This window comes from Ancylobacter polymorphus (assembly GCF_030813495.1).
Classification (GTDB): domain Bacteria; phylum Pseudomonadota; class Alphaproteobacteria; order Rhizobiales; family Xanthobacteraceae; genus Ancylobacter; species Ancylobacter polymorphus.
Map to the genome: position 1 here is coordinate 1 of NZ_JAUSUI010000001.1, position 53,134 is coordinate 53,134.

Sequence of the window (53,134 nt, forward strand, 5' to 3'; positions counted from 1 at the left end):
CGTTCCGATCGCGATGGAAGAGAAGCTGCGCTTCGCTATCCGCGAAGGCGGCCGCACCGTCGGCGCCGGCGTCGTCGCTTCCATCATCGAGTGACATCGACAATCCCGAGGGGCGCGGGAACGCCTGCGCCCCTTTTTCGTGGAGCTCGTTACTGAGCCCGACTGACGAGCCCTCTGGGAGCCTGAAGTCAATGAACGGCCAAAATATTCGGATCCGCCTCAAGGCGTTCGATCACCGCATCCTGGATGCCTCGACGCGCGAAATCGTTTCGACGGCCAAGCGCACGGGCGCCCAGGTTCGCGGGCCTATTCCGCTTCCGACGCGGATCGAGAAGTTCACGGTCAATCGTTCTCCCCACGTGGACAAGAAGTCCCGTGAGCAGTTCGAGATGCGGACGCACAAGCGTCTGCTGGACATAGTCGACCCGACCCCCCAGACGGTGGACGCGCTGATGAAGCTCGACCTCGCCGCGGGTGTCGACGTCGAGATCAAGCTCTGAGAGAAGGCGAAGGGACACGGCCATGCGGTCAGGCGTCATCGCCCAGAAGGTCGGCATGACCCGCATCTTTAACGATGCAGGTGAACATGTTCCGGTCACTGTGCTGAAAGTCGATAATTGCCAGGTGGTTGCCCACCGTACGCTCGAGAAGAACGGCTATACGGCCGTTCAGCTCGGCGTCGGCCAGGCGAAGCCGCAGAACACCACCCGCGCTCTGCGCGGCCACTTCGCCGTGGCGAAGGTTGAGCCGAAGCGCAAGATGGCGGAATTCCGCGTCGAGGAAACCGACCTCATTCCGGTCGGCGCCGAACTGACGGTTGATCACTTTGTGGTCGGCCAGTTCGTCGACGTGACGGGCACCTCCATCGGCAAGGGCTTTGCCGGTGGTATGAAGCGCCACAATTTCGGTGGCCTTCGCGCCACCCACGGCGTGTCGGTTTCGCATCGTTCGATCGGTTCGACCGGTGGTCGCCAGGACCCCGGCAAGACCTTCAAGAACAAGAAGATGCCGGGCCACATGGGCCATGAGACGGTGACGACTCAGAACCTCAAGGTGGTGCTCACCGATGTCGAGCGCGGCCTGATCGCGGTCGAGGGTGCGGTTCCCGGCAACAAGGGTGGCTGGATCATCGTCGCTGACGCGGTGAAGAAGAAGCTGCCCGACGCCGCGCCGAAGCCGGGCAAGTTCCGTCTCCCGGGCGCGGAAGCGTCGAGCGAGCCGGCGGCTGACGTTGCGCCCGCGACCGAGGCTGCGGCCGAGGAGAACGTGTGATGGAACTCGCCGTCAAGACTCTCGAAGGGGCCGAGGCCGGCTCCGTCACCCTGTCGGACGAGATCTTCGGTCTCGAGCCGCGCCAGGACATTCTGCACCGCTGCGTGGTGTGGCAGCTGTCGCGCCGCCAGGCCGGCACGCACCAGACGCTGTCGCGTGCCGACGTCAACCGCACCAAGCGGAAGATGTACAAGCAGAAGGGCACCGGCGGCGCTCGCCACGGTGCGGCTTCCGCGCCGCAGTTCCGTGGCGGCGCCAAGGCGTTCGGTCCGGTCTCCCGCAGCCATGCGAGCGACCTGCCGAAGAAGGTGCGTGCGCTCGCTCTGCGGCATGCGCTGTCGTCGAAGGCCAAGGATCAGCAGATCGTCGTCCTCGATGACGCCGTGTTGTCCGAGCCCAAGACTAAGCTGCTCAAGGAGCGGCTGGCGGGTCTCGGCCTGTCGAGCGCCCTGGTCGTGTCCGGCGCCGAGGTTGATGCCAATTTTGGCCTCGCCTCGCGCAATGTCACCCATCTCGACGTGCTGCCCGTCCAGGGCATCAACGTCTACGACATCCTGCGCCGTCAGACCCTGGTGCTGACGAAGGCGGCTGTCGACGCTCTGGAGGCGCGCTTCAAATGAGTCTCGATCCGCGCCACTACGACGTGATCGTGTCCCCGGTGATCACCGAGAAGGCCACGATGGCGTCCGAGCACAACAAGGTCGTCTTCAAGGTTGCTCTGACGGCTACCAAGCCGCAGATCAAGGAAGCGGTCGAGAAGCTCTTCGACGTGAAGGTCGAGAGCGTCAACACGCTGGTCCGCAAGGGGAAGACGAAGTTCTTCAAGGGCCGCAAGGGCGTGCAGAGCGACGTGAAGAAGGCGGTCGTGACCCTCGCCGAGGGGCACTCCATCGACATCACGACGGGTCTGTGAGCCGGAATTAAGGGACCAGAGACATGGCGCTCAAAACCTTCAAGCCGGTAACGCCGAGCCTCCGCCAGCTGGTCATCGTCGACCGCTCCGCCCTGTACAAGGGCAAGCCGGTCAAGACGCTGACCGAGGGCAAGTCGGAGGCGGGCGGCCGCAACAACACCGGCCGGGTGACCGTGCGCTTCCGTGGCGGCGGGCACAAGCAGGCCTATCGCCTCGTCGACTTCAAGCGCACCAAGCGCGATGTGGCGGCGACGGTGGAGCGGATCGAGTACGATCCCAACCGCACGGCCTTCATCGCCCTCATCAAGTATGAGGACGGTGAGCTCAACTACATCCTGGCGCCGCAGCGCCTCGCGGTCGGCGATCAGGTGATTGCCTCCAAGAGCGTCGACGTGAAGCCGGGCAACGCGGCCCCTCTCGGCAACCTGCCGGTGGGCACGATCGTGCACAATATCGAGCTGAAGATCGGCAAGGGCGGCCAGATCGCCCGTTCCGCCGGCTCTTATGCGCAGATCGTCGGTCGCGATCAGGGCTACGTCATCGTTCGCCTCAATTCGGGCGAGCAGCGTCTGGTCCATGGCGAGTGCATGGGTACGGTCGGCGCCGTGTCGAACCCGGACCACATGAACACCAATCTCGGCAAGGCCGGCCGCAAGCGCTGGCTGGGCCGTCGTCCGCACAACCGTGGTGTCACCATGAACCCGGTCGATCACCCGCATGGCGGCGGCGAAGGCCGCACCTCGGGTGGACGTCATCCGGTCACGCCCTGGGGTTTCCCCACCAAGGGCAAGAAGACCCGGAAGAACAAGTCGACCACCAAGTTCATCGTGTCCAGCCGGCACGCCCGCAAGAAGTGAGCGAGGGAAACTGAACTATGTCTCGATCGGTCTGGAAAGGTCCGTTCGTCGACGGCTACCTCCTCAAGAAGGCGGATGCCGCGCGCACGTCGGGTCGTCACGACGTCATCAAGATTTGGAGCCGCCGTTCCACCATCCTCCCGCAGTTCGTGGGGATCACGTTCGGCGTCTATAACGGCAACAAGCACGTCCCGGTTTCGGTTTCCGAGGACATGGTGGGCCACAAGTTCGGCGAGTTCGCCCCGACCCGTACCTATTACGGGCATGCGGCGGACAAGAAAGCCAAGCGGAAGTAGAGGCAGGGTCATGGGAAAGGCAGCTCGTCCGCGCACGCTCGCGGATACGGAAGCCAAGGCGGTTGCGCGTAACCTTCGCGTCAGCCCCCAGAAGCTCAACCTCGTCGCCGGTCTCATCCGGGGCAAGAAGGTCGCGACCGCTCTGGCCGACCTTCAGTTCTCGCGCAAGCGGATTGCCGGCGACGTGAAGAAGTGCCTGGAGTCGGCCATTGCCAATGCCGAGAACAATCATGAGCTCGATGTCGACGATCTGATCGTCGCCGAGGCCCATGTCGGCAAGGGCCTGGTCATGAAGCGCTTCGCGGCCCGCGCCCGTGGCCGTGCGAGCCGGATCGAGAAGCCGTTCTCGCATATCACCATCGTGGTGCGTGAAGTCGAGGAGAAGGCCTGATGGGTCAGAAGGTCAACCCGGTCGGGCTCCGGCTCGGCATCAACCGCACCTGGGACTCGCGCTGGTTCGCGGGCAAGGGCGAGTACGGCCAGCTGCTTCACGAGGACATCAAGATCCGTGAAGCGCTGCAGAAGCTTCTGAAGCAGGCCGCGGTCTCCAAGATCGTTATCGAACGCCCGCACAAGAAGTGCCGCGTCACCATCCACTCGGCTCGTCCGGGCGTCGTGATCGGCAAGAAGGGCGCGGACATCGACAAGCTGCGCAAGAAGGTCGCCGAGATGACGAACTCGGAGGTCTTCATCAACATCGTCGAGATTCGGAAGCCGGAAATCGACGCGCGCCTCGTCGCCGAGTCGATTGCCCAGCAGCTTGAGCGCCGTGTGGCATTCCGCCGCGCCATGAAGCGCGCGGTCCAGTCGGCGATGCGTCTGGGCGCGGAAGGCATTCGTATCAACTGCTCCGGCCGCCTCGGCGGCGCGGAAATCGCGCGCCTCGAATGGTATCGTGAAGGGCGTGTGCCGCTTCACACCTTGCGCGCGGACGTGGATTACGGTACGGCCACCGCCTTCACGACCTACGGCACTTGCGGTGTCAAGGTCTGGATCTTCAAGGGCGAGATCCTGGAGCACGATCCGATGGCGCAGGACAAGCGCCAGGCGGAAGGTGATTCCTCGGGTGGTCGCCCGTCGCGTCGCGACGCGGCGTGAGCAGATTGATAAAGGAATAAGAGGCGCGACATGCTGCAACCAAAGCGCACGAAGTTCCGCAAGCAGTTCAAAGGCCGTATTCACGGCGTTGCGAAGGGCGGGACTGACCTCAATTTCGGCCAGTTCGGGCTGAAGGCCATGGAGCCGGAACGCGTTACCGCGCGTCAGATCGAAGCCGCGCGTCGCGCGCTCACCCGTCACATGAAGCGTGCGGGCCGGGTGTGGATTCGCGTTTTCCCTGACGTGCCGGTGTCTTCGAAGCCGACCGAAGTCCGCATGGGGAAGGGTAAGGGCGCGCCCGACTATTGGGCCGCCAAGATCAAGCCCGGCCGCATCATGTTCGAGATCGATGGCGTGAGCCAGGATATCGCTCGTGAGGCGCTTCGGCTGGCCGCTGCGAAGCTGCCGATCAAGACGCGTTTCGTCGAGCGCATCGCTGAGTGACGGAGGAACAGATGACGAAGGCTTCCGACATTCGGACGAAGACCGCCGACGAGCTGCAGGACCAGCTGCTGGGCCTCAAGAAGGAGCAGTTCAACCTGCGCTTCCAGAAGGCGACCGGCCAGCTCGAAAACACGGCGCGGGTGCGTCAGATCCGTCGCGACATTGCGCGGGTCAAGACGATCCAGGCGCAGAAGGCCGCGTCCGCGGCCAAGGCTAAGTGAGGAGAGGGCGATGCCGAAGCGTTTGCTGCAGGGCGTCGTGGTGAGCGACAAGCAGGACAAGACCGTCGTGGTCCGGGTCGAGCGCCGTTTCACCCATCCGCTGCTGAAGAAGACCGTCCGCCGTTCCAAGAAGTACCACGCCCATGATGAGGCGAACGCTTGGAAGGAAGGCGACACCGTCTGGATCGAGGAGCACCGCCCCTTGTCCAAGCTCAAGAACTGGATCGTGGTCCAGGGCGAGAAGCGGGCTGAAGTCTGAGCGCCCGGAAACGGGATTGAGGGGCGCGCGCCGGTGACGGCTGCGCGCGGTTTTTGCGAGAAATAGGTGCGTCATGATCCAGATGCAGACCAATCTCGACGTGGCGGACAATTCCGGTGCGCGTCGCGTCATGTGCATCAAGGTGCTTGGCGGTTCGAAGCGCAAGTATGCCCATGTCGGTGACATCATCGTGGTGTCGGTGAAGGAAGCTATCCCGCGCGGCCGCGTGAAGAAGGGCGACGTGATGAAGGCGGTTGTGGTTCGCACCGCCAAGGACATCCGTCGCGTGGACGGTTCGGTGATCCGCTTCGACCGCAATGCGGCCGTGCTGATCAACAACAACAAGGAGCCGGTCGGCACCCGCATCTTCGGGCCGGTTCCGCGCGAGCTTCGCGCCAAGAACCACATGAAGATCATCTCGCTGGCGCCGGAGGTGCTTTGATGGCCGCTAAGATCAAGAAGGGCGACAAGGTCGTCGTTCTCACCGGCCGCGACAAGGGTCGCACGGGCGAGGTTTTCGAGGTGCTGCCGAAGGAAGGCACTGCGCGCGTGCGCGGCGTCAACCTCGTGAAGCGGCACCAGCGGCAGAGCGCGAACCAGGAAGGCGGGATCATCTCCAAGGAGGCCCCGCTCAACCTGTCGAACATCGCGCTCGCCGATCCGAAGGATGGCAAGCCGACTCGCGTCGGTTTCCTTGTGCAGGCGGACGGCACCAAGGTGCGCGTCGCCAAGCGCTCGGGGGAGAAGATCGATGGCTGAGACCAGCTACAGCCCGCGGATGAAGGCCTTCTATGAGGCCGTCGTCCGCCAGAAGATGATCGAGCAGTTCGGCTACAAGAACCCCATGGAAGTGCCGACGATCGAGAAGATCGTCATCAACATGGGCGTCGGTGAAGCCACTGCCGACACCAAGAAGGTGCAGACCGCCGCCGCGGATCTCGCGCTGATCGCCGGCCAGAAGCCGGTCGTCACCCGCGCCCGCAAGGCGATCTCGAACTTCAAGCTGCGCGAGAACCAGCCGGTCGGCGCGAAGGTCACCCTTCGCAAGACCCGCATGTTCGAGTTCGTCGATCGCCTGGTGAATATCGCCCTGCCGCGCGTCCGCGACTTCCGTGGCCTGAACCCGAAGAGCTTCGACGGTCGTGGCAACTATGCCATGGGCATCAAGGAGCATATCGTGTTCCCCGAGATCAACTACGACAAGGTTGATCAGATGTGGGGCATGGACATCATCGTCTGCACGACGGCGAAGACGGACGAAGAGGCGCGCGCGCTTCTGAAGGCCTTCAACTTCCCGTTCCGTCAGTAAGCATCCCCTTCCGGCTGTGGGGCGGAGCCCCAAACGCGGAGACTAGGAGCAAGATCATATGGCCAAGAAGAGCTCGGTCGAAAAGAACGAACACCGCCGCAAGCTCGTGAAGAGCTATGCCGGCCGGCGTTCGCGTCTGAAGGCCCTGGTGAGCAACAAGGAACTGCCGATCGAGGAGCGCTTCGCGGCGGTTCTCAAGCTGGCGGAACTGCCGCGCAATTCGGCGAAGGTGCGCATTCGCAATCGTTGCGAAGTCACCGGCCGCCCGCGCGCCTATTATCGCAAGCTGAAGATGAGCCGTATCGCTCTGCGCGAGCTCGGTTCTCAGGGCCAGATTCCTGGCCTCGTCAAGTCGAGCTGGTGAGGAGGGTCGATCCATGTCCACGACTGATCCGATCGGCGATCTGATTACCCGCATCCGCAACGCGCAGATGCGCCGCAAGGAGAAGATCTCCACGCCGGGTTCGCGTCTGCGCGCCAGCGTGCTTGAGGTTCTTGCGGCCGAGGGCTACATCCGCGGCTATTCGGCTTCCGAGCCGGTGAATGGCCGTACCGAGTTCGAGATCGAACTCAAGTACTTCGATGGCGAACCGGTGATCCGCGAGATTTCGCGTGTCTCCAAGCCGGGTCGGCGGGTTTATTCCTCCGTCAAGACCCTTCCCCGCGTCGCCAACGGCCTTGGCGTCGCTGTCGTCTCCACGCCGCAGGGCGTGATGGCGGACCACGAAGCCCGCGAGAAGAACGTGGGCGGCGAGGTCCTCTTCACGGTCTTCTGATCGGGGAGGAGAGAGAGCACATGTCCAAGATCGGTAAAGCCCCCATCACCATTCCGGCCGGCGTCACGGCGTCGATCGATGGCCAGACGGTGAAGGTCAAGGGTCCCAAGGGGACGCTGGAGACCACCGTCGTCGACGAGATCTCGGTCAAGATGGAGGACGGGGCCATCCTGTTCGCCCTCAACGGCGAGACCAACCGCCATAAGGCGATGTGGGGTCTGTCCCGCACGCTGGTGGCCAATCTGGTCGAAGGCGTGACCAAGGGCTTCGAGAAGAAGCTCGAGATCAGCGGCGTCGGTTATCGTGCGGCCGTCCAGGGCAAGAGCCTGAGCCTGGCGCTCGGCTTCAGCCATGACGTCAACTATCCGATCCCGGAAGGGATCCAGATCGTGACGCCGAAGCCGACCGAGATCGTCATCAGCGGCATCGACCGTCAGCAGGTCGGTCAGGTCGCTGCCGAGATTCGCGACTATCGCGGTCCCGAGCCCTATAAGGGCAAGGGCGTGAAGTACGCGGGTGAGTTCATCTTCCGCAAGGAAGGCAAGAAGAAGTAACGGACCCGAACCATGGCACAGTACAAGGACGCTACCGAGCGCCGCAAGGCGCGTGTCCGTCGTGCTCTCCGCACGACGGCGAACGGGCGGCCGCGCCTCTCGGTGCATCGCTCGTCGAAGCACATCTATGCGCAGATCATTGACGATGCGCGTGGCGTGACGCTTGCGTCCGCCTCCACGCTCGAGAAGACCCTGCGGGAAAGCCTCAAGACCGGCGCGGATATCGCGGCGGCCCAGGCGATCGGCAAGCTCGTGGCGGAACGCGCCGTCGCAGCCGGTGTGAAGGACGTGGTCTTCGACCGCGGCGCCTTCATCTATCACGGCCGCGTCAAGGCGCTCGCCGAGTCCGCCCGCGAGGGCGGTCTCAACTTCTGAGATCACGAGCGGGATCCCCCGCAGAACGAAGGATATGATCATGGCTCGTGAACGTGAGCGTGAACGCGAGGATCGCGACAACACGTTCGTGGACAAGCTGGTCCACATCAACCGTGTCGCGAAGGTTGTGAAGGGTGGCCGTCGTTTCGGCTTTGCCGCTCTTGTGGTCGTCGGCGACCAGAAGGGTCGCGTCGGTTTCGGTCACGGCAAGGCCCGTGAAGTGCCGGAAGCGATCCGCAAGGCGACGGAAGCTGCCAAGCGCGCGCTGATCCGCGTGCCGCTGCGCGAAGGCCGCACGCTTCATCATGACGTGCATGGCCATCACGGCGCCGGCAAGGTGATCCTGCGTGCGGCTCCGGCCGGTACCGGTATCATCGCCGGCGGCCCGATGCGCGCGGTGTTCGAGACGCTTGGCATGCAGGACGTGGTGGCGAAGTCGTTCGGCTCGTCCAACCCGTACAACATGGTCCGTGCGACCTTCGAGGCCCTGAAGAATCAGGACAGCCCGCGTCTCGTTGCGGCGCGTCGCAGCCTCAAGGTTTCGCAGCTTCAGTCGCGCCGTCGTGTTGACGACGCCGAAGCGACCGACTGACGCCTGAGAGGTAGGGAAGCTAATCATGGCGAACAGCACCAATACGGTCACGGTCGAACAGACCGGCAGCCCGATCCGCCGCCCCGAGGCTCAGCGCGCGACGCTGATCGGTCTCGGCCTCAACAAGCTCGGGCGTCGCTCGACGCTTGAAGACACCCCGGCCGTGCGTGGCATGATCTACAAGGTCCGCCACCTCGTCCGCGTCGTCGAAGCGTGACGGCGCTGTAGGAGACTGGCGATGAGCAGCCTTAACGAGATCAAGGACAATTCCGGCGCGCGCAAGAAGCGCATGCGCGTCGGCCGCGGCATCGGTTCGGGCAAGGGCAAGACCGCGGGTCGCGGCGTGAAGGGTCAGACCTCGCGCACCGGCGTCGCGATCAAGGGCTTCGAGGGCGGCCAGATGCCGATCCATCGTCGTCTGCCCAAGCGCGGCTTCACGAACATCTTCGCGCTGGACTGGAACGAGGTCTCTCTCGGCCGCATCCAGACCGCGATCGACGCCGGCAAGCTCGACGGCACGGCGACCATCACTCAGGCGTCGCTGGTCGAGGCCGGCGTTCTGCGCCGCGCCAAGGACGGCGTGCGCGTGCTGGGTTCCGGCGAACTGACCGCTAAGGTCACGCTGGAAGTTGCCCACGCCACCAAGTCTGCGGTTGAAGCGATCGAGAAGGCCGGCGGCCAGGTGACGCTGCTCGCGTCCAAGGCCGAGGCTGGCGAGACGGCGGCCTGACGCTTAAGTCAGGCCGTACTAAACTTACAGGGCACAGACGAGGAGCGGAGCCACCATGGCCTCGGCAGCAGAACAGCTCGCGGCAAACCTCAACTTCGGTGCTCTGGCAAAAGCCGACGAACTGAAGAAGCGCATCTGGTTCACTCTGGGTGCGCTTCTCGTTTATCGGCTGGGCACCTACATTCCGATGCCGGGGATCAATCCCGACGCGCTCGCCGACGTGTTCCGTACGGCGCAGCAGGGCATCATCGGCCTCTTCAACATGTTCTCGGGCGGCGCGGTCTCGCGCATGGCGATTTTCGCCCTGAACATCATGCCGTACATCTCCGCCTCCATCATCATTCAGCTCCTGACCACCGTCTCGCCGACGCTGGAAGCGCTGAAGAAGGAGGGCGAGTCCGGCCGCAAGCAGATCAACCAGTACACCCGCTACCTCACGGTCGTGCTGGCCGTGTTCCAGTCCTACGGCATCGCTGTGGGTTTGGAAGGTTCCGGCGCCGTGGTTTCGGATCCTGGCTGGTTCTTCCGCATCTCGACGGTGATCACGCTCACCGGCGGCACCATGTTCCTGATGTGGCTCGGCGAGCAGATCACCTCGCGCGGCATTGGCAACGGCATATCGCTGATCATCTTCGCCGGTATCGTGGCGGAGTTGCCCTCCGCGATCGCCAACACGCTCGAACTGGGTCGCCAGGGCGCGCTGTCCACCGGCATCATCCTCGCGGTGATCCTGATGGCCGTCGGCATCATCATGTTCATCGTGTTCATGGAGCGGGCGCAGCGCCGGCTGCTGATCCAGTATCCCAAGCGGCAGGTCGGCAATAAGGTGTATGAGGGCCAGTCCTCGCACCTGCCGCTGAAGCTGAACACCTCGGGCGTGATTCCGCCGATTTTCGCCTCGTCGCTGCTGCTGATTCCGACCACTGTCGCGAGCTTCATGCAGAACTCGGGACCGGCGTGGTTGACGACGGTGACGACGCTGATCGGACACGGGCAGCCGCTGTTCATGCTGCTCTATGTGCTGCTGATCGTGTTCTTCTGCTTCTTCTACACCGCCATCGTGTTCAACCCGACCGAGACCGCGGACAATCTGAAGAAGCATGGCGGCTTCATTCCGGGCATCCGCCCGGGCGAGCGGACTGCCGAGTATATCGACTATGTGCTGACTCGCATCACGGTCATCGGTGCGGCTTACCTTGCGATTGTGTGCCTCTTCCCGGAGATTCTCATCTCCTATGCCGCGGTCCCGTTCTACTTCGGCGGAACCTCGCTGCTGATCGTGGTCAGCGTGACCATGGATACGGTGGCGCAGGTTCAGGGTCATTTGCTGGCGCATCAATATGAGGGGCTGGTCAAGAAGGCCAAGCTCAGGGGGAAGCGCCGATGAGGCTTATACTGCTCGGACCTCCGGGCGCGGGGAAGGGCACGCAAGCGCAGCGGCTGGTGGCGCGGCACGGGATCGTGCAGCTTTCGACCGGCGACATGCTGCGCGAGGCGGTCCGTAACGAGACGCCGATTGGCCTCAAGGCCAAGGCCGTGATGGATGCCGGCAACCTGGTCTCGGACGAGATCGTCATCGGCATCATCTCTGATCGAATCGATCAGGCGGATTGCGCCAAGGGATTCATCCTCGACGGCTTTCCGCGCACTGTCGCACAGGCGGAGGCTCTCGACCGCATTCTGGCGGAGAAGGGCTTGAAGCTCGACGCGGTGATTGAGCTGAAGGTCGACCAGAGCAAGCTTGTCGACCGGATCGTCCAGCGCGCCAAGGAAACGGCAGCGCGCGGTGAGCCGGTTCGTAAGGACGACGATCCGGAGGTCTTCAAGACCCGGCTTGAGGCCTTCAACCGCGATACCGCGGTCGTCGCTCCCTACTATGCGGAGCGCGGCATGCTGGCGACCATCGACGGGATGAAGCCGATTGATGAGGTCACCAAGGCGATTGCCGACGTCCTCGAACTGGCGTGAGGTCTCTGGCGTGGCTTGACACTAGGGCAGAATCGCTCTATGTGCCGCGCTTCACTCAAGCGGGTGCCGCCGATCGACATCACGTCGCGGATGTCGGGCGGCCTCGCGCGTATCTCCGCAAGGGCCGGCCTCCACCGGTGCGGAGCATTCTCATCACCGGTTCGCCGGTCCACATGGAGAGAGCGACGTGGCTCGTATTGCAGGCGTTAACATCCCGACCAACAAGCGCGTCATCATTGCGCTTCAGTACATTCACGGCATCGGTGCCAAGAATGCTGCCGATATCGTCGAGAAGGTCGGTATTCCCCTTGAGCGTCGCGTGAATCAGCTCACCGACCAGGAAGTGCTGCAGATCCGCGAGACGATCGATCGCGATTATCTCGTCGAGGGCGATCTGCGCCGCGAAGTGTCGATGAACATCAAGCGTCTGATGGACCTTGGCTGCTATCGCGGCCTGCGTCATCGGCGTGGTCTGCCGGTGCGTGGTCAGCGGACCCACACCAATGCCCGCACCCGCAAGGGTCCGGCCAAGGCGATCGCCGGCAAGAAGAAGTGAGGGGAGCGGGCGCGAGCCCGCTGTTCCGCGCCGGCGCCGCGTGCGGCCGGCGCATTTCGTTCTTACTAATGTCCCGAGCGCCTGGAATGACGGGCGCGCCCGAAGGATCCAAGGTCTATGGCTAAAGAAGCTGCCCGCATTAAGCGCCGTGAGCGCAAGAACATTGCCTCCGGCGTTGCGCATGTGAATGCGTCGTTCAACAACACCATGATCACCATCACCGACGCGCAGGGCAACACCATTGCCTGGTCCTCGGCGGGCGCCATGGGCTTCAAGGGGTCGCGTAAGTCCACGCCGTATGCGGCGCAGGTTGCGGCCGAGGATTGCGCCCGCAAGGCGGCCGATCACGGCATGCGCACCATCGAGGTCGAAGTTTCCGGTCCCGGTTCGGGGCGTGAGTCGGCGCTGCGGGCTTTCCAGGCGGCGGGTTTCACCGTGACGTCGATCCGCGACGTGACGCCGATCCCGCACAATGGCTGCCGTCCGCGCAAGCGTCGGCGCGTCTGACGCCTAATCATCCAGCGGCGCCTCGGGCGCCGCAGGGGCCGCTGCTTCGGGCCTTCCCTTCGCCGCCGAGGGGACGTTGCCGGGCAGGGAGTCCGGGGCACCGTCGAAACCAAGGGTGACGTCGTGATTCAAAAGAACTGGCAAGAGCTGATCAAGCCCGAGAAGCTTGAAGTCTCGCTCGGCAGCGACCCGAAGCGCCTGGCGACCGTTGTCGCCGAGCCGCTTGAGCGCGGCTTCGGGCAGACGCTCGGCAATGCGCTGCGCCGCATCCTGCTGTCGTCGCTCCAGGGCGCTGCGGTGACGTCCGTGCATATTGATGGGGTGCTGCACGAGTTCTCGTCGATCCCGGGCGTGCGCGAGGATGTGACGGACATTGTCCTGAACATCAAGGACATCGCCATCAAGATGGCGGGCGATGGCCCCAAGCGCATGGTCGTGAAGAAGCAGGGTCCGGGCGTCGTTACCGCTGGCGACATCCAGACCGTTGGTGACGTGCAGGTGCTGAATCCCGAGCTCGTGCTGTGCACGCTCGACGACGGTGCCGAAATCCGCATGGAATTCACCGTCGACACCGGCAAGGGTTATGTGGCGGCTGACCGTAACCGTCCCGAAGACGCGCCGATCGGGCTCATCCCCGTCGATAGCCTCTATTCGCCGGTCAAGAAGGTCTCCTACAAGGTAGAGAACACCCGCGAGGGCCAGATTCTCGACTATGACAAGCTGACCCTCACCATCGAGACCAACGGTTCGGTCGGTCCGGAGGACGCGCTCGCCTATGCCGCGCGCATCCTGCAGGACCAGCTGGAAATCTTCGTCAACTTCGAAGAGCCCAAGCGCGAGACGGAAAGCCCTGTCATGCAGGAGCTTCCCTTCAACCCGGCGCTGCTCAAGAAGGTGGACGAGCTGGAGCTCTCGGTGCGTTCGGCGAACTGCCTGAAGAACGACAACATCGTCTATATCGGCGACCTGATCCAGAAGACCGAGGCGGAGATGCTCCGTACCCCGAACTTCGGCCGCAAGTCGCTGAACGAGATCAAGGAAGTGCTCGCCAGCATGGGCCTGCATCTCGGCATGGAAGTGCCGGGCTGGCCGCCGGAGAACATCGAGGATCTCGCCAAGCGGTTCGAAGATCATTATTGAGCATTGAGCGCGGCGTTCGAGCCGTCATCCGTATCTCCCGGCTCGAAAGCCGCCGCATGTAGGAATTTTGCCATGAACCACGGCAAGACGTATCGCAAGTTCAACCGCACCGCCGAGCACCGCAAGGCGATGTTTGCCAATATGGCGCAGGCGCTCATCACCCATGAGCAGATCGTCACCACTCTGCCGAAGGCCAAGGATCTTCGCCCGGTGGTGGAGAAGCTGATCACCCTCGGTAAGCGGGGCGGCCTGCACGCCCGTCGCCAGGCGATCGCCGAAGTGCGCGATGTCGCCGTCGTGCGCAAGCTGTTCGACGTGATCGGCCCGCGCTACAAGGAGCGCAATGGTGGCTACACCCGCATCATCAAGGCGGGCTTCCGTCATGGTGATTCGGCGGCCATCGCTGTGATCGAGCTGGTCGATCGCGACGAGTCGGCCAAGGGTGCCGCCGACCTGGCCCGCCACGAGGCGGCCAAGGCTGCGGAAGCCGCTGCTGCGTGAGCGTGAAGCGTCGACATTGAATGCGGAAAGGGGCGGCTTGACCGCCCCTTTTCTTTTTGGTGGCGCGCGTCGTCAGCGGAGGGGCCGCTGCCCTTTCTCCGCCGCAGGGCGAGGGTTATATCTGGCGCCATGAAACGGATCGCTCTCCTCGTCGCTTCCACTCTCCTCGTCACCCCCGTCTTGGCGCAGGCGCCAGCCGGCGGCGGTCCGCGCGTGCCGGCGTCCCGCGCGGAGATTGGCCTGAGCTTTGCGCCCGTGGTGGCGCGCACCGCGCCTGCTATCGTCAATGTCTATGCGCAGAAGACCGCGCCGCGGAACAACCCGCTGCTCGACGACCCCTTCTTCCGCCGATTCTTCGGCGATCGGGGTTCGCCGGACGTGCCGGGCTTCGACCGGCGCCGCGAGCGTGTTGAGCAGTCGCTCGGCTCCGGCGTCCTCGTGGATCGGTCGGGAATTGTCGTCACCAACAACCATGTCATCGACGGCGCCGACGAAATCCGTATCGCGCTTTCGGACAAGCGCGAGTTCGACGCCGAAGTCGTGCTGCGCGATGCGCGCACCGATATCGCCATTCTGCGGATCAAGGGTGGCAAGGGCGACTTTCCGTCGGCGACGCTAGGCTCCTCGGACGATCTTCAGGTGGGCGACATCGTGCTCGCGATCGGCAATCCGTTCGGGGTGGGGCAGACGGTGACGCAGGGCATCGTCTCCGCGCTCGCCCGCACGCAGCGCGGTATCACCGATTACGGCTTCTTCATTCAAACCGATGCGGCGATCAATCCGGGCAACTCCGGCGGCGCGCTTGTTGACGGCGCAGGCCGTGTGGTCGGCATTAATACGGCGATCTTCTCGCGTTCGGGCGGGTCGCAGGGCATCGGTTTCGCCATTCCCGCCGACATGGTGCGGGTCGTGCTGCAATCGGCGCTTTCGGGTAGCAAGGTGGTGCGCCGGCCGTGGCTGGGAGCGGATCTGCAGCAGGTCACGCCCGACATCGCCGAAGGGCTCGACGTGTCACGGCCCACGGGCGCGCTGGTGCAGAGCATTTTTCCCGGCAGTCCGGCGGAGAAGGCGGGTCTGCGGGCGGGCGATCTTATCGTTGCCGTTGCAGGTCAGGAGGTCGACGATCCCGACGCCTTCGGCTTCCGGTTCGCCACCCGCCCGCTTGGCGGATCGGTTGATCTTGGCATTGTTCGCCAAGGTAAGCCGGCGACGCTGAAAGTGGCGCTGGAAACCGCACCGGAGACGGTGCCGCGCGACGAGATCACGCTCACAGGCCGCTCGCCGCTCGCAGGAGCGACGGTCGTCAATGTCTCGCCGGCGGTGATCGAGGAAATGCGGACGTTGGACGCCACCAGGGGCGTCGTCATCGTGGGGGTCGAAGAGGGATCGCCGGCCGAGCGAACCAGTTTCCGCGTCGGCGATGTCATCATGGACATCAACGGTACTGCCATCACGACGACGGCCGATTTGCAGCGCGTCACCCGCACGCCGGTTCGCGCGTGGCGCGTGACCCTCCAGCGCGGCGGGCGGGTCATTTCCGCCCTGCTGCCGGGTTGAGGCGATCTTGGTCGATCTTTTCGCTTCCGCCGGACTCGAAAGCGCCGCTCCGCGGCCGCTGGCGGATCGATTGCGGCCGCAGAAACTCGGCGAAGTCGTCGGGCAGGAGCATCTGACCGGGGAGGGCGGAGCGCTCACCCGGATGATCGCCAACCACTCGCTCGGCTCGCTCATCTTCTGGGGCCCGCCGGGCACCGGCAAGACGACGGTGGCGCGGCTGCTGGCGCGGGAAACCGACCTGCATTTCGAGCAGGTGTCCGCCATCTTCACCGGCGTCGCCGAGCTCAAGAAGGTGTTCGAGGCGGCGCGGGGACGGCGGGCGATCGGGCAGGGCACATTGCTCTTCGTCGACGAAATCCACCGCTTCAACCGCGCCCAGCAGGACGGCTTCCTGCCCGTGATGGAAGACGGCACGATCACGCTGATCGGCGCCACGACGGAGAACCCGTCCTTCGAGCTGAACGCGGCGCTCCTCTCTCGGGCGCGGGTCTTGGTGTTCAAGGCGCTCGATGCTGCGGCGATCGAACGTCTGTTGCAGCGGGCGGAGAGTCTGGAGGGTCGCCGTCTGCCGTTGGATGCGGAGGCTCGCGCGGCGCTGGCCGGCATGGCCGATGGTGATGGGCGCTATCTTCTCGGCCTCGCCGAGGAACTGCTCTCCCTGCCGGAGGGGCCGGACCTCAACGTGAAAGCGCTCGCCGCGACGATGCAGAAGCGGGCACCGATATATGACAAGGGGCAGGACGAGCATTACAACCTGCTCAGCTGCTTTCATAAGAGCCTGCGCGGTTCAGATGTGAACGGTGCCATGTACTGGGCCGCGCGGATGCTGACAGGCGGCGAGGACCCCGGCACCGTGTTCCGTCGGCTGTGCTGCGCGGCATCGGAGGATGTGGGCATGGCCGACCCGCAGGCCATGCCGCAGGTGGTGGCGGCCTGGACGGCCTTCGAGCGTGTGGGCTGGCCGGAGGGGCGGCTGTTCCTCGCCCAGGCCATCGCCTATGTCGCGACGGCGCCGAAATCCAATGCCGCCTATTCCGCCTTCAACGCCGCGCTCGCCTTGGCGCAGAAGACCGGTTCGTTGGCGCCGCCTAAGCACATCCTCAATGCCCCGACCAAGCTGATGAAGGACCTCGGCTACCACGCCGGCTACCAGTACGATCACGATTATCCCGATGCGTTCGCCGGGCAGTCGTTCTTTCCCGAAGAGCTGGCCGGCGATGCACGTACAGATTTCTACGCGCCGAACGAACGCGGCTTCGAGCGCGAGGTGAAGAAGCGCCTGGAGTACTGGGCGCGGCTGCGCCTGGAGCGGCAGGGCGGAGGCTAGAGAGAAGCAAGCGGGGCAAGCGGCGTGCAGGGTATTCTTCTCATCTTCATCGGCGCCGGAATCGGGGGCGTGCTGCGCAACGCCGTTGGCATGACGGCCATGCGTCTGTTCGGAATGGGCTTTCCCTACGGCACCCTGGCGATCAACGTGATCGGCAGTTTCACCATCGGCCTCGTGGCGGGGTGGCTGACCTTTCTCGCAAGCGGCGGCTGGACCATGCATGCCCGCGCCTTCATCATCACCGGCGTTCTCGGTGGCTTTACCACCTTTTCCACCTTCTCCCTGGACACGGCGCTGCTGGTACAGCGGGGCGAGATCGGGCTGGCGGCCCTCTATGTGGTCGGCTCCGTGACGCTCGCGCTGATTGGCGTGTTCGCGGGTCTGGCGATCATGCGTGCTCTCGCGTGACGTAGCGCCTCGTCTCGGCTATGTGCAGGGGTAAGGAGTACCCACATCATGGCCGTTGAGACACGCCGCGTCGACGCGGATGAAGAGGGCATGCGGCTCGACCGCTGGTTCAAGACCCATTATCCCGACCTTTCCTTCGGCCATCTGCAGAAGCTGCTGCGCAGTGGGCAGGTGCGGGTCGAAGGCGGGCGGGTGAAAACCAATACCCGGCTCTCCGCCGGTCAGGCCATCCGCATCCCGCCGCTCGAGGAGAAGCCGCAGCTTTCCGCGGCGGACCATCTGGAAGCGGAGGAGGCCCTCGCACGGGGTGAGGCGCCGACCGTCCGTGCTCCCCGCGCCGCTCGTCCGGCCGAGGGCGAGGAGCTTGCCGCCCCGGCGGTGCGGCGTGCCAGTTCCGACGACAAGGATGCCCGCGCGCTGCAGGACATGACCCTGTTCGAGGACCGCGACGTGCTGGTGCTGAACAAGCCGTTCGGTCTCGCCGTTCAGGGCGGCTCGGGCACCTATCGCCATGTCGATGGCATGCTGGAGGCGTTGCGTGGCACGGACGGGCAGAAGCCACGTCTGGTTCATCGCATCGATAAGGACACGTCCGGCATCCTGCTGGTGGCAAAGACCCGCCTTGCGGCCTCGACACTCGCCAAGACGTTCCGCTCGCGCTCCGCCCGCAAGGTGTACTGGGCGCTGGTGCCCGGTGTGCCCCGCCCGGCGCAGGGGCGCATCTCCACCTATCTGGCCAAGGACGAGGCGGCGGAGAAGATGCGCGTCGCCCGCCACGGCGACGACGAGGCGAGCCACGCCATCTCCTATTACGCCGTTGTCGACCATGCCGCGCAGAAACTGGCCTGGCTGTCGATGAAGCCGGTGACCGGGCGCACCCATCAGCTGCGTGCCCATGCCGCCCATATCGGCCACCCCATCGTCGGCGACCCGAAATATTTCAACGTCGAGAACTGGCCGCTGCCGGGTGGCCTGCAGAACCGGCTTCACCTTCTGGCGCGGCGCCTGGTGATTCCGCACCCGCGCGGCGACCGTCTGATCGATGTTTCCGCCCCGCTGCCGCCGCATATGCAGCAGAGCTGGAACGTGCTTGGCTTCGACGCTTCGCAGTACGACCCGATCGTTGACGCGCCGGAGAGCTGAGCTGCCCTGCGGGCCGCTGCGTCAATCATGCGGCGGGCGGAGAGCAGGGGAGCGTGGCACGCGCGCCTCGCCTGATGGCGCCGCCACCCGCGATCCGCTAGGCAGAGGCCGCTTTCTCACTTGGGGTTTTGCCATGCTCAGTGTCGTTCGGCTCGCGTTTGTCCTGACGGTGTTTGTGGGGGCAACCGCCGCGCGTGCCGGCGATTGCGACGGCAAGCTCGGCACCTCGCGTGTGCTCGTGGTCGATCCGATGGGGCTGCAGGTGGGCACCAAGCACTTCCCGCAGACGCTCGACCTCGCCGACCGCGAAGTGGTGCTCACCTTCGACGACGGCCCGCTGCCAGCCACCACGCCTTCGGTGCTGAAGACGCTGGCGCGTGAATGCGTGCGCGCCACTTTCTTCGTCATCGGCCGCAATGCGGCCGCGCATCCCGATCTTGTGCGTCGTGAGATCGCTGAGGGGCATACTGTGGCTCATCACAGCATGACTCATCCGATGACGCTGGCCGATATCCCCTATGACAAGGCTGTGGCCGACATCGAGAAGGGCTTCAAGGCCGATGACCGGGCGGCCTACGGCGCCAGCGGCGCCAATCCCCGCGTTCCCTTCTTCCGCTTTCCGGGTTTTGGCGCCTCGCCCGAACTGCTGGACTATCTCAAGCAGCGCGGTATCGGCGTGTTTGGTGCCGATCTCTGGGCGTCAGACTGGAATCCGATGACGCCGGAGGAACAGTTGACCCTGGTCATGACCCGGCTCGACCATGCGGGCCGGGGGATCATCCTCTTTCACGATACGCGCGGTCAGACCGCGAAGATGCTGCCCGCCTTCCTCGCCGCGCTGAAGGAGAAGGGATACCGCGTGGTGCACATCGTGCCCGCGCCGCCGCGCACGGCCGCGGTTCATTAGCGCTCATGCGGCTGGCGCACCGCCGGTCGCCGGCCTTGACGGGCAGGCCGTTGAAACGACAACGGCGACCCGAAGGTCGCCGTGTGTTCCGAACCCGGAAAATCTGGTGCGGTCGAGAGGACTCGAACCTCCACGGTGTTACCCACTGCCACCTCAAGGCAGCGCGTCTACCAATTCCGCCACGACCGCATCGCTGGCGCCAGCTGCTTCGTGAGAGGCAAGCGCGAGCGGGGCATCGTCTAGCAGATGGAATAGGGGTCTACAAGTGCCGGCACGGATCGGGCCGGGCCTGTGGACAGTTCCGCCGCAGGGTGGAGGCGACAGGAGGGGTGGCAGCCATTATGTATCTGCCATGAACGAGATGCGCCCCTCTTCGTCGGTTCCCATCGCCCGCGATGCGCTGAGCCCGCTTCTGCCGCCACAGCCGGGCGCGGCGCCTGTGCGCTGGCGCGTGTCCTCTTCGCCCGTCACCTATCCCGAAGCGTTGGCGGAGATGGACCGTGTGGCGGGGGCCATTGCTGGCGGTGAGGCCGACGAGCTGGTGTGGCTGCTGGAGCACCCGCCACTTTATACAGCGGGCACGAGCGCGCGGCCGGAGGACCTTGTCGATGCCGGGCGGTTCCCGATCTTCCAGACCGGACGGGGAGGGCAGTTCACCTATCACGGGCCCGGCCAGCGGGTCGCTTATGTCATGCTGGACCTCAAGCGGCGTGAGCCGGATGTTCGCCGCTATGTCGCCGCCCTGGAGGAATGGCTGATTCGCGCGCTCGATTCGTTCAATGTGCGTGGCGAGCGGCGCGAGGACCGCGTCGGCGTTTGGGTCCGTCGCCCGGAAAAGGCCGGCTCCGGCGAGGACAAAATCGCCGCGATCGGCATAAGAGTGCGCCGCTGGGTGACGTTGCACGGCATCTCGCTGAATGTGGAGCCCGATCTCTCGCATTTCGGCGGCATCGTTCCCTGCGGCGTGCGCGAGCATGGGGTGACCAGCCTGGTCGACCTTGGCCTTCCCGTGACGATGGACGATGCCGATCTTGCCTTGCGTCGGTCATTCGAGACCGTCTTCGGGCCGACGGTGACCGAAGACAGTCCATCCTAGACGGTGGGACGCACGGTGAAGCCGGCTTCGGCGTCGCTCGCGGGTATCGTCGCGTCTTCGGTAGCCACTTCGGTGACATGAGCGGCCGCCGGGCCGACCCGGCAGAGGGCGACGAAAGCCGCCAGCGTGTCCGAGGGGGCCAGGATCAGCGCTTCGACGGAGCCGTCCTGCCGGTTGCGGACCCAACCGGAGAGGCCTTGCTTCCCGGCTGCCCGCGCCAGCCAAGCCCGGTAGCCGACGCCCTGGACGCGTCCGCGAACGAAAAGTCGGGTGGCGGTCACGGTCGACATGGTGAAATCCTGCAACAAAGTTCCGGTAGTGCGAAACCGCATGGCCCTTAAGGAATTGTCCCCCGGCCGACTCTTCATTAACACCGGCCTGTCAGCGAACGTGCATCGTTTCCGCTAAAGTCGAGCCGTTTCCCTCACCACCCCGTCCGGAGCAGGGCATGCGCGAAGAGGCCGAGTTCGCCACCCCCTTGCGCGGGTCGGAGCATGACAGCGATCCGACCGAAGCCCCCGGCTTCGTCGAGGCCGTGGTCGGCGCGATCGACGCCAGCGATGTCGATGCGCTTCGGTCCATTCTCCGTGACCTGCACGAAACCGACGTGGCGCGGCTGCTGGAAGCGCTGGCCGCGCCTGATCGGCCGAAGCTGATCGAACTGCTGGGCAGCGACTTCGACTTCACGGCCCTGACCGAACTGGACGAGACGGCGCGCGTCCAGATTCTGGAGGCGTTGCCGACGCAGACCGTCGTCGAGGGCATGCGCGACCTCGATTCCGACGACGCGGTCTACATCCTCGAAGATCTCGACGACGCCGACAAACAGGAGATCCTCTCCAACTTCTCCATCCCGGAACGCGCCGCGCTGCAGCGTAGCCTCGATTATCCCGAGGAGAGCGCCGGCCGGCGCATGCAGACGGAGTTCATCGCGCTGCCGCCCTTTTGGACGGTGGGGCAGACGCTGGACTATATCGGCGAGACGGAGGGGCTGCCGGAGACCTTCTTCGAGGTTTTCGTCGTCGACGCCACCTATCGCCTTGATGGCTCAGTGCCGCTGGACCGGCTCCTGCGCACCAGGCGCGGCGCCAAGCTCGGCGATGTGGTTACGCCGGACCGCCATGTCGTCAACGCGACCGACGACCAGGAGGACGTGGCGCGGGTGTTCGAGCGCTACAATCTCATCTCCGCTCCCGTCGTCGACGAGGCCGGCCGGCTCGTCGGGGTGCTCACCGTCGATGACATCGTCGACGTGATCCAGGAGGAGGCGGACGAGGACCTCAAGGCACTTGGCGGCGTGGCCGGCGACGAGGAGCTTTCCGACAGCTTCTGGTATATCGCCCGCAGCCGCTTTTCCTGGCTGCTGCTGAACCTCATCGCGGCCAACATCGCCTCCTTCGTCATCGCGTTGTTCGAGGGAGAACTGCAGCGCATGGTGGCGCTCGCGGTGCTGATGCCTATCGTTGCCAGCCAGGGCGGCAATGCCGCGACGCAGACCATGACGGTCGCCGTGCGTGCGCTTGCGACCCGGGAACTGCGCCCGAGCAATGCGCGCCGCGTCATCGCGCGCGAATTGCTCGTGGGTCTGTTCAACGGCGTGGTGTTCGCGGTCATCATGGCCGTTGTGGTGTTTGCCCGCTTCGGTCTGGCCGATCTCGGCTTCGTCATCGCGCTGGCCATGATCATCAATCTGGCGGCAGCAGCCCTTGGGGGAATCCTCGTTCCGTTGGCGCTGGACCGCCTGAAGGTGGATCCCGCTGTGGCGTCGGGACCCTTTGTAACCACGATCACCGACGTGGTCGGCTTCTTCGCCTTCCTGTCGATCGCGTCGTTCTGGTTCTGAAAGGAGCGCAGGCGGGGTGTTCTTCACTCTCTCCAAAATCTTCTGGATGGTCGCGGCACCCTCCACCCTGCTCACCTTGCTCGCCGTCGGGGGACTGATCCTCAGCCTGAACTGGCGTCGGTTCGGGCTGACACTGGCCACCATTGGCGCCGGGGGGCTGCTGCTGATCGGTCTTGGCCCGTTCGGGCGGATGATGCTGGTCCCGCTGGAGAAGCGCTTTCCCGTCTTTATCGACGATGGCCTGCGCGTCGACGGCATTGTGGTGCTTGGCGGCGCCGAACTTCCCGGCATCACTGCCGCGCGCGGGCAACCCGCGTTCCAGGAATCGGCGGAGCGGATTCTGGCTCTGGGCGAACTCGCCCGACGCTATCCCGAGGCAAGGATCATCTTCTCGGGTGGCAGCGGCCAGCTCCAGAAGTCGGCGATGCAGGAGGCGGACGTGGTGCGTCTGGCGTTGCCGCAAATCGGGCTACCAGAGGGGCGGGTGATGTTCGAGCGGACCTCACGCAATACCGCCGAGAACGCCCGTCTGACAAGCGCGCTGGTGAAGCCGGCGCCGGGTGAGAACTGGTTGTTGGTCACCTCGGCCTTTCACATGCCGAGAGCCGTGGGCAGCTTCCGCGCGGCGGGCTTCCCGGTCACCGCCTATCCCGTTGACTTCCGCACGACCGGCGATCCCGGTTATTTTCGCCTGTTCGGTTCGGTGGCGGAAGGGGCCGGATTTTTTGAGCTGGCGCTACGTGAGTGGATTGGGCTCACCGTGTATTACCTCACGGGCCGTATCGACAGCCCGCTGCCGGCGCCAGCAGCTCCGGCGGGCGGATAGTCCGCCGGTAGCTAGCTCTGGAGGCGATCGCGCAGGCTCTAAGGCGCTGTTGCCCCATCGCCGCCGGGCGGAAGCCCAAGGCGATAGACGCCGCGCAGGTCCGCCGGGGCCACAGGCTTGCCCTTGCGATAAAGCACCAGCCGGCCGGCTTCGGCGAGACGCAGGGCGCCGCGCCGCACGGACGGGAGCAGGCTCTGCCAATCGGTTCCGGTGGCGACGCTGCGCGCGACCTCTTCCGGCGTTACCGTTCTGGCGGCGCCGGGCTGGCTGGCGACGGAGAGAATCGCCGCCTCGACGGCTTCCTCGGAGGGGCGGGAAGGATTATCCGTCATTGTCGAGTACCCACTGCGAGTCCCGGCCCAGCTGCCGGTTGATCATGACGAGGAAGATGGCAAAGGTCGCCGCCATCAGCGCCCAACCATTGATATACCAGCCGAGATAGGCAATCGCGAAGAAGAAGGCGCGTTGCCCACGGTTGAAGTGTCGGCCGGCAATGGTGGCCATGCGCGCAAGCTTGACCACATGCGCCTGCGCCTGCGGCGTTGCGGCTTCGGACGGAGGAGGCGTCGATCCCAGCAGAATGGTTGAGTAATTGAACAGCCGGTAGGCCCAGGCGAATTTGAAGAACGCATTGGCGAAGATGAGCGTCAGGCCCAGTGTCTTCAATTCCCAGCTGGTGCGGTTCTGGACGCCGAAGGGCAGGTCGCGGAAAAGCGCCATCACCGCTTCGGTGGATTGCAGAATGGCCAGCGAGGCGCCGATCGCCAGGAGCGACGTGGACGCGAAAAACGCGGTGCCGTTCTGCAGGGCCGCGACGATCTGGGCATCGACGATGCGGTTTTCGCGCTCCAGCATGCGCAGCATCCACTGGTAGCGATACGCATCCATGCGCCGGTTCAGTGTGCGCTTTTCCGCCCAACCGCCTTCCATCACCAAATGGTAGGCGACCCAAGACAGGCAGAAGGCGGCGAAGGCCATCCCATCGATGAAGGTGAACCCCAGCATGGCGCTCTCGATTGCTCCGGCGGTCAACGCCCTGTTGGTCCGCGCTGCGGTGAGGGTGCGCGCGGTGGAGAGTGCTTTCAACCGATCTCAACTCGACTTGTCGAGGGCGGGGGCATGCGATCAGGGCAGGGCAGCACTGCGCCAAGCGTCCGGATTGTGGCAATTTCGCGGTTGCGAACGTCGTAACGATTTATTAAATAGTGTTTCAGATCGCGCCCCTACGCCGACGGTCGGCGGGCGCATCGCGGTGAACGTATCGTTCCGAGGTCATCATGAATTCCATTCCCGAGCGCTCCTGTTGGGGAGTCGCCCGTTGGGCTGTGGCCGCGTTCCTGACGGCGATTGCCCTTATCTATCTGTTCGGGGGCTTCCAAGCCGCTCAGATCGCCGCTGGGTGATCCTGACGGCGTTGGCCTCCAAAGTCTCAGATCTATGACACGGCTCGGCCCCCAAGGCGGGGCCGTTGTCATGTCTGGTCATGCCTTGGCACGATCAACGGGATTGATGGGCGACATCACCGCCCTTCGTTTGCACGACTGTCCGAGATGACCGAACCTGTCAGCGGAACGGACCAGGGAGCGTCGACGTGGTGCTGAGGCTGATTATCGGAAACAAGAACTACTCGTCCTGGTCGCTGCGGCCTTGGCTGGCGATGACGGCGCTGGGCATTCCGTTCGAGGAAGAACTGGTGCCGCTCGATGCACCGGATTTCAAGGAGCGCATCCGCGCCCGTTCACCGGCCGGCAAGGTGCCGGTGCTGCTCGACGGGGAGGCCGTTGTGTGGGAGTCGAGCGCCATTCTTGAGCATCTGGCCGAGCGCTTTCCCGAAAAGGGCGTTTGGCCGAGCGATCCTGTCGCCCGCGCCCATGCCCGCTCGCTCGCGACCGAAATGCACAACGGGTTCGGCGCGCTGCGCAGCGTGGCGCCGATGAACCTCTGGCGGCCTGTCGAGGCCCGCTCCTTTCCGCAGGAGGCGCTGCAGGACGTGCGCCGCATCACCCGGCGCTGGGGGGAGGCCCGTGCGCGTTTCGGCAGCAGCGGTGACTTCCTTTTCGGGGCATTCTGCGCCGCTGACGCCATGTATGCGCCGGTGGCGACGCGGCTGCGGACCTACGCCATCGAGGTCGATCCCGTCGCGGCCGCCTATGTCGAGGCGATCCATGCCCATCCCGCTTTTGTCGCGTGGAAGGAGGCGGCCCTGAAGGAAACGGGAGAACTCGCCGAGGATGAGGTCGACTGGCCGGTGGTCAAGCGGGTATAGACCGCAAATCCCGTCTCGGACCCAGCCATGCCGCTCCATCTGCTGAAATTGTGCGTCGGCGCCGTGTCGGTCGAGGACCTGGAAGAATGGATCGCCGAATCGCTGGCCGGAAAGGCGGCGCGCGGGGAGGCGGTCGAGCAGGTGCACACCACGCGCATGGTGCCGACCCGAACGGCCGAGCTTCTGTCCGGCGGATCGCTCTATTGGGTGATAAAGGGTGAGGTCGCCTGCCGGCAGAGTCTGACCGGCATCCGTCCTTTCGTCGATGGCGACGGCATCCGCCGGTGCCATCTCGTGCTTGATCCGACGGTGCATCGCGTCGCACCGCGGCCGAGCCGGCCGTTTCAGGGATGGCGCTACCTCCAGGCTGCCGAAGCGCCCCCAGACCTTGGAGCGGCCAGCGCGACTCCAGCCCTGCCGGACGAACTCCGCCGCGAACTGCGCTCGCTCGGACTTCTCTGAGGTGAGGCAGGGACCCGAAGTCCCTTTCGCACGTTATTCCCGTACGGAATGAGCGAAAGGACGATCGGTATGAGCCAGACGAACCCCGAAGGTATGACCCACATCGACTCCGACGATCGACGCATTGTCGATCATGGCGAGGTGGTGGTGAAGGCCAAAACCGAGGAACGTCAAGCCGTCGAGGTCAAGCCGATGCGCTATGTGCTCGGCATCAGCCTCGGTTTGGTGATCGTCGGTATGGCAGTGGCCTATGTGATGATGGGCTGACGCCGTTACGTCAGTGTCGGCACTGACACATTGTCGATGAGGCGCGTCGCCCCGATCCGGGCCGCCACCAGCAAGCGGATGGGGCCGTCATCCGGACCGTCGACGGGGGCGAGCGTCTCGGCGTGGCGCGCCTCGAGATAGTCCAGCTGGAAGCCGGCGGCGCAAACCGCGGCGCGCGCTTCTTCGACCGCAGTCTCGACCTGGCCACCGCGCGCGATCCGCTCTGCGGCTGCGTTTAGAGCACGGTGGAGACTCGTTGCTGTCGCACGCTCTGCCGGCGAGAGGTAGACGTTACGCGACGACAGGGCGAGGCCGTCGGGCTCTCGTACCGTCGGCACGCCGACGATCTGCACGGGGAGGTCGAGGTCGCGGGCCAAACGCTTAACGACCTGAAGTTGCTGGTAGTCCTTTTCGCCAAAGAGGGCCACGTCCGGCAGCGCCTGGATAAGCAACTTGGCCACAACCGTGGCGACCCCGGTAAAATGGGTCGGCCTAAAGGCGGTTTCGAGTTCCAGCGCAGGGCCGGTGAGGGTGATGGTGGTGCAAAAACCGTCCGGATACATCTCGGCGACATCGGGCACGAACGCCATGTCCACCCCAGCGGCCTCGGCCTTGACGAGGTCGGCCTCCAGTGTCCGGGGGTAGCGCGACAGGTCCTCGGTCGGTGCAAATTGGGTGGGATTGACGAAAATCGTCACGATCACCCGCTCCGCCCTCTCCCGTGCGGCGGTCATCAGCGCCACATGACCCGCATGAAGCGCGCCCATCGTCGGAACAAGTGCGATCTTCTCCCCCGCGGCACGCCATTGCTGTATCTGCGCTCGCAGCGTGGCAACGGTATGGGCAGTGCGGATCGCGCGCGGTTTTGCCATGGCGGACATCTCGTTCCTTCGGGGCGCGGAAGCTAACAGAGCCGGGCCGAGGGTCAACGCCGGCCGGATCTTCAACCCTCGGCGAGCAGGCTGTTGTCGAAGGCCACTCCCCCGATACACTTGCGCCGAATCCGCAGCAGGGACCCGCATGGCCGCCGACAAGACCACACCCGTCAGGACCGCGCCGAACGTCCCGGCAGGTCGCTCCGCCGACACCGCGGCCTTTCTGGCCGAATTGGAGCGCCGCGCGCCCCTGACGGCGGACAAGCGCGGTCGCCTCATCTTCGGCCTCGATGCGACGATGAGCCGCGAAGCAACCTGGGACCTTGCCTGCGCCCTGCAGGCGGAAATGTTCGAGGAGGCTGCCCGTATCGGCGGGCTCGACATGCAACTCGTCTATTATCGTGGCCTCGGCGAATGCCGGGCCTCGCCTTGGCTAAGCGAGGGGGCAAAACTGGGCGCGCTGATGGCCCGCATCCAATGCCAGGGTGGGCGGACGCAGATCGGCCGCGTACTCAGCCATGCGGCGGGACAGGCGGCCAAAGGGCCCGTCGGCGCACTGGTCTTTGTCGGCGACGCCGTGGAAGAGAACATCGACGCGCTCTGCGCCGAGGCAGGCCCGCTTGCCCTGCGAGGCGTGCCTGCCTTCATGTTCCAGGAGGGAGCCGATCCGCAGGCCGAGCGCGCTTTTCGCGAGATCGCACGGCTGACGAAAGGCGCGTTTTGCCGTTTCGATGCGGGCGCTTCGGCCGAACTGCGGGCCTTGCTGCGTGCCGCCGCTTCCTACGCGGCCGGCGGCACGAAAGCGCTCGCCGCGTTGGCCGGCGCCTCGCCCGGGGCGCGCCGGCTCATTTCCGCCATGCAGGATACGCGATGATCAATCTGCTGATCGGGGCGGCGATTGTCGCGCTGCTCTATTACGGCCTCAAGGCGTTTGGCCGTGCCAATCCGGCGGTGCTCGCTCAGTTCGGACGCAGAGCAGGAGGCGGCGCGCTGATCCTCATTGCCGGCTTTCTCGGCATGCGAGGGCATATCGAGACGGCGCTGCCCCTGGGAATCTTCGGCCTGTCGCTGTTTGGGTGGGACATCCGCAAGGCGTTCACGTCCAGCCGGAGTGCGCCGACCGAGGGGCGGACCTCCACTGTGCGCACCGCCTTTCTCGACATGGAACTCGACCATGACAGCGGACGACTGACGGGCGCGGTGACCAACGGCCCCTTCGCCGGAGCGGCGCTTGACGCCCTCGATGTCCAGAGCCTTGCCCGTCTCGCCCTCGACGTCGATGTCGAGAGCCGCCAGCTACTCGAAGCTTATCTTGACCGCCGGTCGCCCGGCTGGCGTGAGAACATGGAGGGACAAGCGGGCGGGCGGCGCGCTGACCCGCCGCGCCGCGGCGCGATGACGGAAGAGGAGGCCTACCAGATCCTGGGGCTTGAGCCGGGGACGGGGCCGGACCAGATCCGCCAGGCTCACCGTTCCCTTATGAAGAAACTCCATCCCGACCAGGGCGGGTCGAACTATCTCGCTGCCCGGGTAAACGAAGCGAAGGATGTCCTGCTCGACCGCCATTGACGCCTCCCCCCGGATCAGTTGCGGAACACCATGCAGCCGAAATCGCTGCGCTTCAGGGCATCGCAGGCCTTGCGTGCGGTGGACTCGGCATCGAAGCCGGCGAACCGGGCACGGACGATCCGGGTGGAACCCTTCACTGCCTGCTCCGTGTAGGCATCGGCCTTCGCGAGGGCCCGGCCGGCCTTCTTTTGCGCCTTGGCAAGCTGCGCGCGGGCATCGGCCTCACTGCCGAAAGCGCCGATCTGGATCGCCCAGCCGGAGCGCGGAGCCGTGGACTCCTCGGCGGTCTCAGCTTCCTGGCGCGGAATTTCGATCGGGCCCGCGCTCGCCACCTGCACCTGCTGGCGGATGGCATGCTGCGCCGGAGCGGCAGCTGCGGTCTCCGAGGACTCCGCGATGAAGCCGTTACTGGTGAAGGAGAGCGTACCCAGAATGCCCGGCTGGTTGCTGAAGGTGGCAACCGGCTGGCTCGGCCGAGCCACCGCGACGGTCTTGACCGCGACCGGCACGATCGGGGCGGCGGATCCAACGGGCGGAGTGGTGCCGGCCGGAGCATTCCCCGCGGCCCGGGCCGGGCGCGCCGGAGAGGGGGCGGGTGTCGGGACGGAAGCGGTCGGCTCCATATCGGGAACAGCCGAGGCCAGGGCGACACGCGGGCTGGTGGTCGGCACCGGAATGGTCTTGGGCGCGGCCGGAGCCTCTTCCGCAATGGCTACGGAAGCAGAGGCGTCGTCGGGGGAAGCGCCAGGCGGCGGGCTGCTCATGCGCGCCACCATCTGCCGGCCGGCCTGAGCCTTGCCGAGGTTTTCGCTGATGAGGGCCACCATGCGGTCATCGCGCGAGGCAGCGCTGGCGCCGCCCATCACGACGGCGATGACGTAACGACCGTTCTTCTTCACGCTGGTAAGCAGGTTGAAGCCGGACGCATTAGTGTACCCGGTCTTGATCCCGTCGACGCCGTCGACACGCCCCAGCAGGCGGTTGTGATTGCGAATGGCCACGCCGCGATACTGGAAGCTGCGGATCTCGAAATAGGCGTAGTACTTCGGGAAGCGTTCCTGAATGGCACGGCCAAGGGTCGCGAGGTCGCGGGCCGTCGTCACCTGCTCGGGATTGGGCAAGCCGTTGGGATTCTTGAACACCGAGCGCGACATGCCGAGCTGGCGAGCCCGCCGCGTCATCAGATTGGCGAAGGAGGAGGAACTGCCGGAGATGTTCTCGGCGACCACCACGGCAACGTCATTCGCCGAGCGGGTGATCAGCGCCTGGATGGCGTCCTCGACCGAAATCGTTGAACCGGCCTTCACGCCCAGCTTGGACGGCTGCTGTGCTGCGGCGTAAGCGGAAACGCGAAGCGGCGTGTTCAGCTTCATCCGGCCGCTCTCAAGCTGCTCGAACAGCAGGTAGAGCGTCATCACCTTGGTGACAGAGGCAGGATGGCGCAACGCGTCAGCATTGTCGGCGTCGAGAACGCGGCCGGTATTGGCATCGACCACGATGTGCGAATAGCCCCGATGCCAGTTGCCGGTGCTCGCCACGTTTCGGGACGCCGCAGGCTTTGCCCGAACCGTCTTCTTCTTCGGCGCGGCCTCTGCAAAGCCGGCCCCGAGGATGGAGACCGCCAACACCGCCACGGCGGCACGCATGAAAGTGGTGCCGACCATCTCCGGAACCCGCATCTGTTCGTCCCGCTACTCGCTGCCGGCATGTGATGCCGGAACTCAACCCGTTCGTCAGGAAAAAGGCCGCTGCGGCGCGGCGTTGTTGCCGCTGCGAAGGCCTAGACCGTTAAGGAACCCTGCCGAACCATCACTTCCCAAAGCTTAAAAAGGGCAGGGTTACAGAGTCGTAAAGAAGGCTCATCAACGCTGTTGATATGGCATGAAGATGGTGCGGAGCCTGCGTGTCGCAGCGGTAATGTTGCGTCGCACAATTTTGTTGACCGTCTTGGTGCGGTGCATTACAAAAATTCGAGGGAGAATTCCCGGGCGGGCGCGAGTGGCCGAGTGAGCGACGCGCGTTTTGGAACACCAAGGAGCGGGCTCATGCTGCAGAATTTTGAAGACATCCAGAAGGTCGGTAAGGACAACCTCGAACTCGCTGTCAAGAGCTTCGGCACCGTGTCCAAGGGCGTCCAGTCCATCGCGGTGGAAGTGGCGGATTACTCGAAGAAGTCCTTCGAGGAAGGCACCGCTGCCGCTGAGAAGCTGTTCGGCGCCAAGACGCTCGACAAGGCGGTGGAGATCCAGTCCGACTATTTCAAGAGCGCCTATGAGAGCTTCGTCGCCCAGGCGACCAAGATGGGCGAGCTGTACGCCGATCTCGCCAAGGAGACCTACAAGCCCTACGAGAGCGTTCTCGCCAAGGTCGCCGTCACCAAGTGATACGCGCTCATTGAGTGATCGCAGGCAAGGCGGGCTTTCGGCTATCGCCTGATGCGATGGACGTTGCGAAACGGGAGTTCGTGTCGTCCCGATGTTTCAAAAGGCCCGGCCGCAGCGCCGGGCCTTTTTCGTTGCGGCGAAGCTCTCTTCGGTTCGCTTTCACCGGCCGCGCGCGGAGCCCGGCAGCCGCCGCCTCATCGAATTGTCACCGTAATGCGACAGTCGGTTCCGCCTGCCCCTCTGGCGTGAGCGGGGGTGCGTACATATTATAGCTGTCGAAGGCCGGTTCGCCGGTTAGGGAATGCATGAATGTCCGACCACGCTGAAAGTCAGCTGCGTGCAATGATGATGGCCGACGATGAGCGTCGACGCCGTGGGGACAACGCCCCCGGCACGGCGGTGATCACGCGCACCAAGCCGCAGGTCAAGCGGCCGAATCTCTACCGGGTGCTCCTTGTCAATGACGACTACACGCCAATGGAGTTCGTCGTGCATGTGCTGGAGCACTTCTTCAGCAAAAACCGGGAGGAAGCCACCCAGATCATGCTGCATGTGCACCAGCATGGCGTGGGGGAGTGCGGTATCTTCACCTATGAAGTGGCCGAGACAAAGGTCACGCAGGTGATGGACTTCGCGCGCAAGCACCAGCATCCTTTGCAGTGCGTCATGGAGAAGAAGTGACGCCCCGCGACGGCTAAACGAAGAGGTCCCGATGCCCACCTTCTCCCGAAGCCTCGAGCAGTCGCTGCACAGGGCCCTCGCGCTCGCCAACGAACGCCACCACGAATATGCGACGCTGGAGCACCTGCTGCTGTCCTTGGTCGACGACCAGGATTCGGCGGCGGTGATGCGAGCCTGCAATGTCGACATCGACAAACTGCGGCGCAATCTGGTCGAGTATATCGACACCGAACTCGACAATCTGGTTCAGGACGCTGGTGAGGATTCAAAGCCGACGGCCGGTTTTCAGCGCGTGATCCAGCGCGCCGTCATCCATGTTCAGTCCTCTGGCCGCGAGGAAGTGACCGGCGCCAATGTGCTGGTCGCCATCTTCGCCGAGCGCGAGAGCCACGCGGCCTATTTCCTGCAAGAGCAGGACATGACGCGCTATGATGCCGTCAACTACATCAGCCACGGCATCGCCAAGCGCGCCGGCATGTCGGAAAGTCGCCCTGTTCGCGGCGCCGAGGAGGAGACGGAGACGAAGACCGGGGAGGACACCAAGAAGAAGGCCGATGCGCTCGACGCTTATTGCGTGAACCTCAACAAGAAGGCACGTGAGGGGAAGATCGACCCGCTGATCGGCCGCGACAGCGAGATCCAGCGCACCATCCAGGTGCTCTGCCGCCGCTCCAAGAACAATCCGCTTTTCGTCGGCGACCCCGGCGTCGGCAAGACCGCCATCGCGGAAGGTCTGGCGCGCCGCATCGTTGCTGGCGAGGTGCCGGATGTTTTGGCCAAGGCAACGGTCTTCTCGCTCGACATGGGCGCGCTGCTGGCCGGCACCCGCTATCGCGGTGACTTCGAAGAGCGCCTCAAGCAGGTGGTCAAGGAGATCGAGGCCTATCCCGACGCCATCATGTTCATCGACGAGATCCACACGGTGATCGGTGCCGGTGCGACCTCGGGCGGCGCAATGGATGCCTCCAATCTGCTCAAGCCTGCTCTCGCCGCAGGCACGCTGCGCTGCATCGGCTCGACGACCTACAAGGAATACCGTCAGTATTTCGAGAAGGACCGCGCCCTCGTTCGCCGCTTCCAGAAGATCGACGTTCCGGAGCCGACCGTCCCGGACGCCATTGAGATCCTCAAGGGCCTCAAGCCCTATTTCGAGGATTATCATCGGCTGCGCTACACCAACGATGCCATCAAGGCGGCGGTGGAACTGTCCGCCCGCTACATCCATGACCGGAAGCTGCCCGACAAGGCGATCGACATTATCGACGAGTCCGGTGCGGCGCAGATGCTGTTGCCGGAGGGGCGCCGCAAGAAAACGATCGGCGTGAAGGAGATCGAGGCGACCATCGCCACCATCGCCCGCATCCCGCCAAAGTCCGTTTCCAAGTCGGACACGGAGATTCTTTCGGCGCTGGAAACGACGCTGAAGCGCGTGGTCTACGGCCAGGATAAGGCGATCGAAGCGCTCGCCTCGGCAATCAAGCTGGCCCGGGCGGGTCTGCGCGAGCCGGAGAAGCCGATCGGCTCCTATCTGTTCTCCGGGCCGACCGGCGTCGGCAAGACCGAAGTGGCGAAGCAACTCGCTTCCAGCCTCGGCGTGGAACTCCTGCGCTTCGATATGTCGGAGTACATGGAGCGGCACACCATCTCGCGGCTGATCGGCGCCCCTCCCGGCTATGTCGGTTTCGACCAGGGCGGGCTTTTGACCGACGGTATCGACCAGCACCCGCATTGCGTGCTGTTGCTCGATGAGATCGAGAAGGCGCACCCCGACCTGTTCAACATCCTGCTGCAGGTGATGGACCACGGGAAGCTGACCGATCACAACGGCAAGCAGGTGGATTTCCGCAACGTCATTCTCATCATGACGACCAATGCGGGCGCCGCCGATCTGTCGAAGTCCGCCTTCGGCTTCACGCGCTCGAAGCGCGAGGGGGACGATGTGGAGGCCATCAACCGTCTCTTCGCACCGGAGTTCCGCAACCGGCTCGACGCCATCATCCCCTTCGCCCACCTCACCAATGAGATCATCGCGCTGGTGGTGGAGAAGTTCGTGCTCCAGCTTGAGGCGCAGCTGGCGGACCGCAACGTGACCATCGAGCTGTCGGACGAGGCGACCGCCTGGCTGGTGGAGCGCGGTTACGACCAGCAGATGGGCGCGCGTCCCATGGGCCGTGTGATCCAGGAGCACATCAAGAAGCCCCTGGCCGACGAAGTGCTGTTCGGCAAGCTGCGCAATGGTGGGCATGTGCGCGTCGTCCTGCAGACCGACGATGAGGGTGAGAGCGCTCTGGCTTTCGAGTTCCCGGAAGGACCGATCACCCCCAAGCCGGAAAAGATCGAGGCACCCGAGACCAAGCGCGCGCCACGTCGCAAGACGCCAGCGGCAAAGGCCAAGAAGCCCGTCGCCGCTGCCGCCAAGCGGGCAAAGCCCGGAACATCGAAAGTGCCGAAGGTGCCGTTGGTCAAGGCATGAGCCGGACCGCTTCCGCGCGTGCAGATTAATGAGGAGCCGCCCGCGACACTGTTGCGGGCGGCTTTTTTGGTGCGGCCCTTGGGGGCGACCGGCTCTCATGGCAGCCATGCAGGGGAGCGTCGCCCGTTTCGCTTGACGCCGGGGGGAGGGCGCCCCAAAAGGCCGGGGCGAGTTGTCATGCAATCCCCCCAGATTCCGCCCCCTCCCGACCCTGCTGCTCCTCCCGCGCGCTGGTTTCTGCGCGGGATGCGCGGCGCCGTCTCCACGCCCGGTCTGGTGCTGGTGGCAACCTTCATCGGCTTTGGCGGGCTGCTGCATGACCTCGCCTTTCCCATCGGCGCGGGCCTGTTGTCGACGCTTCTGATCTGGGCATTGCCGGCGCAGGTGATCCTGGTCGGCGGCCTCGCCACGGGGGCGTCGCCGCCCGCGCTCGCCGTGGCGGTCTGCCTTTCCGGCGTTCGGCTGCTGCCGATGGTGGTCTCGCTTATGCCGCTGATGCGGGGCCCGCGTCCGCGCCTCGGCTGGGAGTTGCTCTGCGCCCATTTCGTCGCCATGACGGTGTGGGTCGAGGGATTCCGGCTGCTGCCGAAGGTGCCGGAGGAAGGGCGCCCGCCCTATGCGGCGGGGTTGGGGCTTGGCCTTACTCTGCTGAGTATGGCCGGCACCGCGATCGGCTTCTATCTCACGGGCGCCTTGCCAGGCCCCCTGGCGGTGGCGCTGCTGCTGCTTACGCCGATCTCCTTCGCCATTCTGCTGGTGCGCAACGCCAAGCAAAGTGTCGACTGGCTGGCCATCGGGCTCGGCGCGGCGATCTCGCCGCTCGTCGCCAATTCGCCCGGCGGGCTGGACCTGTTCTGGGCCGGTGTGGGCGGCGGCACTCTGGCCTTCTTCATTGCCCGTCATCTGCCGAGACGGCGCGCATGAGCCTCTACTCGACCGAACTCGGGGCCATGCTGGTGGTGATCTTCTTCGGCTTCCTGCCGAACGAAGTCTGGCGGGTGCTCGGCGTGCTTTTCGGCCGGCGCATCGACCCCGGCAGCCTATGGATGCAATGGGTCCAGGCGGTGGCGACGGCGCTGCTGGCGGCGGTGGTGGCGCGGCTGCTGCTGGTGCCGAGCGGGGCTCTGGTCGCGTTGCCGCTCAGCCTGCGCATCGGCGCCGTGGCGAGCGGCATTGCCGGTTTCCTCGCCCTGCGCCGCTCCGTGCTCGCCGGTGTGCTGACCGCCGAGGCGGTGCTGGTCGCTGGCGCCTGGTGGCTGGGGATCAGCCCGTAAGCGCGGTTTTCAGCTGCGCGGCCTGCTGCGCCAGCACCTCCGGTGCTTCCTTGTAGGAGAGTGGCGGGCGCAGGTCGATTCCGGCATGGCGCGGGATGACATGCACATGCAGGTGGAACACTTCCTGTCCGCCGGCCTTCTCATTGTGCTGGGTGACGGTGATGCCCTCGGCATTGAATACCTGCATCTGCGCCTGTGCGACGCGCTGCGCCACGGCCATCACGGCCGCCAGGTCACCCGGTTCGACATCCAGCAGATTGCGCGCCGGCGCCTTCGGAATAACCAGCGCATGGCCGGCGGCCCGCGGCATGATGTCGAGGAAGGCAAGCACGCGCTCGTCCTCATAGATCTTGTGCGCGGGAATGTCGCCGCGCAGGATCATCGCGAAGATATTGCCGGGATCATAGGCCATGGGTTCCTCCCTGTCGGCCTGATCTGATCGCAAGCCGGCCTTCGCCGGTCAAGGCTCACCGTTCGCATCGGCGACGACTTGCTGACGAAAGGGGCCGAGTTCGCTGAGTTCGGCGCCCGTCTCAGCCACATAACGGCGTTCGCGGTCGAGATAATGGGCGACGGCGGCGCGGAACTGCGCATCGGCGATGTAGTGGGCCGAGCGGGTGATGACCGGCATATAGCCGCGCGCCAGCTTGTGCTCGCCCTGCGCGCCGGCTTCCACCTTCCGCAGCCCGTGCGCGATCGCGTAGTCGATGGCCTGGTGGTAGCAGACCTCGAAATGCAGGAAGGGGTGATGCTCGATGGCGCCCCAATGCCGGCCATAGAGCGTGTCTGGGCCGATGAAGTTGATGGCCCCGGCGATCCAGCGCCCGGCGCGCTTGGCCATGACGAGCAGAATGCGCTCGGGCATCCGTTCGCCGATCAGCGAATAGAAGGCGCGGTTGAGGTAAGGGCGCCCCCATTTGCGCGCGCCGGTCTCCATGTAGAAGCCGAAGAAGGCATCCCACACGTCCTCGGTCAGGTCCGGGCCGGTGAGCCAGTGAACGGAGATGCCGTTCTCCAGCGCTTCGCGCCGCTCGCGGCGGATCTGCTTGCGCTTGCGCGAGGCGAGGGCGTTCAGGAACGCCTCGAAATCGGCATAGCCCTCATTGCGCCAGTGGAACTGCTGGTCCATGCGCGGCAGGAAGCTTGCCGCTTCCAGTGCTCCTGCATCTGGCTCGGTGAGGAAGGTGGCATGCACCGAGGACACCTTGCGCAGCTTCGCGAGCGCCACCAGCCCGGCCGCCAGTGCCTGCCGCACCGTCTCGGCCTGCGGGCCGCTGCCCGCGAGCAGGCGCGGCCCGGTGGCGGGGGTGAAAGGCACGCTCACCTGCAGCTTGGGGTAATAACGCCCGCCCGCCCGCTCATACGCCTCGGCCCAGCCGTGGTCGAAGACATATTCGCCCTGCGAATGCGACTTGAGATAGGCTGGACAGACACCCAGCACCGCGCCGTCTTCTCCCTCCAGAACGAGATGCTGCGGCAGCCAGCCGGTCGACGCGCCGACGGAACCGGATTCCTCGAGTGCCGAGAGGAAGGCGTGGCTGACGAAGGGGTTAAGCGAGGATTTTGATTCGGCGCAGGAGGTTGAAGCGGTTGCGCAAGCATCCCAGGCGTCGGCGGGGAGCGTGCGGATGTCGCTCTCGACGCGCAGGCGGAACGTTTCGTCGGACATTCAGCTGGGGCTCGCGAAAAGGGCGGCGCAGGGGGACCGAAGGTACGCCATTGTGCGTCGCACTCGGTGGCAACAGCAAGAGCGCTCACGCGATCGGGAAGCGGTGTTCCCGGCTCAGGGCAGGAAGCCCTCGAAGATCATCTGGTCGGCATGGCGGGCGGCGGTCGCCCGGTCCTCCTCCGTTCGCACGGTCCAGGTCAGCAGCGGCATGGGGCGCTGCCGGCGGGCGGCGTCGACGGCTGCCGACGGCAGTTCCTTGACATAATGGGCAATGAAGTCGGGCTGCGTGCGCGGCAGGTGCAGCAGCTTGCCCCATTCATGCTTGGTGTCGTGGCTGAGGATGTCCCATTCCGGGTCATCGTAGCGGTGTTCCATGGTGATGCCGCGCGGTATATGCGGCGCGAGCGCCCGCACCGCGGCGACGAGGTCGGGATCGAAGGACATGAGCGCTGCCGGACCGTCATAGCCGGCCAGGATCGCAACGGCGCGGGCGGCGATGGCGGTGTCGCCGTCGAAATGGCTTTTCAGTTCGATGATGAGCGGCACGCGGCCGCCGACGCGGGCGAGGAGTTCGCCGAGCGTCATCATCCGGTCGGCCGTGCCGCGCATCTCCACCGCCTTCAGCTCCGCAGCGGTGAGGGCGTTGGCCGGCCCTTCCGCCACGGTCAGACGCTCCAGCGTGTCGTCATGGAACACCATGGCTTCGCCATCGGCGGAGAGCTGGATGTCCACTTCGATCGCATAGTCGCGCGCCAGCGCGGCATCGACCGCCGAGGGCGTGTTCTCAATCACACCGCGCACCGCATCATGCAGCGCGCGGTGGGCGATCGGCCGGGCGGTGAGCCAGGCCGGCGCATTGGCGGCGGAGATGTTTGGAGCCATGGCGGGCCTCAGGCGAATTCGATCACGGCCTCGACTTCGACACTGACATTGAAGGGCAGTTGCGCCACGCCCACGGCGGAGCGCGCGTGCCGGCCAGCATCGCCAAACACTTCCACAAACAGATCGGAGCAGCCATTCACCACTTTCGGCTGATCGGTGAAGTCGGGTGAGGAGTTGACGAAGCCGACCAGCTTTACCACCCGCTTCACCCGGTCGAGATCGCCGAGCGCCGCCTTGATCTGGGCGATGAGGTTGATGGCGCACTGGCGGGCGGCGGCGCGGCCGGCCTCGATGTCACCCTCGCCGGCAAGCTTGCCGGTCATGAAGCTGCCATTGGCCATCGAAATCTGGCCGGAAATCCAGAGCTGGTTGCCGCTGATGACGAAGGGCACATAGTTTGCCGCCGGGGCACTGGCCGCGGGGATGGTAATGCCGAGGGTCGCGAGCTTGGCCTCAACCGTTCCGGTCATGGAATTCTCCTGCTATCGTGGGTGCGCTGCCCGTCTCGGCATGCGACGGCCAATGAGCGGCAACCGACCTGCAATTGCCATCTTCTATGGGTCATGTTTGGCGGATCGGTTCGCCATTCGCAAGCTGTGACTGACGTCTGCGAGGAGCCCATTACCTATGCCGTCCGCCTGTTTTTGCCGCTCTGCCCTCGCCGCGCTGTTGCTGGGAGCCTCCGCTTTGCCGGCAATGGCGATCCAACTCTCGCCACACCGTGCCACCTACGCGGTCTCGCTCGACGCTTCCAAGTCCGGCACCCGCATCAATGGGGCCGAGGGGCGTATCGTTTATGAGATGCGCGGCAGCGCCTGCGCCGGCTATTCGGTCCAACTGCGGCAGGATACCCAGCTGGCGACAGAAGGGGGCCGGGTCAACAGCGCGGTTTCGACGGCGACGTGGGAGGATGGCGACGGCAAGTCCTATCGCTTTCGCGTCTCCAACCGCATCAATGGAGAAACCACCGAAGAAGCGGACGGCGTCGCTGAGCGCAAGGACGGCGCATTGACGGTGACGGCTACCAAGCCGGAAGCGCAGACGGTGACGCTCGGCGAGAACGTGCTGCTGCCGACACAGCATGTTCTGCGCCTTATCGGCGGTGCGGAGAGCGGCGAGGTGATTGTTGAAGCGCCTGTTTTCGATGGCTCGCCCGACGCCAAGAAGGTCTATGACACGCTGGCCGTCATCGGTCGCGAGACTCGCGACGCCAAGGGCCTGGAAGAAGCCGCGACGGCAGGCGACCTCGCCGGGCGGGCGCGTTTCCCGGTGACGATCAGTTATTACGAGCGCGGCGGCAGCAACGAGACGCCCGATTATGTCATCAGCTTCGATATGTTCGACAACGGTGTAAGCCGCAAACTCAAGCTGGACTATGGCGAGTTCGCCCTCAACGGCACCCTCATTTCCTACGAGGCGCTGCCGAAGGAAGACTGCGCGAAGTAGGTGCATCGGTCGCGATTGCGTCATCGGGCCGGTTGCGGTGGGGCTGCTCGGGCTCGCGCCGCTTCGGCGCGTCGAGGGCGATGCCGCGGTCGATGATTGTTTTGCCGAAGCGGGCGCGCAGCGAGTCGGTGGCCAGTTCCGCAAGGCCCCGCTTCGTGGCGGAAGTGTCAATGAGGTCGGCGGGGTCGGCCAATGCCGGGTCGGCGAGTTCCGAGACGCCGACGCCGATAAGCCTGAAGCGTCGCCCATCGGCCTCGCGGGCCAGCAACTCGCGAGCATGGTCAAAGATGCGATGGGCGAGGCGGGTTGGGTCTTCCAGCGAGCGGGCGCGGGTTATCAGCCGGAAGTCGGCGGTCTTCAGCTTCAGAGTGACCGTGCGGCCGGCGAGGTCCGCGGCCTTCAGCCGGTCCGAGAGCTTGCGGGTGAGACGGTAGAGTTCCTGCTCTAGCGTGCGATAGTCGGCGATGTCGCTGTCGAAAGTGGTTTCCGTCGACACGCTCTTGGTCTCGCGCTCGGGGTTCACAGAGCGCGTATCGATGCCGCGCGCCAGCCGCCATAGGCGCAGCCCCTCATTGCCGAAGCGACGGGCGAGGGCGGTCTCGTCTGCCGCCTGCAGGTCGGCGATGTGCGGTAGCCTTCGCGGGCAAGCCGCTCCTGCGTTGCCTTGCCGACCCCCCAGATCGCGCCGACACTCCGCTCCGCGAGGAATGCCACGGCCTCCTGTGTCCCGATCACCGCGAAGCCGCGCGGCTTGTCGAGTTCCGAGGCCATCTTTGCGAGGAACTTGTTCGGCGCGAGGCCGACGGAGATGGTGACACCAATTTCCGTCTCGACCGAACGGGCCAGCCGGGCGAGCGCCCGTGCCGGGCTCTCCCCATGCAGAAGTTCGGTGCCGGCGAGGTCGAGAAAGGCCTCGTCGATGGAGAGCGGCTCGACCAGCGGGGTGAGCCGCAGGAAACGCTCGCGAATTTGCCGCCCGACGGCGACATACTTCGCCATGTTGGGCTTGATGACCGTCGCTTCCGGGCACAGAGCCAGCGCCTTGAACATCGGCATGGCCGAGCGCACGCCCTTGACGCGCGCAAGATAGCAAGCGGTCGAGACCACGCCCCGCTTGCCGCCGCCGATGATGACGGGAACGTCGCGCAACGCCGGATCGTCGCGCTTCTCCACCGAGGCGTAGAAGGCGTCGCAGTCGATATGGGCGACGTGCAGCGTGTCGAGTTCGGCATGGCGCAGGAGGCGCGGGCTGCCACAATGCGTGCAGCGTCTCTCCTCGCCAGCGTCGGTAAGGCAGTCACGGCAGAAGGCCGGCAGACGCGCCATCGCCCGAACTCCGTGTGGTTCCTCAGTCCTCGCCCATATCGGCGTGGAAGAGGATCTCGCGCGCCGCCACGACATGGCCGGGGTCGATTTTCGCCTCGCCGGCATAGACGATGAGCAGATCCTGCCGGTTGATGAGGTAGTCGAGCAGGGCGACATGGAAGGCGGCCGAACCGGCGACGCCGCGCAGATCGCCCGGCGACAGCCCGCTCTCAGCCAGAAACGGGCCGATGCGCTCGGGATCGCCAGCGAGAAAGGCGAGGGCGCCCAGCGCCACCTGCCGGGCCGCGTCGATCTGGGAAGGGGGGCGGGAGTTGCGGCGTTTCATTTCCGGTTCCGTAAGGAATGGGTGGGTAAAGCTAGCGCATCGACCAGCGGAAGGGTGAGTGATTCCAGCTTGCCCGGTGTGCCGTCGTTGCAGGGACAGTCGACCGATGCCCAAGACCGTTCTGATCGTTGAGGACAATGAGCTCAATATGAAGCTCTTCAACGATCTGCTCGAAGCCCATGGCTATATCACGGTCGGCACGCGCAATGGCGTGGAGGCCCTCGATCTCGCGCGCCGTCATCGGCCCGACCTCATCCTGATGGACATCCAGCTCCCTGAGGTTTCGGGCCTCGATGTCACCCGCGCACTGAAGGCTGATCCCGAACTCAAGGCGATTCCGGTTATCGCCGTGACAGCCTTCGCGATGAAGGGCGATGAGGAACGCATTCGCGAAGGCGGCTGCGAGGCCTATCTTTCCAAGCCGATTTCCGTCGCCAAATTCCTTGAAACGGTGCGCCAGTTCGTGCCGGTGTCCTGAACGGTATCACAGGCGCGCGGAGCTTGGCGCTCCAGTGCGAATCTGCGGCGAAACACCGTTGCATTTGGCTGCGTTTGGGTTAGCTTTTCCTCGGTATCCGTTTGCCCTGCGGAGTGCTCGGGTCCGCCGCATCTCCTGGGTCCGTGGGGTCTGGTCGGCGGGCGGTGTCTACGGATGGCCTCTCCGTTCACCGCTCGCCGATTCCCGCCTTTCCGCCGGTACCTGCTCTTCAATTGAAGGCGTCGCCGCCACGTCGCGCAGAGCCGCCTGACGTGAGCGAGCAGGCGTATCGCTATGTCACGCCAAAGAAAAAGGCGCCAAGCGGCGCCTTTTTGCGTCAGAAGCCGACGGGGCTCAGATCACTTGATCTTGCCTTCGCGGAACTCGACATGCTTGCGCGCCACCGGATCGTACTTCTTCACGACCAGCTTGTCGGTCATGGTGCGCGAGTTCTTCTTGGTCACATAAAAGAAGCCGGTGTCGGCGCTCGACACGAGCTTGATCTTGATGGTCGTTGCCTTGGCCATGACCGGGTCTCCTGGAGCGTGGCTCTCGAACGTGGGGCCGCCACGCCGAAGAAATTGGGTTCGCGCGGCAAAACCGCCGCTCGTTGCGCGTCCGTATCCGTGATCGGCGCGTGAATGTCAAGGAAGCGTGGTCAGAGATCGCGCCAAATCTGTCCTGCCACCACCAGCACATAGAGCGCCAGGAAGGCGGCGATCACCCAGGCAAAGCCGTGCGGATCAATCAGTTGCATGCCGCCGCCCACTGCGGTGGGGCCGACGGTGAGGCCGATCGAGTACAGCATCACAAAGGCCGCATTCGCGGTGGCGAGCGCGGCGCCGTCGAAGCGGGCGCCGAGTAAGGCCAGGCCGACCGTGTAAAGGCCGGCGACGATTCCCGTGGTCAGAAAGGCTACGGTCCACAATGCCCAGCTGTCTATGGCGAGATAGGGGATGAGCAGCGCCCCACCCAGGCTGACAATGCCGCAGCCCAGCAGCAGCCGCCGCCGGTCCACCTTGTCGCTGAGCAGGCCGAGTGGCAGCTGCAGCGCGACATTGCCGAGTTCGGCGATCGTGAGCAGCAGGGCGGCGTCGCCGGCATCGAGCCCGCGGCGAAGGCCGTAGAGCGGCAGGAAATTGATGATGCCGGTTTCCACGGCGCCGAAGATGAAGGCGGCGAGAGTGGCGGCGGGAGCGATCCGCATCAGTGCCCATACGCCGCCGGAGGTGCTTTCCTTCTCGATGGCGGGTGCGCCGGAGGCGCCGATAAGCACCGGAATACCTGCAAGGCCGAAGAAGGCGGCGCCGCACAGATAGGGGGCCCAGCCCTGGGTGCCGACGAGGCTCAGAATAGCCGGGCCGCCAGCGAAACCGATGGAGAGCACGGTGCCGTAAATGCCGATGACCAGCCCGCGCCGGTCGCTCGGTGCGGCGGCGTTGATCCAGAACTCGCTGACCACGAACAGCACGCACAAGGCCGCGCCATAGACGAAGCGCAGCGGAAACCACAGCACGAAGGACGGTGTGACCTTGAAGGCGACAAGGCTGATCGCGGCGCTGAGGATGGCCACGAGCAGTAGCGGACCGGCGCCGAGACGTCGCACCAGATTCGGCAGAAAGGGAGCCAATGCTATGGTTGCGAGCCCTCCGACCGCCGTGTTCAGGCCGATCCAGGTGGAGGGAACGCCGCGGTCGTGCAGCTCGAAGGCGAGGAGCGGAATCGACAAAGCGAGGCCGAGGCCGACGGCGGAGATGGCGGCGATGGCAGCCGCGATGGAGGCGATATTGACGGGGCGGCGGTCGGCGGGGGCATGCATGGGTCACCTGAGGCCGGGAGGCGCCTCCCGGATCGCTCGCTCTAGCCCATGGACGACAAAAGTCGAATGACTTTTGGGAATGACCTCATGCGGCGCGTTTCTGGCCCGGTCGCCCGCTCAGGCCAGGGCCTCGCGATAGACCTTGGCGCCGCGCGAGAAGAAGAACGGCACCGGCTGCCACGGCCGATGGCCGCCGGACAGGCGCGGGGCGACCTCGCCGAGGATCGCCCGCGTGATGTCAGGCACGTCCGCCCGCAACGCCTCGTCGAGCGTAAGCCATTGAGCTTCAACGAATTCCGCCTCCGGCCCGACCACGCCGTCGAGGCGATGGGCGACCTGCGACAGCTCCGCCATGAAGAAGCGCGTGTCGAAGCGGCGGGCGAGGCGGGGCGGGGTGACGGCGCGGGCGACGAAGCTCAGCGCTTCCAGATTGGGAAACAGTCCCGCCGCACCGAAGGGCGCCCAGGCGCCCGGCAGAGGGCCCGGATCGCCGGCTTCCTGCGTGCCGATGAGCAGGCCGACTTCCTCCGCCGTCTCGCGGATAGCGGCCAGCGCCAGCGCGCGGGCCCGGCCGGCGCTGGGGCGGGTGACGCGGGCTAACAGCCTGCGTTCGCTCTCGGAATCCAGCATTCCATAAACCGGCACGCGCCGGTCCACCGCGTCCACGCGCCCGCCGGGAAAGACGAATTTGCCCGGCATGAAGCGCAGCGCCGGGTTGCGGCGGCCGAGCAGAAGCCGCGGCGTCTTCTTCGAGCGGTCCACCAGAATCAGCGCCGCCGCGTCCACCGGGCGGATGACCGGGTGCGTCGCGTCGAGCCTTTCGCGGGGGAAATCGGGGGAAACGTCGGTCAGGCTCATGAGGGCGATGCGGTGGCGGTGAGGCCAGCCGGAACGACTGACCGATGAGGACGATGAGGTGGAGTGTGAGACCGACGAGACCGATAAGACCGATCAGGAGCTAAGGCCGGTCAGGATCCTTTGGCCGCCGGCAGCGCGTCCGTCCGGTGGCTCGGGGGCAGTGCCTCGCGCTCGGAATCGTTCGGATCGAATCCGTGCATGCGCACCGCCCACTGGAATCCGATCAGCGCCCCCTTCACCGGCGGCAGCAGCACCAGCGAGAGAATGAGCGTCAGCGGCAGCCACAGCGCGAGGTGGATCCACACCGCCGGGTGCAGCGCCATCTCCACCGCCAGCAGCAGCGGCACGACGATGTGCCCGACAATGGTGATGACCATATAGGGCGGCGCGTCGTCAGCGCGGTGGTGCCACAGTTCCTCGCCGCATTCCGGGCAGTGCTCGTTCACCTTGAGATAGGAGGCGAACATCGCGCCCTTGCCGCAGGCGGGGCAGCGCATGCGGAAACCGTTCATGATGGCGGGGCCAATCGGACGGTCGGGCTGGGACTTCTGTGTCTGCATCACGCTGCGCCTCCGGCGCTATCTCTAAGGCGCCTCCGGCGCTATCGTCGCTTGCCGAAGCGCTTGGGTCCGTGCGGACGTTCGGTGCTGCGGGCCTGACGCCCGCGGCCGCCGGGGCGGCGCCGGTCGGGCGCTACGTAATTCCCCTCAGATAGTAGTTCGAAGCGCAGCGCGCCAGCCACGGGCGCGGCTTCCACGAGCTTCACTTCGACGCGGTCGCCGAGCCGGTGCATCTCGCCGCTGCGCTCGCCCACCAGCGCGTGGCGCGCTTCGTCATAGCGGTAATAATCCTGCCCCAGCGTCACGGCGGGAATGAAGCCGTCGGCCCCGGTGTCGTCGAGGGCGACGAAAAGCCCGGCCTTGGTGACGCCGGAGATGCGGGCGCGGAAGGTGGCGCCGATCTGCACCGCCATGTGGTGGGCGATCAGCCGGTCGATGGTCTCGCGCTCGGCCGCCATGGCCCGGCGCTCGCTGGCGGAAATGCGGGCGGCGATCTCCGCCAGTTGCTCGGGCGTCGTCGTCTCCGGCAGCCCGTCGGCGCCGAAACCCAGCCCCCGCACCAGCGCCCGGTGCACGATCAGGTCGGCATAGCGGCGGATGGGCGAAGTGAAATGCGCGTAGCGGCGCAGATGCAGGCCGAAATGGCCGTAATTCTCATTGGCGTATTCCGCCTGTGCCTGACTGCGCAGGATCACCTGATTGACCAGCGGCGCCATTTCCGTGCCCTCGACCCGGGCGAGGATGTCGTTGAACTGGGCGGGGCGCACGCTCTCGGTCTTCGGCAGCTTGATGTCGAGCGTCTGCAGGAATTCGCGCAGCGCCGACAACTTCTCCAGCGAGGGCTGGTCATGGACGCGGTAGATGAGCGGGATACGCTTTTCTTCCAGCGTCTCGGCGGCGGCGACATTGGCGAGGATCATGAATTCCTCGATCAGCCGGTGCGCGTCGAGCCGCTCCGGCACCACCACCTTGTCGACGGTGCCGTCGGGCTTCAGCAGGATCTTGCGCTCGGGCAGATCGAGATCGAGCGGGGCGCGGGCATCGCGCGCCTTCTTCACCGCGCCATAGGCGGCCCAGAGCGGGCGCAGGACGCCGTCGAGCAGCGGATCGGTGACATCGTCCACCCGCCCGTCGATCGCCGCCTGCGCCTGCGCGTAAGCGAGCTTGGCGGCGGAGCGCATCATGACGCGGTGGAAGCTGTGGCGCTTCTTGCGGCCATTGGCGCCCACCACCATGCGCACGGCCAGTGCCGGCCGGTCTTCCAGCGGGCGCAGCGAGCACAGATCGTTGGAGATGCGCTCGGGCAGCATCGGCACCACCCGGTCGGGGAAATACACCGAATTGCCGCGCGCCAGCGCTTCGCGGTCCAGCGCCGAATTCGGCCGCACATAGGCGGCGACATCGGCGATGGCGACGGTGAGGATGAAGCCGCCCTCATTGTCGGGATCGAGGTCCGGCGTCGCATGCACCGCGTCGTCATGATCCTTGGCGTCGGGCGGATCGATGGTGACCAGCGGCAGATCGCGCCAGTCCTCGCGCCCGCGCAGGGAAGCCGGCATGGCCTCTTCCGCTTCCGCCAGCGCCTCGCGGCGGAAGACGCTGGGAATGCCATGGGCGTGGATGGCGATGAGGCTGATCGCCTTCTCCGTCGCCACCGAGCCAAGGCGCTCCTTCACCTTGGCGGTGGGCAGGCCATAGGCGTGATGGCGGATGATCTCGACCGAGACCAGATCGCCCTCCTGCGCCTCGCCGGTGAAGTCCGGCGGGATGGCGAGTTCGCGCCCCATATTGCGCTTGTCGATGGGGGTGAGCCGCCCGCCGCCGGTCTGTATGTCGCGGCGGAAAATGCCGAGCGTGAGCGCGCGGGCCTTCTCGATCACTTTGAGCACGGTGCCGTTATGGCGGATGCGCCCGTCGGCCTCCGGAATCTCCTCGGTCTTCAACAGCACCCGGTCGCCGACCGTCGGGGCCGGGCCGGCGAGCCGGCCGCGCCGGGCGAGACGCACGAGAATGCGCGGCGCTTCCCCGTTCTCCTCCTCGTCCCAGTCCACCGGCGTGGCGATGAGTTCGCCGTCCTCGTCGCGCTCCACCACTTCCGACAGCACGACGGCGGGCAGGGCGCCGGGCAGATGCAGCTTGCGCCGCTTGCGCCCGATCAGGCCCTCGTCTGCCAGCTCGCGCAGCAGCTCCTTCAGCGCGATGCGGTCGCTGCCGTCGAGGCCGAAAGCGCGCGAAATCTCCCGCTTGCCGACATCCCCGCCCTGCGAGGCGATGAAGGCGATCAATTCCTCGCGACCGGGCAGACCCTTGGTCAGGCCGGCGGGAAGGGCAGGGCGGGCGGGCTTGCGGCCCTTCGGCTTGATAGGTTTACGCACGATTCACCGCGTTTGGAGGGCTGTGCTGACGCTATCGCCTCCGGCGCGCCACGTCGACCGGGCGAGGAAGCTGACGTTAGGGCAGTGTCGGCCGTTCGCTTGCATTTGACCGCCAACAGGCGGAATTTGCCGCGCTTTCGCGGCGCGTTGGCGCCGAGTTGGATTCGTATCATGGATGCCCGCACGCCGGAGGCGACCGACGCGTCGCTGTCCCATAGCGAGATTCGCGTCATCGTCACCGGGGTGATGGTGGCGATGTTCCTCAGCGCGCTCGACCAGACCATCATCGCCACCGCCCTGCCGACCATTGGCGGCAGTTTCGGCGATCTGGAAAACCTGACCTGGGTGGTGACCGCCTATCTGCTCACCGGCACGGCGATCACGCCGCTGGTGGGCAAGTTCGCCGATATTCACGGGCCGCGCCCGGTGCTGCTGGCTTCCATCGGCACCTTCCTCATCGGCTCGGTGCTGTGCGCGACGGCCCAGAACATGCCATGGCTGATCGTGGCGCGCGCCGTGCAGGGGCTGGGCGGCGGCGGGCTGATCGCGCTGGCGCAGACCATTATCGGCCTGCTTATCGCCCCGCGTGAACGCGGCCGCTACCAGGGCTATTTCGCCATCGTCTTCATCACGTCCAGCATTGCCGGGCCGATCCTCGGCGGCTTCTTCGCCGAGCATCTGCACTGGTCGCTGATTTTCTGGATCAATGTGCCGCTCGGCCTCATCGCGGCGCTGATGAGCGACCGCTCGCTGCGGCGGCTGCCGGCGCACCATCACCCGCACCGGCTCGATATTCTCGGCGCCTTCCTCATGTGCGCCGGCACGGTGGCGCTGCTGATGGCGCTGAGCTGGGGCGGCACCGAATTCCGCTGGGTCTCGCTGCCCATTCTCGGCCTGCTGGCGCTGGCGGTGCTGCTGTGGGTCGGCTTCGCCTTGAGGGTCGCCACGGCGACCGAGCCGCTGGTGCCGATTGCTGTGCTGTCCAACAAGGTGGTGCGCACGGGCGTGCCCGCCGCCGCCTTCGCCATGGGCACGCTGGTGGGCCTGTCCATCCAGATGCCGCTCTATCTCGAAGGGGTGATGGGGCTCACCGCCTCGGAATCCGGGCTGGCGCTGATACCGCTCATGGCGGGCGTGGTGGTGGGGGCGACCGGCGCCGGGCGGGTAATGGGCCACATCGCCCATTACAAGCGCCTGCCGATCCTCGGCCTGCTCGCCAGCATCGCCGCGCTCGCCGCGCTGGCGCTGTGGCCGCTCGGCCTGCCGATCGCGGTGGTCGGGGCGGCCATGGGGATTGCCGGCATGGGGCTCGGCACCGTGCTGCCGGTGACCACGGTGGCGGTGCAGAACGCCGTGCCGCTGCCGCAGATGGGCACGGCGACGGGGGTGGTGAACCTGTTCCGCTCGCTCGGCGCGGCGGTGCTCACCGCCGGCTTCGGCGCCATCGTCATCGGCCTGTCGGGCATCGAGAGCAGCGCCCTGCTGGAGCGGCTGCTCGAAGGGCGGGCGCAGGTGGCGCCGCTCGCCGGCGCCTTCCGCTGGGTGTTCGTGGCGGCGGCGGGCGCGCTGGGCGTGTCGCTGCTCGCCATGCTGGCGATGGAGGAGCGCCCGCTGCGCTCCGGCCATCCTCCCGCGCCGCTGCCGGAATAGGCGCCGGCGCTCAGCCGGCCGCCGTCTTCTTCGCCGCCGCCGCCTTTTTCGCCGGGGCCTTTTTCGCCGCCGGCTTCTTGGCCACCGGATTTTTGGCGGTGGCCGCCTTCTTGGCCGGCGCCTTCTCGGCCGCGGGCTTCGCCGCCGCGCGGCGCGCGGGCTTGGCGGGGGCGGAGCCGGCCTTGGCGGTGATGAGTTCCACCGCCTGTTCCAGCGTCACCGCTTCCGGGTCCATGTCCTTGGGCAGGGTGGCGTTCACCTTGCCATGGTTGACATAGGCGCCGAAGCGGCCCGGCCGCACGGTGATCGGCCCGCCGAGCGTGGGATGTTCGCCAAGCTCGCGCCCGCCGACCGCGCCGCGCCGGCCGGGGCCCTTGTTCTGCTTGTCGGCGATCAGCGCCACCGCGCGGTTGAGGCCGATGGCGAGGATGTCGTCGCCCGGCTCGATATTGGCGTAGGTCTTGCCGTGCTGGACATAGGGCCCGAACCGCCCGATGCCGGCGAGGATGGGCTCGCCGCTCTCGGGATGAAGCCCGATCTCGCGCGGCAGGGACAGCAGCGCCAGCGCGGTGTCGAGATCGACATCGGCGGGCGCGAGGCCCTTGGGCAGGCTGGAGCGCTTGGGCTTCTCGCCGTCCTTGCCCTCGCCGAGCTGGAGATAGGTGCCGAAGCGCCCGGCGCGGATGGTCACTTCCAGCCCCGTCACCGGATCGGTGCCGAGCACGCGGGTGCCGTTGGCGTCACCGCCATTGGCCTCGTCCGCCCCCTGCGCCGCGAGCGGGCGGGTGTATTTGCACTCGGGATAGTTCGAGCAGCCGATGAAGGCGCCGAACTTGCCGACCTTCAGCGACAGCCGTCCGGTGCCGCAGGTCGGGCAGATGCGCGGGTCGGAGCCGTCTTCCTTGGGCGGGAAGATGTGCGCGGTGAGCATGCCGTCGAGCGCGGAGATGACATCGGAGACGCGCAGCTCCTTGGTCTCGCCGACGGCGGCCATGAAGTCGCGCCAGAAGTCGCGCAGCACGTCCTTCCACTGCAACTCGCCATTGGAGATGCGGTCGAGCTTCTCCTCGAGATCGGCGGTGAAGTCGTATTCGACATAGCGATCGAAGAAGCTCTCGAGGAAGGCGGTGACGAGCCGTCCCTTGTCCTCCGGCACCAGGCGGCGCTTGTCGAGCTTCACATATTCGCGGTCGCGCAGCACGGCGAGCACGGAGGCATAGGTGGAGGGGCGGCCGATGCCCAACTCTTCCATGCGCTTGACCAGCGACGCCTCGGAATAGCGCGGCGGCGGCTCGGTGAAGTGCTGGTCGGCCTTGATTCCCTTGCTGGCGAGCGCCTCGCCCGCCGCCATGGAGGGCAGGCGGCGGCTCTCCTCGTCGTCCTCGTCGTCGTCGCTGCCCTCGCGGTAGAGGGTGAGGAAGCCGTCGAACTTGATGACCGTGCCGGTGGCGCGCAGTTCCAGCGCCCGGCCGCCCGCTTTCGCGTCGATATCGACCGTGGTGCGCTCCAGCTCGGCCGATTCCATCTGGCTGGCGATGGTGCGCAGCCAGATCAGCTCATAGAGCTTGGCCTGATCGGGCTCCAGCTGGCGGATCACGTCCTTCGGCCGGCGCGACAGCTCGGTCGGGCGGATCGCCTCATGCGCTTCCTGCGCGTTCTTCGCCTTGGCGGAATATTTGCGCGGGACGGCGGGCACGTAGCGTTCGCCATAGTCGCGGGCGATCACGGAGCGGGCGCCGGCGACCGCTTCCGGCGCCATGTCGACGCCGTCGGTCCGCATATAGGTGATGAGGCCGACGGTCTCGCCGCCGACATCCACGCCCTCATAGAGCCGCTGCGCGATGCGCATGGTGATGGCCGGCGCGAAGCCGAGCTTGCGGCTCGCCTCCTGCTGCAGCGTGGAGGTGGTGAAGGGCGGGGACGGGTTGCGGCGGGCCGGCTTGGCCTCGACCGAGCGCACCTTGAAGTCCGCCTTTTCCAGCGCGGCGCGGAAATCGGCCGCCTCGGCCTCGGTGCCGACATCGAGGCGGGTGATCTTCTTGCCATCGGCGCCGACGAGGCGGGCCTCGAAGGTCTCCTGCCGGGGCGTCGCCAGCTGGGCGGCGATGGACCAGTATTCGCGCTTGACGAAGGTTTCGATCTCGCGCTCGCGGTCGCAGACGAGGCGCAGCGCCACCGACTGCACGCGCCCGGCCGAGCGGGCGCCGGGCAGCTTGCGCCACAGCACCGGCGAGAGAGTGAAGCCGACGAGATAGTCGAGCGCGCGGCGGGCGAGATAGGCATCGACCAGCGCGGCGTCGATGACGCGCGGATGCTGCATCGCCTCCAGCACCGCCTGCTTGGTGATGGCGTTGAAGACGACGCGCGAGACTGGCTGCGCCTTGAGCGCGCGCTTTTCCTTCAGCACTTCCAGCACGTGCCAGGAAATCGCCTCGCCTTCGCGATCCGGGTCGGTGGCGAGAATGAGGCCGTCCGCCTCCTTCACCGCGCGGGCGATATCGGACAGACGCTTCTGCGCCTTGGGATCGACATCCCAGAGCATGCGGAAATCATCGTCGGGATTGACCGAGCCATCCTTGGCCGGAAGGTCGCGTACGTGCCCATACGAGGCGAAAACCTCGTAGCCCGAGCCGAGATATTTGTTGATCGTCTTCGCCTTGGCAGGCGATTCGACGATGACGACCTGCATGTGCGCGCCACGTCCTTTGAAGGGTCCAGCCCCGAGAGGCCGGGAAAATGGGGTAGAGGCCCCGGTGTGTCAAATGCCAAGCACGCGCCGTGCCGGAGATGGACGCGCGCGGCGAGGTTTGGCGACGGTTTCAGCCTGCCGGCCGCAGGCGTGCGGGGCTTTCGCGCCTTGCGCGGTAAGGTTGTGTAATATTCAATAATGCACGCAATTGGCGTGACAAGTCCCGGCGCTGTGGTACGCTGTTCCGCGCTGCCATCAGCCACGGGCGCCCGACGTGACCGACAATGATCCTGCGCATAGGACGGTGAGGGAAGCGGCGGAGTACATCGCCGCCCTCACTCAGGAACTGGCGACGCTCGCCGCCCGCAACAAGCTGGACATGCTGGGCTATCTGCTTGAGATGGCCTGCGTGGAAGCCCGCGACATGGCCAACCGGGAGACCGAGACGCGCCGGGCCGGACGGCGGGGGGCACGTTCCGTCGAGGCGCCCTAAGCCGGGTGGGTGCGGGCCTCCGCCGCGTTCAGAGCAGCAGCGAGACGCTGCCGTCGCGATGGCGCTCCAGCCGTCCCGCCAGCTCCAGTTCCAGCAGCAGGATCTGCACCTCGCTGACCCGGGCGCCCGACAGCGCCACGAGATCGTCCACCGCCAGCGGCGAGGGGCCGAGCAGATCCATGAGCCGCGACCTCGTGTCGTCGCTCGGCTCGGCCGCGTCCATGCCCGGCGTATCTTCCTCCATATCCAGCACGGGCGGCCGGTCGCGCAGCGCGGCGAGCGCTTCCAGCACGTCTTCCGCCCCGGTGACCAGCGCGGCGCCCTGCCGGATCAGCGCATTGGTGCCGCCGGCGCGCGGGTCGAGCGGCGAACCCGGCACGGCGAGCACCTCCCGCCCCTGTTCGGCGGCGAGGCGGGCGGTGATGAGCGAGCCGGAGCGCTCCGCCGCTTCCACCACGACCACGCCCAGCGACAGGCCGGACACCAGCCGGTTGCGGCGGGGAAAGTCGCGGGCGCGCGGCTCCCAGCCCATCGGCATTTCCGAGAGGATCGCGCCCTCTTCGGCGATGCGCGCCATCAGCGGCTCGTTCTCGCGCGGGTAGGGGCGGTCATGCCCGCCGGCGATGACGGCGATGGTGCCGGTGGCAAGGCTCGCCTCATGGGCGGCGGCGTCGATGCCGCGCGCCAGCCCCGAGGCGACGGCCCAGCCCGCGAGGCCGAGGCCGCGCGCCATGCGGGCCGTGATCATCCGGCCGGCGCCGGAGGCGTTGCGCGCCCCGACAATGGCGACAGTGGGCTGCGCCAGCACCTCCGACCGGCCGCGCAGGGCGAGGAGCGG

67 protein-coding genes, 1 tRNA gene and 1 pseudogene (1 of these 69 cut by a window edge) are annotated in these 53,134 nt (G+C 65.8%); 50 read left to right on the plus strand and 19 right to left on the minus strand.

Going from position 1 to position 53,134, the window contains the following annotated elements:
- From J2S75_RS00005 to J2S75_RS00165, 33 genes are all read left to right on the plus strand, one after another.
- Window positions 1-94 (plus strand): EF-Tu C-terminal domain-related protein (locus J2S75_RS00005; protein WP_131837545.1); only part of this gene is annotated, 94 nt, incomplete at its 5' end.
- Window positions 95-191: 97 nt separating this feature from the next.
- Window positions 192-500 (plus strand): 30S ribosomal protein S10, encoded by a 309-nt coding sequence (rpsJ, locus tag J2S75_RS00010; protein WP_013166261.1) that lies wholly within the window; start codon window positions 192-194, stop codon window positions 498-500.
- Between the two features lie 22 nt (window positions 501-522).
- Window positions 523-1,272, plus strand: a complete 750-nt coding sequence (gene rplC, locus J2S75_RS00015) for a 50S ribosomal protein L3 (RefSeq protein WP_307017035.1) — start codon at window positions 523-525, stop codon at window positions 1,270-1,272.
- On the plus strand, window positions 1,272-1,892 hold the full coding sequence (gene rplD / locus J2S75_RS00020) for a 50S ribosomal protein L4 (RefSeq protein ID WP_244376919.1): 621 nt from the start codon (window positions 1,272-1,274) through the stop codon (window positions 1,890-1,892). The genes rplC and rplD overlap by 1 nt, the downstream gene beginning before the upstream one ends.
- Window positions 1,889-2,185, plus strand: coding sequence for a 50S ribosomal protein L23 (locus tag J2S75_RS00025; RefSeq protein ID WP_244376918.1), 297 nt, complete (start codon window positions 1,889-1,891; stop codon window positions 2,183-2,185). Before rplD ends, J2S75_RS00025 begins: the two co-directional genes overlap by 4 nt.
- 23 nt (window positions 2,186-2,208) lie before the next feature.
- Complete coding sequence (gene rplB / locus J2S75_RS00030) at window positions 2,209-3,042, plus strand: 50S ribosomal protein L2 (protein ID WP_244376917.1); 834 nt, start codon at window positions 2,209-2,211, stop codon at window positions 3,040-3,042.
- Window positions 3,043-3,059: 17 nt separating this feature from the next.
- Window positions 3,060-3,338, plus strand: coding sequence for a 30S ribosomal protein S19 (rpsS, locus tag J2S75_RS00035; protein ID WP_131835104.1), 279 nt, complete (start codon window positions 3,060-3,062; stop codon window positions 3,336-3,338).
- Between the two features lie 10 nt (window positions 3,339-3,348).
- The gene (gene rplV / locus J2S75_RS00040) at window positions 3,349-3,729 is read left to right on the plus strand and encodes a 50S ribosomal protein L22 (protein WP_018390605.1); all 381 of its coding nucleotides are present in this window, start codon (window positions 3,349-3,351) and stop codon (window positions 3,727-3,729) included.
- A complete protein-coding gene (gene rpsC, locus J2S75_RS00045) occupies window positions 3,729-4,436 on the plus strand; it encodes a 30S ribosomal protein S3 (protein WP_244376916.1) in 708 nt (235 codons plus the stop codon). Before rplV ends, rpsC begins: the two co-directional genes overlap by 1 nt.
- 30 nt (window positions 4,437-4,466) lie before the next feature.
- Window positions 4,467-4,880: a 50S ribosomal protein L16 gene (gene rplP / locus J2S75_RS00050; RefSeq protein ID WP_244376915.1), complete on the plus strand. Its 414-nt coding sequence runs from the start codon at window positions 4,467-4,469 to the stop codon at window positions 4,878-4,880.
- Window positions 4,881-4,891: 11 nt separating this feature from the next.
- Window positions 4,892-5,101, plus strand: coding sequence for a 50S ribosomal protein L29 (gene rpmC / locus J2S75_RS00055; protein ID WP_244376914.1), 210 nt, complete (start codon window positions 4,892-4,894; stop codon window positions 5,099-5,101).
- 10 nt (window positions 5,102-5,111) lie between these two features.
- A complete protein-coding gene (gene rpsQ / locus J2S75_RS00060; protein WP_244376913.1) occupies window positions 5,112-5,360 on the plus strand; it encodes a 30S ribosomal protein S17 in 249 nt (82 codons plus the stop codon).
- Window positions 5,361-5,433: 73 nt separating this feature from the next.
- Complete coding sequence (gene rplN, locus J2S75_RS00065) at window positions 5,434-5,802, plus strand: 50S ribosomal protein L14 (RefSeq protein WP_018390610.1); 369 nt, start codon at window positions 5,434-5,436, stop codon at window positions 5,800-5,802.
- On the plus strand, window positions 5,802-6,119 hold the full coding sequence (gene rplX, locus J2S75_RS00070) for a 50S ribosomal protein L24 (RefSeq protein WP_244376912.1): 318 nt from the start codon (window positions 5,802-5,804) through the stop codon (window positions 6,117-6,119). Before rplN ends, rplX begins: the two co-directional genes overlap by 1 nt.
- Window positions 6,112-6,669, plus strand: a complete 558-nt coding sequence (rplE, locus tag J2S75_RS00075) for a 50S ribosomal protein L5 (protein WP_279613749.1) — start codon at window positions 6,112-6,114, stop codon at window positions 6,667-6,669. The genes rplX and rplE overlap by 8 nt, the downstream gene beginning before the upstream one ends.
- A gap of 58 nt (window positions 6,670-6,727) precedes the next feature.
- The gene (gene rpsN / locus J2S75_RS00080; RefSeq protein WP_244376911.1) at window positions 6,728-7,033 is read left to right on the plus strand and encodes a 30S ribosomal protein S14; all 306 of its coding nucleotides are present in this window, start codon (window positions 6,728-6,730) and stop codon (window positions 7,031-7,033) included.
- A 13-nt stretch (window positions 7,034-7,046) separates the two neighbouring features.
- The gene (gene rpsH, locus J2S75_RS00085; RefSeq protein WP_244376910.1) at window positions 7,047-7,445 is read left to right on the plus strand and encodes a 30S ribosomal protein S8; all 399 of its coding nucleotides are present in this window, start codon (window positions 7,047-7,049) and stop codon (window positions 7,443-7,445) included.
- Window positions 7,446-7,465: 20 nt separating this feature from the next.
- On the plus strand, window positions 7,466-7,999 hold the full coding sequence (gene rplF / locus J2S75_RS00090; protein WP_244376909.1) for a 50S ribosomal protein L6: 534 nt from the start codon (window positions 7,466-7,468) through the stop codon (window positions 7,997-7,999).
- Window positions 8,000-8,011: 12 nt separating this feature from the next.
- Window positions 8,012-8,374 (plus strand): 50S ribosomal protein L18, encoded by a 363-nt coding sequence (rplR, locus tag J2S75_RS00095; RefSeq protein ID WP_244376908.1) that lies wholly within the window; start codon window positions 8,012-8,014, stop codon window positions 8,372-8,374.
- A 40-nt stretch (window positions 8,375-8,414) separates the two neighbouring features.
- Window positions 8,415-8,966, plus strand: a complete 552-nt coding sequence (rpsE, locus tag J2S75_RS00100) for a 30S ribosomal protein S5 (RefSeq protein ID WP_013166279.1) — start codon at window positions 8,415-8,417, stop codon at window positions 8,964-8,966.
- 25 nt (window positions 8,967-8,991) lie between these two features.
- A complete protein-coding gene (gene rpmD / locus J2S75_RS00105; protein ID WP_018390618.1) occupies window positions 8,992-9,183 on the plus strand; it encodes a 50S ribosomal protein L30 in 192 nt (63 codons plus the stop codon).
- A gap of 21 nt (window positions 9,184-9,204) precedes the next feature.
- Complete coding sequence (gene rplO / locus J2S75_RS00110) at window positions 9,205-9,696, plus strand: 50S ribosomal protein L15 (protein WP_307017041.1); 492 nt, start codon at window positions 9,205-9,207, stop codon at window positions 9,694-9,696.
- A 55-nt stretch (window positions 9,697-9,751) separates the two neighbouring features.
- On the plus strand, window positions 9,752-11,083 hold the full coding sequence (secY, locus tag J2S75_RS00115; RefSeq protein WP_244376906.1) for a preprotein translocase subunit SecY: 1,332 nt from the start codon (window positions 9,752-9,754) through the stop codon (window positions 11,081-11,083).
- Window positions 11,080-11,664 (plus strand): adenylate kinase, encoded by a 585-nt coding sequence (locus tag J2S75_RS00120; RefSeq protein WP_307017044.1) that lies wholly within the window; start codon window positions 11,080-11,082, stop codon window positions 11,662-11,664. The genes secY and J2S75_RS00120 overlap by 4 nt, the downstream gene beginning before the upstream one ends.
- 187 nt (window positions 11,665-11,851) lie before the next feature.
- Window positions 11,852-12,220: a 30S ribosomal protein S13 gene (gene rpsM, locus J2S75_RS00125; RefSeq protein ID WP_307017047.1), complete on the plus strand. Its 369-nt coding sequence runs from the start codon at window positions 11,852-11,854 to the stop codon at window positions 12,218-12,220.
- A 117-nt stretch (window positions 12,221-12,337) separates the two neighbouring features.
- A complete protein-coding gene (gene rpsK, locus J2S75_RS00130; RefSeq protein WP_018390623.1) occupies window positions 12,338-12,727 on the plus strand; it encodes a 30S ribosomal protein S11 in 390 nt (129 codons plus the stop codon).
- Window positions 12,728-12,850: 123 nt separating this feature from the next.
- Window positions 12,851-13,867, plus strand: a complete 1,017-nt coding sequence (locus tag J2S75_RS00135) for a DNA-directed RNA polymerase subunit alpha (protein WP_307017049.1) — start codon at window positions 12,851-12,853, stop codon at window positions 13,865-13,867.
- Window positions 13,868-13,939: 72 nt separating this feature from the next.
- Window positions 13,940-14,368, plus strand: coding sequence for a 50S ribosomal protein L17 (gene rplQ, locus J2S75_RS00140; protein WP_244376902.1), 429 nt, complete (start codon window positions 13,940-13,942; stop codon window positions 14,366-14,368).
- 129 nt (window positions 14,369-14,497) lie between these two features.
- A complete protein-coding gene (locus tag J2S75_RS00145; RefSeq protein WP_307017051.1) occupies window positions 14,498-15,925 on the plus strand; it encodes a DegQ family serine endoprotease in 1,428 nt (475 codons plus the stop codon).
- Between the two features lie 7 nt (window positions 15,926-15,932).
- Window positions 15,933-17,252 carry a replication-associated recombination protein A gene (locus J2S75_RS00150; protein ID WP_307017053.1) on the plus strand — a complete coding sequence of 440 codons (1,320 nt, stop codon included), beginning with the start codon at window positions 15,933-15,935 and terminating at the stop codon, window positions 17,250-17,252.
- Between the two features lie 24 nt (window positions 17,253-17,276).
- Window positions 17,277-17,660, plus strand: coding sequence for a fluoride efflux transporter CrcB (crcB, locus tag J2S75_RS00155; protein WP_307017055.1), 384 nt, complete (start codon window positions 17,277-17,279; stop codon window positions 17,658-17,660).
- A gap of 48 nt (window positions 17,661-17,708) precedes the next feature.
- On the plus strand, window positions 17,709-18,803 hold the full coding sequence (locus J2S75_RS00160) for an RluA family pseudouridine synthase (RefSeq protein ID WP_307017057.1): 1,095 nt from the start codon (window positions 17,709-17,711) through the stop codon (window positions 18,801-18,803).
- Between the two features lie 133 nt (window positions 18,804-18,936).
- Entirely contained in the window at window positions 18,937-19,710 is a 774-nt protein-coding gene (locus J2S75_RS00165) for a polysaccharide deacetylase family protein (RefSeq protein ID WP_307018450.1), read from the plus strand.
- Window positions 19,711-19,814: 104 nt separating this feature from the next.
- Here the strand turns inward: J2S75_RS00165 and J2S75_RS00170 are convergent.
- Window positions 19,815-19,899, minus strand: a tRNA-Leu gene (locus tag J2S75_RS00170).
- Window positions 19,900-20,071: 172 nt separating this feature from the next.
- Between J2S75_RS00170 and lipB the strand changes: the two genes are divergently transcribed.
- Window positions 20,072-20,806 carry a lipoyl(octanoyl) transferase LipB gene (gene lipB / locus J2S75_RS00175; RefSeq protein ID WP_370874076.1) on the plus strand — a complete coding sequence of 245 codons (735 nt, stop codon included), beginning with the start codon at window positions 20,072-20,074 and terminating at the stop codon, window positions 20,804-20,806.
- Here lipB and J2S75_RS00180 read toward each other — a convergent pair.
- On the minus strand, window positions 20,803-21,096 hold the full coding sequence (locus J2S75_RS00180) for an acylphosphatase (RefSeq protein WP_307017061.1): 294 nt from the start codon (window positions 21,094-21,096) through the stop codon (window positions 20,803-20,805). The genes lipB and J2S75_RS00180 overlap by 4 nt on opposite strands.
- A gap of 158 nt (window positions 21,097-21,254) precedes the next feature.
- Here J2S75_RS00180 and mgtE point away from each other — a divergent pair, with 158 nt between their 5' ends.
- Both mgtE and J2S75_RS00190 read left to right on the plus strand, forming a co-directional pair.
- The gene (mgtE, locus tag J2S75_RS00185) at window positions 21,255-22,649 is read left to right on the plus strand and encodes a magnesium transporter (RefSeq protein WP_307017063.1); all 1,395 of its coding nucleotides are present in this window, start codon (window positions 21,255-21,257) and stop codon (window positions 22,647-22,649) included.
- Window positions 22,650-22,665: 16 nt separating this feature from the next.
- Window positions 22,666-23,475: a YdcF family protein gene (locus J2S75_RS00190; protein WP_307017065.1), complete on the plus strand. Its 810-nt coding sequence runs from the start codon at window positions 22,666-22,668 to the stop codon at window positions 23,473-23,475.
- A 38-nt stretch (window positions 23,476-23,513) separates the two neighbouring features.
- Here the strand turns inward: J2S75_RS00190 and J2S75_RS00195 are convergent, their stop codons facing one another.
- On the minus strand, window positions 23,514-23,807 hold the full coding sequence (locus J2S75_RS00195) for a DUF3253 domain-containing protein (RefSeq protein ID WP_307017067.1): 294 nt from the start codon (window positions 23,805-23,807) through the stop codon (window positions 23,514-23,516).
- Window positions 23,797-24,480, minus strand: coding sequence for a DUF599 domain-containing protein (locus J2S75_RS00200; protein ID WP_307018452.1), 684 nt, complete (start codon window positions 24,478-24,480; stop codon window positions 23,797-23,799). The genes J2S75_RS00195 and J2S75_RS00200 overlap by 11 nt, the downstream gene beginning before the upstream one ends.
- A gap of 589 nt (window positions 24,481-25,069) precedes the next feature.
- On the opposite strand from J2S75_RS00200, the gene J2S75_RS00205 reads away from it, so the two are divergent.
- The 3 genes from J2S75_RS00205 to J2S75_RS00215 all read left to right on the plus strand — a co-directional run bounded on the left by J2S75_RS00205 (window position 25,070) and on the right by J2S75_RS00215 (window position 26,470).
- Entirely contained in the window at window positions 25,070-25,741 is a 672-nt protein-coding gene (locus J2S75_RS00205; protein WP_307018454.1) for a glutathione S-transferase family protein, read from the plus strand.
- Between the two features lie 27 nt (window positions 25,742-25,768).
- Window positions 25,769-26,203 carry a DUF1489 family protein gene (locus J2S75_RS00210; RefSeq protein WP_307017069.1) on the plus strand — a complete coding sequence of 145 codons (435 nt, stop codon included), beginning with the start codon at window positions 25,769-25,771 and terminating at the stop codon, window positions 26,201-26,203.
- Between the two features lie 69 nt (window positions 26,204-26,272).
- Window positions 26,273-26,470, plus strand: a complete 198-nt coding sequence (locus tag J2S75_RS00215; RefSeq protein WP_307017071.1) for a hypothetical protein — start codon at window positions 26,273-26,275, stop codon at window positions 26,468-26,470.
- 5 nt (window positions 26,471-26,475) lie between these two features.
- Here J2S75_RS00215 and panC read toward each other — a convergent pair whose 3' ends face one another.
- Window positions 26,476-27,342: a pantoate--beta-alanine ligase gene (panC, locus tag J2S75_RS00220; protein ID WP_307018456.1), complete on the minus strand. Its 867-nt coding sequence runs from the start codon at window positions 27,340-27,342 to the stop codon at window positions 26,476-26,478.
- Between the two features lie 148 nt (window positions 27,343-27,490).
- Between panC and J2S75_RS00225 the strand changes: the two genes are divergently transcribed.
- The gene (locus J2S75_RS00225; protein ID WP_307017073.1) at window positions 27,491-28,219 is read left to right on the plus strand and encodes a VWA domain-containing protein; all 729 of its coding nucleotides are present in this window, start codon (window positions 27,491-27,493) and stop codon (window positions 28,217-28,219) included.
- A complete protein-coding gene (locus tag J2S75_RS00230; RefSeq protein WP_307017075.1) occupies window positions 28,216-28,914 on the plus strand; it encodes a DnaJ domain-containing protein in 699 nt (232 codons plus the stop codon). The genes J2S75_RS00225 and J2S75_RS00230 overlap by 4 nt, the downstream gene beginning before the upstream one ends.
- 14 nt (window positions 28,915-28,928) lie before the next feature.
- Here J2S75_RS00230 and J2S75_RS00235 read toward each other — a convergent pair whose 3' ends face one another.
- Window positions 28,929-30,593 carry a D-alanyl-D-alanine carboxypeptidase gene (locus J2S75_RS00235; RefSeq protein WP_307017077.1) on the minus strand — a complete coding sequence of 555 codons (1,665 nt, stop codon included), beginning with the start codon at window positions 30,591-30,593 and terminating at the stop codon, window positions 28,929-28,931.
- A gap of 366 nt (window positions 30,594-30,959) precedes the next feature.
- Between J2S75_RS00235 and J2S75_RS00240 the strand changes: the two genes are divergently transcribed.
- From J2S75_RS00240 to J2S75_RS00260, 5 genes are all read left to right on the plus strand, one after another.
- Window positions 30,960-31,298: a phasin family protein gene (locus J2S75_RS00240; protein ID WP_244376885.1), complete on the plus strand. Its 339-nt coding sequence runs from the start codon at window positions 30,960-30,962 to the stop codon at window positions 31,296-31,298.
- A gap of 309 nt (window positions 31,299-31,607) precedes the next feature.
- Window positions 31,608-31,979: an ATP-dependent Clp protease adapter ClpS gene (clpS, locus tag J2S75_RS00245; protein ID WP_370874064.1), complete on the plus strand. Its 372-nt coding sequence runs from the start codon at window positions 31,608-31,610 to the stop codon at window positions 31,977-31,979.
- 31 nt (window positions 31,980-32,010) lie between these two features.
- Window positions 32,011-34,452: an ATP-dependent Clp protease ATP-binding subunit ClpA gene (clpA, locus tag J2S75_RS00250; RefSeq protein ID WP_307017080.1), complete on the plus strand. Its 2,442-nt coding sequence runs from the start codon at window positions 32,011-32,013 to the stop codon at window positions 34,450-34,452.
- 177 nt (window positions 34,453-34,629) lie between these two features.
- The gene (locus J2S75_RS00255; RefSeq protein WP_307017082.1) at window positions 34,630-35,376 is read left to right on the plus strand and encodes an AzlC family ABC transporter permease; all 747 of its coding nucleotides are present in this window, start codon (window positions 34,630-34,632) and stop codon (window positions 35,374-35,376) included.
- Window positions 35,373-35,726: an AzlD domain-containing protein gene (locus J2S75_RS00260; RefSeq protein ID WP_307017084.1), complete on the plus strand. Its 354-nt coding sequence runs from the start codon at window positions 35,373-35,375 to the stop codon at window positions 35,724-35,726. The genes J2S75_RS00255 and J2S75_RS00260 overlap by 4 nt, the downstream gene beginning before the upstream one ends.
- Here J2S75_RS00260 and J2S75_RS00265 read toward each other — a convergent pair.
- From J2S75_RS00265 to J2S75_RS00280, 4 genes are all read right to left on the minus strand, one after another.
- Window positions 35,716-36,138 carry an HIT family protein gene (locus J2S75_RS00265; protein WP_307017086.1) on the minus strand — a complete coding sequence of 141 codons (423 nt, stop codon included), beginning with the start codon at window positions 36,136-36,138 and terminating at the stop codon, window positions 35,716-35,718. The two genes, J2S75_RS00260 and J2S75_RS00265, sit on opposite strands and share 11 nt — an antisense overlap.
- Before the next feature lie 48 nt (window positions 36,139-36,186).
- Window positions 36,187-37,395, minus strand: a complete 1,209-nt coding sequence (locus tag J2S75_RS00270) for a GNAT family N-acetyltransferase (protein ID WP_307017088.1) — start codon at window positions 37,393-37,395, stop codon at window positions 36,187-36,189.
- 114 nt (window positions 37,396-37,509) lie between these two features.
- Window positions 37,510-38,277: a glycerophosphodiester phosphodiesterase family protein gene (locus J2S75_RS00275; protein WP_307017090.1), complete on the minus strand. Its 768-nt coding sequence runs from the start codon at window positions 38,275-38,277 to the stop codon at window positions 37,510-37,512.
- 8 nt (window positions 38,278-38,285) lie between these two features.
- On the minus strand, window positions 38,286-38,747 hold the full coding sequence (locus tag J2S75_RS00280) for a RidA family protein (protein WP_307017092.1): 462 nt from the start codon (window positions 38,745-38,747) through the stop codon (window positions 38,286-38,288).
- A 157-nt stretch (window positions 38,748-38,904) separates the two neighbouring features.
- Here J2S75_RS00280 and J2S75_RS00285 point away from each other — a divergent pair, with 157 nt between their 5' ends.
- Window positions 38,905-39,723, plus strand: coding sequence for a cell envelope integrity EipB family protein (locus tag J2S75_RS00285; RefSeq protein WP_307017094.1), 819 nt, complete (start codon window positions 38,905-38,907; stop codon window positions 39,721-39,723).
- On the opposite strand, the pseudogene J2S75_RS00290 reads toward J2S75_RS00285, so the two are convergent.
- Together J2S75_RS00290 and J2S75_RS00295 are read right to left on the minus strand one after the other, a co-directional pair.
- A pseudogene (locus J2S75_RS00290) lies at window positions 39,680-41,049 on the minus strand (DNA polymerase IV). The gene J2S75_RS00285 and the pseudogene J2S75_RS00290 overlap by 44 nt on opposite strands.
- Window positions 41,050-41,071: 22 nt before the next feature.
- Window positions 41,072-41,374: a DUF3572 domain-containing protein gene (locus J2S75_RS00295; RefSeq protein ID WP_307017096.1), complete on the minus strand. Its 303-nt coding sequence runs from the start codon at window positions 41,372-41,374 to the stop codon at window positions 41,072-41,074.
- Between the two features lie 106 nt (window positions 41,375-41,480).
- On the opposite strand from J2S75_RS00295, the gene J2S75_RS00300 reads away from it, so the two are divergent.
- Complete coding sequence (locus J2S75_RS00300; protein ID WP_244376874.1) at window positions 41,481-41,852, plus strand: response regulator; 372 nt, start codon at window positions 41,481-41,483, stop codon at window positions 41,850-41,852.
- A gap of 359 nt (window positions 41,853-42,211) precedes the next feature.
- On the opposite strand, the gene rpmG is transcribed toward J2S75_RS00300, so the two are convergent.
- The 5 genes from rpmG to rnr form a co-directional block, all read right to left on the minus strand.
- Complete coding sequence (gene rpmG / locus J2S75_RS00305; RefSeq protein WP_018390658.1) at window positions 42,212-42,379, minus strand: 50S ribosomal protein L33; 168 nt, start codon at window positions 42,377-42,379, stop codon at window positions 42,212-42,214.
- Window positions 42,380-42,510: 131 nt separating this feature from the next.
- Window positions 42,511-43,671, minus strand: a complete 1,161-nt coding sequence (locus J2S75_RS00310) for an MFS transporter (protein ID WP_307017099.1) — start codon at window positions 43,669-43,671, stop codon at window positions 42,511-42,513.
- 117 nt (window positions 43,672-43,788) lie between these two features.
- Window positions 43,789-44,529 (minus strand): NUDIX hydrolase, encoded by a 741-nt coding sequence (locus tag J2S75_RS00315; RefSeq protein WP_307017100.1) that lies wholly within the window; start codon window positions 44,527-44,529, stop codon window positions 43,789-43,791.
- Between the two features lie 110 nt (window positions 44,530-44,639).
- Window positions 44,640-45,089, minus strand: a complete 450-nt coding sequence (locus tag J2S75_RS00320; RefSeq protein WP_307017102.1) for a DUF983 domain-containing protein — start codon at window positions 45,087-45,089, stop codon at window positions 44,640-44,642.
- A 41-nt stretch (window positions 45,090-45,130) separates the two neighbouring features.
- Window positions 45,131-47,392, minus strand: coding sequence for a ribonuclease R (gene rnr / locus J2S75_RS00325; protein WP_378285092.1), 2,262 nt, complete (start codon window positions 47,390-47,392; stop codon window positions 45,131-45,133).
- A 243-nt stretch (window positions 47,393-47,635) separates the two neighbouring features.
- Between rnr and J2S75_RS00330 the strand changes: the two genes are divergently transcribed.
- Window positions 47,636-49,114: an MDR family MFS transporter gene (locus J2S75_RS00330; RefSeq protein WP_307017105.1), complete on the plus strand. Its 1,479-nt coding sequence runs from the start codon at window positions 47,636-47,638 to the stop codon at window positions 49,112-49,114.
- Window positions 49,115-49,124: 10 nt separating this feature from the next.
- On the opposite strand, the gene topA is transcribed toward J2S75_RS00330, so the two are convergent.
- Complete coding sequence (topA, locus tag J2S75_RS00335) at window positions 49,125-51,803, minus strand: type I DNA topoisomerase (protein WP_307017107.1); 2,679 nt, start codon at window positions 51,801-51,803, stop codon at window positions 49,125-49,127.
- Between the two features lie 274 nt (window positions 51,804-52,077).
- On the opposite strand from topA, the gene J2S75_RS00340 reads away from it, so the two are divergent.
- Window positions 52,078-52,296, plus strand: coding sequence for a hypothetical protein (locus J2S75_RS00340; RefSeq protein WP_307017109.1), 219 nt, complete (start codon window positions 52,078-52,080; stop codon window positions 52,294-52,296).
- 28 nt (window positions 52,297-52,324) lie between these two features.
- Here the strand turns inward: J2S75_RS00340 and dprA are convergent, their stop codons facing one another.
- Window positions 52,325-53,134: the 3' portion of a DNA-processing protein DprA gene (gene dprA / locus J2S75_RS00345; RefSeq protein ID WP_307017111.1), read on the minus strand. The gene runs 303 nt beyond the window's last position; only the last 810 of its 1,113 coding nucleotides appear in the window; its start codon lies off the right edge, out of view — the gene reads right to left on this strand; its stop codon occupies window positions 52,325-52,327.

Coding starts and splice junctions, on each gene's coding strand:
- J2S75_RS00180 (WP_307017061.1), bottom strand. CDS start 21,096: ATGTCGACCGTGACCGCCACCCGACTTTTCGTTCGCGGACGCGTCCAG.
- rplQ (WP_244376902.1), top strand. CDS start 13,940: ATGAACCACGGCAAGACGTATCGCAAGTTCAACCGCACCGCCGAGCAC.
- rpsK (WP_018390623.1), top strand. CDS start 12,338: ATGGCTAAAGAAGCTGCCCGCATTAAGCGCCGTGAGCGCAAGAACATT.
- topA (WP_307017107.1), bottom strand. CDS start 51,803: ATGCAGGTCGTCATCGTCGAATCGCCTGCCAAGGCGAAGACGATCAAC.
- J2S75_RS00225 (WP_307017073.1), top strand. CDS start 27,491: ATGGCCGCCGACAAGACCACACCCGTCAGGACCGCGCCGAACGTCCCG.
- clpA (WP_307017080.1), top strand. CDS start 32,011: ATGCCCACCTTCTCCCGAAGCCTCGAGCAGTCGCTGCACAGGGCCCTC.
- J2S75_RS00295 (WP_307017096.1), bottom strand. CDS start 41,374: ATGAAACGCCGCAACTCCCGCCCCCCTTCCCAGATCGACGCGGCCCGG.
- rplC (WP_307017035.1), top strand. CDS start 523: ATGCGGTCAGGCGTCATCGCCCAGAAGGTCGGCATGACCCGCATCTTT.
- J2S75_RS00165 (WP_307018450.1), top strand. CDS start 18,937: ATGCTCAGTGTCGTTCGGCTCGCGTTTGTCCTGACGGTGTTTGTGGGG.
- J2S75_RS00025 (WP_244376918.1), top strand. CDS start 1,889: ATGAGTCTCGATCCGCGCCACTACGACGTGATCGTGTCCCCGGTGATC.
- clpS (WP_370874064.1), top strand. CDS start 31,608: ATGTCCGACCACGCTGAAAGTCAGCTGCGTGCAATGATGATGGCCGAC.
- J2S75_RS00195 (WP_307017067.1), bottom strand. CDS start 23,807: ATGACGGATAATCCTTCCCGCCCCTCCGAGGAAGCCGTCGAGGCGGCG.
- J2S75_RS00310 (WP_307017099.1), bottom strand. CDS start 43,671: ATGCATGCCCCCGCCGACCGCCGCCCCGTCAATATCGCCTCCATCGCG.
- J2S75_RS00330 (WP_307017105.1), top strand. CDS start 47,636: ATGGATGCCCGCACGCCGGAGGCGACCGACGCGTCGCTGTCCCATAGC.
- rpsN (WP_244376911.1), top strand. CDS start 6,728: ATGGCCAAGAAGAGCTCGGTCGAAAAGAACGAACACCGCCGCAAGCTC.
- rplE (WP_279613749.1), top strand. CDS start 6,112: ATGGCTGAGACCAGCTACAGCCCGCGGATGAAGGCCTTCTATGAGGCC.
- rplN (WP_018390610.1), top strand. CDS start 5,434: ATGATCCAGATGCAGACCAATCTCGACGTGGCGGACAATTCCGGTGCG.
- rplX (WP_244376912.1), top strand. CDS start 5,802: ATGGCCGCTAAGATCAAGAAGGGCGACAAGGTCGTCGTTCTCACCGGC.
- rpsJ (WP_013166261.1), top strand. CDS start 192: ATGAACGGCCAAAATATTCGGATCCGCCTCAAGGCGTTCGATCACCGC.
- J2S75_RS00265 (WP_307017086.1), bottom strand. CDS start 36,138: ATGGCCTATGATCCCGGCAATATCTTCGCGATGATCCTGCGCGGCGAC.
- panC (WP_307018456.1), bottom strand. CDS start 27,342: ATGGCAAAACCGCGCGCGATCCGCACTGCCCATACCGTTGCCACGCTG.
- J2S75_RS00120 (WP_307017044.1), top strand. CDS start 11,080: ATGAGGCTTATACTGCTCGGACCTCCGGGCGCGGGGAAGGGCACGCAA.
- J2S75_RS00240 (WP_244376885.1), top strand. CDS start 30,960: ATGCTGCAGAATTTTGAAGACATCCAGAAGGTCGGTAAGGACAACCTC.
- J2S75_RS00285 (WP_307017094.1), top strand. CDS start 38,905: ATGCCGTCCGCCTGTTTTTGCCGCTCTGCCCTCGCCGCGCTGTTGCTG.
- J2S75_RS00230 (WP_307017075.1), top strand. CDS start 28,216: ATGATCAATCTGCTGATCGGGGCGGCGATTGTCGCGCTGCTCTATTAC.
- J2S75_RS00200 (WP_307018452.1), bottom strand. CDS start 24,480: ATGCTGGGGTTCACCTTCATCGATGGGATGGCCTTCGCCGCCTTCTGC.
- rpmD (WP_018390618.1), top strand. CDS start 8,992: ATGGCGAACAGCACCAATACGGTCACGGTCGAACAGACCGGCAGCCCG.
- J2S75_RS00210 (WP_307017069.1), top strand. CDS start 25,769: ATGCCGCTCCATCTGCTGAAATTGTGCGTCGGCGCCGTGTCGGTCGAG.
- J2S75_RS00215 (WP_307017071.1), top strand. CDS start 26,273: ATGAGCCAGACGAACCCCGAAGGTATGACCCACATCGACTCCGACGAT.
- rplO (WP_307017041.1), top strand. CDS start 9,205: ATGAGCAGCCTTAACGAGATCAAGGACAATTCCGGCGCGCGCAAGAAG.
- J2S75_RS00320 (WP_307017102.1), bottom strand. CDS start 45,089: ATGCAGACACAGAAGTCCCAGCCCGACCGTCCGATTGGCCCCGCCATC.
- lipB (WP_370874076.1), top strand. CDS start 20,072: ATGCGCCCCTCTTCGTCGGTTCCCATCGCCCGCGATGCGCTGAGCCCG.
- rplR (WP_244376908.1), top strand. CDS start 8,012: ATGGCACAGTACAAGGACGCTACCGAGCGCCGCAAGGCGCGTGTCCGT.
- J2S75_RS00270 (WP_307017088.1), bottom strand. CDS start 37,395: ATGTCCGACGAAACGTTCCGCCTGCGCGTCGAGAGCGACATCCGCACG.
- rpsS (WP_131835104.1), top strand. CDS start 3,060: ATGTCTCGATCGGTCTGGAAAGGTCCGTTCGTCGACGGCTACCTCCTC.
- J2S75_RS00260 (WP_307017084.1), top strand. CDS start 35,373: ATGAGCCTCTACTCGACCGAACTCGGGGCCATGCTGGTGGTGATCTTC.
- rplF (WP_244376909.1), top strand. CDS start 7,466: ATGTCCAAGATCGGTAAAGCCCCCATCACCATTCCGGCCGGCGTCACG.
- secY (WP_244376906.1), top strand. CDS start 9,752: ATGGCCTCGGCAGCAGAACAGCTCGCGGCAAACCTCAACTTCGGTGCT.
- J2S75_RS00315 (WP_307017100.1), bottom strand. CDS start 44,529: ATGAGCCTGACCGACGTTTCCCCCGATTTCCCCCGCGAAAGGCTCGAC.
- mgtE (WP_307017063.1), top strand. CDS start 21,255: ATGCGCGAAGAGGCCGAGTTCGCCACCCCCTTGCGCGGGTCGGAGCAT.
- rpsC (WP_244376916.1), top strand. CDS start 3,729: ATGGGTCAGAAGGTCAACCCGGTCGGGCTCCGGCTCGGCATCAACCGC.
- rplD (WP_244376919.1), top strand. CDS start 1,272: ATGGAACTCGCCGTCAAGACTCTCGAAGGGGCCGAGGCCGGCTCCGTC.
- J2S75_RS00235 (WP_307017077.1), bottom strand. CDS start 30,593: ATGCGGGTTCCGGAGATGGTCGGCACCACTTTCATGCGTGCCGCCGTG.
- rpsQ (WP_244376913.1), top strand. CDS start 5,112: ATGCCGAAGCGTTTGCTGCAGGGCGTCGTGGTGAGCGACAAGCAGGAC.
- J2S75_RS00280 (WP_307017092.1), bottom strand. CDS start 38,747: ATGACCGGAACGGTTGAGGCCAAGCTCGCGACCCTCGGCATTACCATC.
- rpsE (WP_013166279.1), top strand. CDS start 8,415: ATGGCTCGTGAACGTGAGCGTGAACGCGAGGATCGCGACAACACGTTC.
- rpsH (WP_244376910.1), top strand. CDS start 7,047: ATGTCCACGACTGATCCGATCGGCGATCTGATTACCCGCATCCGCAAC.
- J2S75_RS00255 (WP_307017082.1), top strand. CDS start 34,630: ATGCAATCCCCCCAGATTCCGCCCCCTCCCGACCCTGCTGCTCCTCCC.
- J2S75_RS00275 (WP_307017090.1), bottom strand. CDS start 38,277: ATGGCTCCAAACATCTCCGCCGCCAATGCGCCGGCCTGGCTCACCGCC.
- rpmC (WP_244376914.1), top strand. CDS start 4,892: ATGACGAAGGCTTCCGACATTCGGACGAAGACCGCCGACGAGCTGCAG.
- J2S75_RS00145 (WP_307017051.1), top strand. CDS start 14,498: ATGAAACGGATCGCTCTCCTCGTCGCTTCCACTCTCCTCGTCACCCCC.
- rplV (WP_018390605.1), top strand. CDS start 3,349: ATGGGAAAGGCAGCTCGTCCGCGCACGCTCGCGGATACGGAAGCCAAG.
- J2S75_RS00160 (WP_307017057.1), top strand. CDS start 17,709: ATGGCCGTTGAGACACGCCGCGTCGACGCGGATGAAGAGGGCATGCGG.
- J2S75_RS00300 (WP_244376874.1), top strand. CDS start 41,481: ATGCCCAAGACCGTTCTGATCGTTGAGGACAATGAGCTCAATATGAAG.
- rplB (WP_244376917.1), top strand. CDS start 2,209: ATGGCGCTCAAAACCTTCAAGCCGGTAACGCCGAGCCTCCGCCAGCTG.
- rpmG (WP_018390658.1), bottom strand. CDS start 42,379: ATGGCCAAGGCAACGACCATCAAGATCAAGCTCGTGTCGAGCGCCGAC.
- rplP (WP_244376915.1), top strand. CDS start 4,467: ATGCTGCAACCAAAGCGCACGAAGTTCCGCAAGCAGTTCAAAGGCCGT.